This is a genomic window from Photorhabdus sp. CRCIA-P01 (assembly GCF_003545805.1).
GTDB lineage: Bacteria > Pseudomonadota > Gammaproteobacteria > Enterobacterales > Enterobacteriaceae > Photorhabdus > Photorhabdus antumapuensis.
Genome location: NZ_NMQR01000005.1, coordinates 115,344 through 173,014, shown reverse-complemented (window position 1 = coordinate 173,014; position 57,671 = coordinate 115,344). Strand labels below are relative to the sequence as shown.

General features: G+C 42.2%; 45 protein-coding genes, 1 tRNA gene and 2 pseudogenes (2 of these 48 cut by a window edge). 19 read left to right on the top strand and 29 right to left on the bottom strand.

The window, feature by feature from the left end; genetic code table 11:
• The 6 genes and pseudogenes from dppD to D3222_RS05495 form a co-directional block, all read right to left on the bottom strand.
• Nucleotides 1-271 carry the 5' end (the start) of a dipeptide ABC transporter ATP-binding protein gene (dppD, locus tag D3222_RS05525; protein ID WP_118985251.1) on the bottom strand. Its footprint begins 710 nt before the window's first position, so the window shows 271 of its 981 coding nt (coding positions 1-271); the start codon lies at nt 269-271; the stop codon falls past the left edge of the window.
• Between the two features lie 12 nt (nt 272-283).
• Nucleotides 284-1,183: a dipeptide ABC transporter permease DppC gene (gene dppC / locus D3222_RS05520; RefSeq protein ID WP_118985250.1), complete on the bottom strand. Its 900-nt coding sequence runs from the start codon at nt 1,181-1,183 to the stop codon at nt 284-286.
• Nucleotides 1,184-1,193: 10 nt separating this feature from the next.
• Nucleotides 1,194-2,213 carry a dipeptide ABC transporter permease DppB gene (gene dppB / locus D3222_RS05515; protein ID WP_118985249.1) on the bottom strand — a complete coding sequence of 340 codons (1,020 nt, stop codon included), beginning with the start codon at nt 2,211-2,213 and terminating at the stop codon, nt 1,194-1,196.
• Between the two features lie 118 nt (nt 2,214-2,331).
• Entirely contained in the window at nt 2,332-3,939 is a 1,608-nt protein-coding gene (dppA, locus tag D3222_RS05510; RefSeq protein WP_118985248.1) for a dipeptide ABC transporter periplasmic-binding protein DppA, read from the bottom strand.
• Nucleotides 3,940-4,809: 870 nt separating this feature from the next.
• On the bottom strand, nt 4,810-5,736 hold the full coding sequence (locus D3222_RS05500) for an EamA family transporter (protein ID WP_118985246.1): 927 nt from the start codon (nt 5,734-5,736) through the stop codon (nt 4,810-4,812).
• Nucleotides 5,737-5,780: 44 nt separating this feature from the next.
• A pseudogene (locus D3222_RS05495) lies at nt 5,781-6,014 on the bottom strand (adenine phosphoribosyltransferase); the annotation flags it as partial.
• 777 nt (nt 6,015-6,791) lie between these two features.
• Between D3222_RS05495 and D3222_RS05490 the strand changes: the two are divergent.
• The 3 genes from D3222_RS05490 (at nt 6,792) to D3222_RS05480 (ending at nt 10,303) form a co-directional block, all read left to right on the top strand.
• Entirely contained in the window at nt 6,792-7,562 is a 771-nt protein-coding gene (locus tag D3222_RS05490) for a tRNA-dependent cyclodipeptide synthase (RefSeq protein WP_232832412.1), read from the top strand.
• A gap of 85 nt (nt 7,563-7,647) precedes the next feature.
• The gene (locus D3222_RS05485) at nt 7,648-8,907 is read left to right on the top strand and encodes a cytochrome P450, cyclodipeptide synthase-associated (protein WP_118985244.1); all 1,260 of its coding nucleotides are present in this window, start codon (nt 7,648-7,650) and stop codon (nt 8,905-8,907) included.
• A 319-nt stretch (nt 8,908-9,226) separates the two neighbouring features.
• Nucleotides 9,227-10,303 carry a methyltransferase domain-containing protein gene (locus tag D3222_RS05480; protein ID WP_118985243.1) on the top strand — a complete coding sequence of 359 codons (1,077 nt, stop codon included), beginning with the start codon at nt 9,227-9,229 and terminating at the stop codon, nt 10,301-10,303.
• 1,232 nt (nt 10,304-11,535) lie between these two features.
• Here the strand turns inward: D3222_RS05480 and D3222_RS05475 are convergent.
• The 7 genes from D3222_RS05475 to glyQ all read right to left on the bottom strand — a co-directional run bounded on the left by D3222_RS05475 (nt 11,536) and on the right by glyQ (nt 21,658).
• Nucleotides 11,536-12,021: a very short patch repair endonuclease gene (locus D3222_RS05475; RefSeq protein ID WP_118985242.1), complete on the bottom strand. Its 486-nt coding sequence runs from the start codon at nt 12,019-12,021 to the stop codon at nt 11,536-11,538.
• A gap of 24 nt (nt 12,022-12,045) precedes the next feature.
• A complete protein-coding gene (locus D3222_RS05470; protein WP_118985241.1) occupies nt 12,046-13,827 on the bottom strand; it encodes a response regulator receiver domain in 1,782 nt (593 codons plus the stop codon).
• Nucleotides 13,827-16,808 carry an ATP-binding protein gene (locus D3222_RS05465; protein ID WP_118985240.1) on the bottom strand — a complete coding sequence of 994 codons (2,982 nt, stop codon included), beginning with the start codon at nt 16,806-16,808 and terminating at the stop codon, nt 13,827-13,829. The genes D3222_RS05470 and D3222_RS05465 overlap by 1 nt, the downstream gene beginning before the upstream one ends.
• A 19-nt stretch (nt 16,809-16,827) precedes the next feature.
• The gene (locus tag D3222_RS05460; protein WP_118985294.1) at nt 16,828-17,952 is read right to left on the bottom strand and encodes a DNA cytosine methyltransferase; all 1,125 of its coding nucleotides are present in this window, start codon (nt 17,950-17,952) and stop codon (nt 16,828-16,830) included.
• 430 nt (nt 17,953-18,382) lie between these two features.
• A tRNA-Pro gene (locus tag D3222_RS05455) sits at nt 18,383-18,459 on the bottom strand.
• A 205-nt stretch (nt 18,460-18,664) separates the two neighbouring features.
• On the bottom strand, nt 18,665-20,734 hold the full coding sequence (glyS, locus tag D3222_RS05450; protein WP_118985239.1) for a glycine--tRNA ligase subunit beta: 2,070 nt from the start codon (nt 20,732-20,734) through the stop codon (nt 18,665-18,667).
• A 9-nt stretch (nt 20,735-20,743) separates the two neighbouring features.
• Nucleotides 20,744-21,658 carry a glycine--tRNA ligase subunit alpha gene (gene glyQ / locus D3222_RS05445; protein ID WP_118985238.1) on the bottom strand — a complete coding sequence of 305 codons (915 nt, stop codon included), beginning with the start codon at nt 21,656-21,658 and terminating at the stop codon, nt 20,744-20,746.
• A gap of 195 nt (nt 21,659-21,853) precedes the next feature.
• Between glyQ and D3222_RS05440 the strand changes: the two genes are divergently transcribed.
• Together D3222_RS05440 and D3222_RS05435 are read left to right on the top strand one after the other, a co-directional pair.
• Nucleotides 21,854-22,411, top strand: coding sequence for a DNA-3-methyladenine glycosylase I (locus tag D3222_RS05440; protein ID WP_118985237.1), 558 nt, complete (start codon nt 21,854-21,856; stop codon nt 22,409-22,411).
• Between the two features lie 207 nt (nt 22,412-22,618).
• Nucleotides 22,619-23,872 carry a valine--pyruvate transaminase gene (locus tag D3222_RS05435; RefSeq protein ID WP_118985293.1) on the top strand — a complete coding sequence of 418 codons (1,254 nt, stop codon included), beginning with the start codon at nt 22,619-22,621 and terminating at the stop codon, nt 23,870-23,872.
• A 280-nt stretch (nt 23,873-24,152) separates the two neighbouring features.
• On the opposite strand, the pseudogene D3222_RS05430 reads toward D3222_RS05435, so the two are convergent.
• Nucleotides 24,153-24,353: pseudogene (locus D3222_RS05430) on the bottom strand (helix-turn-helix domain-containing protein); the annotation flags it as partial.
• A 452-nt stretch (nt 24,354-24,805) separates the two neighbouring features.
• Here D3222_RS05430 and D3222_RS05425 point away from each other — a divergent pair.
• The gene (locus tag D3222_RS05425; protein ID WP_118985235.1) at nt 24,806-25,126 is read left to right on the top strand and encodes a YceK/YidQ family lipoprotein; all 321 of its coding nucleotides are present in this window, start codon (nt 24,806-24,808) and stop codon (nt 25,124-25,126) included.
• 62 nt (nt 25,127-25,188) lie between these two features.
• Here D3222_RS05425 and D3222_RS05420 read toward each other — a convergent pair whose 3' ends face one another.
• Nucleotides 25,189-26,478, bottom strand: a complete 1,290-nt coding sequence (locus D3222_RS05420) for a DUF3748 domain-containing protein (RefSeq protein WP_118985234.1) — start codon at nt 26,476-26,478, stop codon at nt 25,189-25,191.
• 134 nt (nt 26,479-26,612) lie between these two features.
• Between D3222_RS05420 and D3222_RS05415 the strand changes: the two genes are divergently transcribed.
• Nucleotides 26,613-27,230, top strand: a complete 618-nt coding sequence (locus D3222_RS05415) for a trimeric intracellular cation channel family protein (RefSeq protein ID WP_118985292.1) — start codon at nt 26,613-26,615, stop codon at nt 27,228-27,230.
• Nucleotides 27,231-27,262: 32 nt separating this feature from the next.
• Here D3222_RS05415 and ligB read toward each other — a convergent pair whose 3' ends face one another.
• From ligB to D3222_RS05400, 3 genes are all read right to left on the bottom strand, one after another.
• Nucleotides 27,263-28,966 carry an NAD-dependent DNA ligase LigB gene (gene ligB / locus D3222_RS05410; RefSeq protein WP_118985233.1) on the bottom strand — a complete coding sequence of 568 codons (1,704 nt, stop codon included), beginning with the start codon at nt 28,964-28,966 and terminating at the stop codon, nt 27,263-27,265.
• 205 nt (nt 28,967-29,171) lie between these two features.
• On the bottom strand, nt 29,172-29,774 hold the full coding sequence (locus D3222_RS05405) for a zeta toxin family protein (protein ID WP_232832411.1): 603 nt from the start codon (nt 29,772-29,774) through the stop codon (nt 29,172-29,174).
• The gene (locus D3222_RS05400) at nt 29,771-30,025 is read right to left on the bottom strand and encodes a hypothetical protein (RefSeq protein ID WP_118985231.1); all 255 of its coding nucleotides are present in this window, start codon (nt 30,023-30,025) and stop codon (nt 29,771-29,773) included. Before D3222_RS05400 ends, D3222_RS05405 begins: the two co-directional genes overlap by 4 nt.
• Before the next feature lie 391 nt (nt 30,026-30,416).
• On the opposite strand from D3222_RS05400, the gene D3222_RS05395 reads away from it, so the two are divergent.
• The 12 genes from D3222_RS05395 to spoT all read left to right on the top strand — a co-directional run bounded on the left by D3222_RS05395 (nt 30,417) and on the right by spoT (nt 47,307).
• Nucleotides 30,417-30,527: a helix-turn-helix domain-containing protein gene (locus D3222_RS05395; RefSeq protein ID WP_232832410.1), complete on the top strand. Its 111-nt coding sequence runs from the start codon at nt 30,417-30,419 to the stop codon at nt 30,525-30,527.
• Nucleotides 30,528-31,162: 635 nt separating this feature from the next.
• Complete coding sequence (locus D3222_RS05390) at nt 31,163-32,467, top strand: RCC1 domain-containing protein (protein WP_118985230.1); 1,305 nt, start codon at nt 31,163-31,165, stop codon at nt 32,465-32,467.
• A 419-nt stretch (nt 32,468-32,886) separates the two neighbouring features.
• Nucleotides 32,887-33,609, top strand: a complete 723-nt coding sequence (locus D3222_RS05385; protein ID WP_157975292.1) for a hypothetical protein — start codon at nt 32,887-32,889, stop codon at nt 33,607-33,609.
• A gap of 1,162 nt (nt 33,610-34,771) precedes the next feature.
• Nucleotides 34,772-36,079, top strand: a complete 1,308-nt coding sequence (locus D3222_RS05380) for an RCC1 domain-containing protein (RefSeq protein WP_118985228.1) — start codon at nt 34,772-34,774, stop codon at nt 36,077-36,079.
• A gap of 112 nt (nt 36,080-36,191) precedes the next feature.
• The gene (locus tag D3222_RS05375) at nt 36,192-37,451 is read left to right on the top strand and encodes an RCC1 domain-containing protein (RefSeq protein WP_232832409.1); all 1,260 of its coding nucleotides are present in this window, start codon (nt 36,192-36,194) and stop codon (nt 37,449-37,451) included.
• A gap of 92 nt (nt 37,452-37,543) precedes the next feature.
• Nucleotides 37,544-38,842: an RCC1 domain-containing protein gene (locus tag D3222_RS05370; RefSeq protein WP_118985226.1), complete on the top strand. Its 1,299-nt coding sequence runs from the start codon at nt 37,544-37,546 to the stop codon at nt 38,840-38,842.
• A gap of 778 nt (nt 38,843-39,620) precedes the next feature.
• Nucleotides 39,621-40,307, top strand: a complete 687-nt coding sequence (locus tag D3222_RS05365; protein ID WP_118985225.1) for a hypothetical protein — start codon at nt 39,621-39,623, stop codon at nt 40,305-40,307.
• A 708-nt stretch (nt 40,308-41,015) separates the two neighbouring features.
• On the top strand, nt 41,016-42,311 hold the full coding sequence (locus D3222_RS05360; RefSeq protein WP_118985224.1) for an RCC1 domain-containing protein: 1,296 nt from the start codon (nt 41,016-41,018) through the stop codon (nt 42,309-42,311).
• Nucleotides 42,312-42,402: 91 nt separating this feature from the next.
• Entirely contained in the window at nt 42,403-43,719 is a 1,317-nt protein-coding gene (locus D3222_RS05355) for an RCC1 domain-containing protein (protein WP_118985223.1), read from the top strand.
• Between the two features lie 499 nt (nt 43,720-44,218).
• Nucleotides 44,219-44,842 carry a guanylate kinase gene (gene gmk, locus D3222_RS05350; RefSeq protein WP_118985291.1) on the top strand — a complete coding sequence of 208 codons (624 nt, stop codon included), beginning with the start codon at nt 44,219-44,221 and terminating at the stop codon, nt 44,840-44,842.
• A gap of 54 nt (nt 44,843-44,896) precedes the next feature.
• Nucleotides 44,897-45,172 carry a DNA-directed RNA polymerase subunit omega gene (gene rpoZ, locus D3222_RS05345; RefSeq protein ID WP_011144672.1) on the top strand — a complete coding sequence of 92 codons (276 nt, stop codon included), beginning with the start codon at nt 44,897-44,899 and terminating at the stop codon, nt 45,170-45,172.
• 17 nt (nt 45,173-45,189) lie between these two features.
• Entirely contained in the window at nt 45,190-47,307 is a 2,118-nt protein-coding gene (gene spoT / locus D3222_RS05340) for a bifunctional GTP diphosphokinase/guanosine-3',5'-bis pyrophosphate 3'-pyrophosphohydrolase (RefSeq protein WP_118985222.1), read from the top strand.
• On the opposite strand, the gene D3222_RS05335 is transcribed toward spoT, so the two are convergent.
• The 11 genes from D3222_RS05335 to D3222_RS05285 all read right to left on the bottom strand — a co-directional run.
• Nucleotides 47,239-47,709 (bottom strand): hypothetical protein, encoded by a 471-nt coding sequence (locus D3222_RS05335; RefSeq protein WP_118985221.1) that lies wholly within the window; start codon nt 47,707-47,709, stop codon nt 47,239-47,241. The genes spoT and D3222_RS05335 overlap by 69 nt on opposite strands.
• Nucleotides 47,710-47,744: 35 nt before the next feature.
• The gene (locus D3222_RS05330; RefSeq protein WP_118985220.1) at nt 47,745-48,236 is read right to left on the bottom strand and encodes a CaiF/GrlA family transcriptional regulator; all 492 of its coding nucleotides are present in this window, start codon (nt 48,234-48,236) and stop codon (nt 47,745-47,747) included.
• A gap of 141 nt (nt 48,237-48,377) precedes the next feature.
• The gene (locus D3222_RS05325; protein ID WP_157975291.1) at nt 48,378-49,532 is read right to left on the bottom strand and encodes a hypothetical protein; all 1,155 of its coding nucleotides are present in this window, start codon (nt 49,530-49,532) and stop codon (nt 48,378-48,380) included.
• A gap of 268 nt (nt 49,533-49,800) precedes the next feature.
• On the bottom strand, nt 49,801-52,539 hold the full coding sequence (locus D3222_RS05320) for a fimbria/pilus outer membrane usher protein (RefSeq protein ID WP_232832408.1): 2,739 nt from the start codon (nt 52,537-52,539) through the stop codon (nt 49,801-49,803).
• A 68-nt stretch (nt 52,540-52,607) separates the two neighbouring features.
• On the bottom strand, nt 52,608-53,390 hold the full coding sequence (locus tag D3222_RS05315; RefSeq protein ID WP_232832407.1) for a fimbrial biogenesis chaperone: 783 nt from the start codon (nt 53,388-53,390) through the stop codon (nt 52,608-52,610).
• 51 nt (nt 53,391-53,441) lie between these two features.
• Complete coding sequence (locus D3222_RS05310) at nt 53,442-54,185, bottom strand: fimbrial biogenesis chaperone (RefSeq protein ID WP_232832406.1); 744 nt, start codon at nt 54,183-54,185, stop codon at nt 53,442-53,444.
• A 12-nt stretch (nt 54,186-54,197) separates the two neighbouring features.
• Complete coding sequence (locus D3222_RS05305; RefSeq protein WP_118985217.1) at nt 54,198-54,935, bottom strand: fimbrial protein; 738 nt, start codon at nt 54,933-54,935, stop codon at nt 54,198-54,200.
• A gap of 42 nt (nt 54,936-54,977) precedes the next feature.
• Nucleotides 54,978-55,667 (bottom strand): fimbrial protein, encoded by a 690-nt coding sequence (locus D3222_RS05300; RefSeq protein WP_118985216.1) that lies wholly within the window; start codon nt 55,665-55,667, stop codon nt 54,978-54,980.
• Nucleotides 55,668-55,737: 70 nt separating this feature from the next.
• On the bottom strand, nt 55,738-56,385 hold the full coding sequence (locus D3222_RS05295) for a fimbrial protein (protein ID WP_232832405.1): 648 nt from the start codon (nt 56,383-56,385) through the stop codon (nt 55,738-55,740).
• On the bottom strand, nt 56,369-57,109 hold the full coding sequence (locus D3222_RS05290) for a fimbrial biogenesis chaperone (RefSeq protein WP_118985215.1): 741 nt from the start codon (nt 57,107-57,109) through the stop codon (nt 56,369-56,371). The genes D3222_RS05295 and D3222_RS05290 overlap by 17 nt, the downstream gene beginning before the upstream one ends.
• Before the next feature lie 127 nt (nt 57,110-57,236).
• Nucleotides 57,237-57,671 carry the 3' portion of a fimbrial protein gene (locus D3222_RS05285; RefSeq protein WP_118985214.1) on the bottom strand. Its footprint extends 183 nt past the window's final position, so only the last 435 of its 618 coding nucleotides appear in the window; its start codon lies beyond the right edge, outside the window — the gene reads right to left on this strand; its stop codon occupies nt 57,237-57,239.

The following is a 57,671-nucleotide window of genomic DNA, read 5'->3' as shown; positions in this document are numbered from 1 at the left end:
CTTCCGCACCAACCAGTTGGCGACGTTCTTGTTCGGAAATTTTGGTCAGATCACGCTGGTTAAATTCCAGTTTGTCAGCCATCACTCTACCCGGATAATCAATCAATCCCATTATAGCCAATGAACTGACCGATTTACCTGAACCAGATTCTCCAACAATACCAACAACCTGTCCCTGCTCCACCCGGTAACTGATGCGATCAACAGCGCGGAATGGTGCCTCGTCGTCTCCGAAGTGAACCGATAATTTTTCTACATTCAACAGTGCCATTTCGCCACCTCACTACTGCTTGAGCTTAGGATCAAGCGCATCACGCAAACCATCACCCATCAGGTTAAACGCCAACACTGTCAGCAGAATCGCCACCCCCGGGAATGTCACCACCCACCAGGCACTTTGTGCAAACTGCAATACATCAGACAGCATTGTTCCCCATTCCGGCGTAGGTGGCTGCGCCCCCATCCCCAGAAACCCCAAAGCAGCCATATCAAGAATGGCATTGGAAAAACCCAGAGAAGCCTGCACAATCAGTGGCGCCAGACAGTTAGGCAGGATATTGATAAACATCTGGCGCACGGAACCCGCCCCAGCCACTTGTGAAGCCGTGACATAATCGCGGTTAACTTCCACCAACACCGCAGCACGAGTTAAACGGATGTAATGTGGCAGAGATACAAAGGTCAACGCCAGTGAAGCATTGACAATGGATGGCCCAAATATCGCCACCAGCACCAAAGCCAGCAGCAGGCTTGGCAATGCCAGCATAATATCAACGATACGCATGATGATAATATCCACCACACCACCGAAATAACCCGCCAGCACTCCCAGCACAACCCCCATCAACAGGGATAGTACCACCACCAGACAACCTACCAGCAGTGACAGCCGGGCGCCGTACATCAGACGTGAAAGTAAATCACGCCCAACATCATCAGTACCCAGAATAAACTGCCAACTTCCCCCTTCCTGCCATACTGGTGGCGTCAGTAAAGAATCACGGAACTGTTCAGCCGCGCTGTGTGGGGCAAGTACCCCCGCCAACAGAGCAACTAACAACATCAGCACAATATAAACCAGACCAATCACAGCCCCTTTATTGCGCTTAAAGTAATACCAGAACTCCTGCATCGGCGTCATAATCTTAGGCACACTGTTTGCAGGCTCAGTCACTTGAGACATAATGTGCTCCCTATTTTTTATGCCGGATACGCGGGTTAACGATGCCGTATAGCAAGTCAACTATCAGGTTAACCAAGATGATCATAATCGCCACCAATAATACGCCGCCCTGAACCACCGGATAATCTCGGCGTTGAAGGGCATCGATCAGCCAGCGTCCAAGCCCCGGCCAAGAGAAGATAGTTTCAGTCAGGATCGCCCCCGCCAGCATAATGCCCACCTGCAAGCCGATAACGGTCACAACCGGCAACAGCGCATTGCGCAACGCATGAACCACTATCACACGGATGCGGCTCAAACCTTTTGCGCGGGCAGTACGGATATAATCTTCACCCAATACTTCCAACATAGAAGAGCGGGTCATACGGACAATCACAGCCAGAGGAATCGTTCCCAGAACAATGGCAGGTAAGATCATATGCATCACGGCATCTTTGAAATTACCTTCTTCACCCCAGAACAGGGTGTCGAGCAGCATAAAACCCGTCAACGGATGACTGTCATCAAGGAAAACACTATCACTTATCCGCCCGGACACCGGCGTCAGATCCAACTGGACAGAAACCAGCATGATCAACATGATCCCCCACCAGAAGATCGGCATGGAGTATCCGGTCAGGGAAAGACCTATCGAAGTATGATCAAAAACCGATCCACGCTTTACTGCCGCCAGGACGCCAACCGGAATACCGACCGCAATAGCGAACAACATAGCGCATATCCCCAGTTCAAGAGTTGCCTTGAAACGGGGAACAAATTCTTCCCACACAGAGATACGACTTTTCATGGAGACACCAAGATCACCATGTAACACATTACTTACATAATGAAAGTATTGCTGCCAGAGTGGCTTATCCAGCCCCATTTCAGCCATTAACTGAGCATACCGCTCAGCAGATATTCCACGTTCCCCGGCCATAATGGTCACCGGGTCTCCGGGGATCATATGGACAAAAGCAAAAGTCAGTAAAGTAATGCCAATAAACGTTGGGATTACCAACCCCAGACGTCGGAGTATGAACTGCAACATATCCCGAACTCTCTTTTTTTAAATGCCGGTTACAGCTCTCAGGCCGTTTGGCTTGATAAGGGGGAGGACTTTCCCCCTTTGGCTTACAATTTAATAAACACCTTAAGTAAGAACAGGATTATTCGAGAGACACGTTATCGAAAAGATGTCTACCCAGAGGATCAACGACATAACCTTTAACTTCTTTACGGATCGGTTCATAAACCGTGGAGTGAGCTATAATCAGTGCCGGGACCTGTTCATGCATCACAACTTGAGCCTGTTTGTAAAGCTCGACACGTTTGGCATGATCAGCAACGATTCGGGCTGGCTGAATGGCATCTTCAAACGGTTTGTAGCACCATTTAGAGTAGTTGGAACCTCGCTCTTTGGCTGCGCAGCTAAACAAGGTTGCGAAGAAGTTATCTGGATCACCATTGTCTCCCGTCCAACCCATCATCACAATTTGATGCTCGCCATCTTTAGCTCGCTTCAAATATTCGCCCCATTCATAGCTGACAATTTTGGCCTTCACACCAATTTTTGCCCAATCAGCCTGGACCATTTCAGCCATACGACGGGCATTTGGGTTATACGGACGCTGTACCGGCATTGCCCATAGATCAATAGTAAAGCCACTTTCCATCCCTGCTTCTTTTAGTAGCTGTTTCGCCTTTTCCGGATCATATGAATAATCTTTAATATCATTGTTATAACCCCACATAGTTGGCGGAATCAGATTCTTAGCCATCTGGCCCGCTCCTTGATAAACCGCATCGATGATAGCTTTTTTATTAACCGCTATAGCCAACGCCTGGCGAACCTTGACATTATCCAGTGGTTTTTTGGTGACATTGAACGAAACATAGCCAACATTCATACCAGGCTGTTCCAGCAAAACGATATCTTTATCCTGTTTCATGCGGGCAATATCCGCCGGATTTGGATATGGCATGATCTGACATTCGTTTTTCTGTAATTTTGCATAACGAACGGATGCATCAGGAGTAATAGAGAAAACTAGCCGGTCAACTTTGGCTTTATCCCCCCAATATTCTTTGAAGGCTTTATACAGAATGCGAGAATCTTTCTGATATTGCACCAACTGGAACGGGCCTGTACCAATTGGATTCAGATCGACTTTCTCCGGTGTACCGGCTTTCATCATCTTATCTGCATATTCTGCTGACAAAATAGAGGCGAAATCCATCCCCAAATCAGCCAAGAATGGGGCTTCTGGGCGACTCAGTTCAATTCGGACCGTATAATCGTCTATTTTTTCAACCTTATTGATCATCTCACTCATACCCATGCCGATGAAATATTCATAGCTGCCGCCTGAAACTTTATAGTACGGGTGGTTTGCATCTTTTTGGCGCATGAAAGTATAGATCACATCATCCGCATTGAAGTCACGGGTAGGTTTAAATTCTTTATTACTGTGCCACTTAACCCCTTTACGCAAATGAAAAATGTAAACTTTAGCGTCATCACTAATATCCCATTTTTCCGCCAGACTCGGGGTAATTTCTGTCGCACCTGTTTTGAACTCAACCAAGCGGTTATACAACGGTCTGGAGCTAGCGTCATACGTTGTGCCAGCAGTGAACAGTTGCGGATTAAAGCCTTCCGGTGAGCCTTCGGAACAGTAAACCAATGTTTTTGCCTGAACGCTGGCGGTTACTGCCAATGCAACTAAGCTGACCCCTAGCTTCAATAACTTCGCTCCTTTAGAGAAAGTTGTCATTTTCTTGCACTCCATTTGTGATGTTGTTGTATACAGCCAGAACCTGCACTTCCTGTCAGAAACTGCGCTGTTTAGGTTTTGTTTATTATTTTCAGCTTATCAATTAAACAACTGTTGTCTCTTGCGTCAATAAGATCTCAACAGATGTCATAAACAACAGGAAAACACAAAGGAAACTAATAATTAACATAGTTAGCACAAAAATATGACAATGCGCACATTTTATAGACAAAAAGACCATAAAAAGCACATAGCAACAGTATTAATCACTATTAATCCGTGGGGCAAAATTTGTGGTTGTTTGATTAATTAGTAAACGATTATTTCACTAGAAAAGATGATAACTGGTATAAAATGCTGTGTGCCGAATAAAATCGGCACCTGAAAAGTTAATCAAATAAGTATAACATTAATAATATAAATACATACAAAAACCTGTTACTAGTTTATCTACGTTTACATCACTTCTGGTTTCATTAATTACTCCAATTTCATCACATAAAAAACAACTTCATAGAAAGAAGGTAATTTTCTTAATTCCGCTATAAAATTATTATCGGTGAATAAACCAAGACGGTGATTAATTAGACATACATTATAGACGTGCTTAATGAGTTTATAAGCCTCTCTCTTTATAGCCTTGTAAAAATTCCCCAGTTCAATAATAGACATAACGGTATCACTAATTTTACCTAAATCTATTGTTAATTTAGCTATTATCGGTCGTAGTATTCCATCTATTTATACCTCATTATACCCTTCATCCTTCAAGCTGCTGCTTTGTTGGCTGCTTTCACTCACCCCAGTCACATCGTTATCTATGCTCCTGGGGATTCATTCACTTGCCGCCGCGCTGCAACTCGAAATCTATTAGGTATATACCCTTTTGTCTTTTCTTATCTTACTTAAACCAAGAATAGTTAACAAAGAAACTATAACCGAAGCTGCAATCAAACTTTCAATAGAAAACGCTATACGTGAATCAAGATATTGAAAAAGAATCGTAAATACAGGTATTAGCAGAAATAACAAAGAAACATGAAGGGGGGTAATGGCATTAATTGTCTTCAGTACAAGATAGATTGGAAGTAAGTGTCCAACAGCAACAAGAATAAACATTGGAAGAATCATATCGATATTCAGTGTAAGAGAAACATCGGATAGTGAAATATAACAAAATGAAAGTATCACCATTAAAATACTTCTAACAGACAATATCTCATATGTTTGCCATTTCTCCTTGAATAATTTCTTAGAAAAAATCGTGTATAATACCGTTCCTACAGCACCGATTATCACACTCACAATGCCAATAATCCTATCCTGAATTGAGGTTGATGATAATCCACTATTTCCTAAAAATGCATTTACCAGCATCACACCTACCCCAATGAGAACTAACCAAGATATGACAACTTCCAATTTTTCTGTTTTTGCCTCGTCTTTATCGATAAAAGACGAGAGGAGGATTGTTATCGCCGGGCCGCAAGCCACTGAAGCGACACCCACTATTGCAGGCTCAAGAAAACGCAGCGAAATGATTAATCCTCCCCAATTTAATAGAATTGAGACATTAACAATTAACACCAATAAGGTGTTCTTGCGAACCTTCACAATTAATTGATCAATCCCTTTGAAAATACTTATCGTCATAAATAATAAAGTAGATGATATAAAGCAATAAAAGATAACAATAGCTGAATTTATCGATTGCGTTAAATACGCAACAAACACATCAAATGCTGCACTGATGAGGCAAAAAATAACCCCATATATTACGCCATTATATGAAGACATATATCACCTATTATTTTCTTATTCCAAAAATTAGATTTCCGATATTGAACTGATTTTATTATTGCAAATTTATCTTTAATCTCCGCACTTCCTGTACTTAACGTATCATCAATAATAGAGACGCAATCATCCAACTTAATACCATTGAGATCCATTTTTCCTTCAAAATGTTCAGAACTGATCTGTACAACAGTATTATTCATCTCATTCAAACAATAAGGATACCATCCAGCCATTGCTAATAGTATTCCTGTAAAGAGAGAGATAGCTTTTTCCAGTGATATTCACACTCCGAAAATACTCTATTACCGTTTATTCTAAACTTATTAATTTCGAGTAAAATTGTGTTACCTATGTCATTTAATTTCACATTTACATTCCATTCAATGTTCATAGAAGATAATATTCATACACCATTCTTATCTTTTTTCAAACAAGTCATTCAATGAATGAGATATATTTCTCAGATGGATGAATTAAATGTCATTGATAGTAATTAAATGTTATTTTTTACTATGATATTATTAGTCGAATCCACCTTTTTTAATGATTTGTTTTTTAAGTATTTAATTTATCTACCAAAGCCTATAAGTTTACGGACGAAAAATAGTTACAAGCTCTTGCCATTGATTTAGCCATATAAACAGAATATCTGTCGATATACTCAAATAAAATCGCCACCTGACTAATATGGCGAAGCATGTTGATGTAAAGTTAAAAATACAGCATTAAGCGTTGTTATCTGAACAACCTTCTTATTAGAGAATGCTATCTATTCCCAAGGGGGACAATGCATTTTTATACCCGATTTTCGTCTCACTTTTTTAACAGTCGCCAAAATGGGTAAAGACTCATTTAACATCAATTCATCTATCGGTTCGAAATGCGGTTTATCTAACTCTGACTTTCGATAGTTTTTGACATTTTTACGAGATTAAGTTAGATCAAATTTATGTATAAATATTTTAATGGATATGTAATAAATCTATACAAAAATTAAAAAATTTATATCAGGCTTATGCAGATTTAGATTAAAAAATGGAAAGTCAATAGAAATGTTATCTACTGAAAAAAAATGCTTAAAAGAAACGAATAATCAAATATTATCAGTCCATTCAACATTGCTACACGAGAATTCAGTATCATTTACTGTCCAAGGTGAAACCTCTCGTTGTGACCAAATTATTCAGAGAGGTGATCATGCACTAGTAGGGATAAGCCCCTTCAACTCGCGTTTTTCAAAGGACTATGTTGTGGATCTTATTCAGTGGTCAAATCATTATTTCCGACAAGTCGACATATTGTTACCTTGTGAACGTGAAGCTTCACGCCTTTTAGTCGCTAGTGGAATTGATGATGCTAAAGCTATCAAGAAAACACATCGTGAAATTAGACGTCATTTACGTAACCTTGATTATGTTATTTCCATAGCAACGTCAAAAAGTAAGCCAATCAGAGTTATTCAATTTAGTGACTTTGCACTAAACCATGATTATCAATCTCTTAAAACGCAAATTGAAAATGCTTTCAATGAATCAGAATCTTTTAAAAAAATCTGCCTTGATATGTCTTTTCAAGCCATAAAAGGGCGACTAAAAGGTACTGGGCAATATTTTGGTCAAATTGACCTACAATTAGTATATAAAGCATTACCATATATTTTTGCTGAAATTCCCTTTTACCTCGATACCCCTCGATTACTTGGGGTAAAGTATTCTACGTTGCTCTATCACCGCCCTTGGCCAATCGGAAAAGGATTATTTAACGGTAGCTATCCTATACAAGTAGGAGATAAACAAAGTTACGGAATCGTCACTCAATTATAAAAGACAAAGAGCCTGATGAGATAATCACTGTGTTTAAAGTTAATAGGCTCTTAGTACTAAATATCCTTAGAAAGGAAGCAAAATAATGGCTAAATTAAGTTCTTTCAGCATTCAAGATCCAAAATTTATAAAAAACCCTTACGATTTTTACGACATCTTGCATAAGCAAGATTTAGTTTATTTTGATCAATCTCGAAACGGCTATTTTATTGGCAAATATGAGGATGTTGAAGCTATTTTAAAATCCTCAATTTTCAAGACGAAGCCATTAACTGAACCGGAATCTGTTATGGGGGATCGCGTTCTTATTCAAATGGAAGGTGAAGAACATGCGTGTAAACGAAAACTCATGATTCAAGGGCTTTTAAGAGATTATTTTAATAGTCACTACGAACCCATGATTCGAAAGATTACAGAAGATCTCTTACGACCTCATATAGAAAAAGGAAATATAGATATTGTTAATGACTTTGGCAGAGATTACGCGGTATTAGTGACATTAGGTATTCTTGGATTGCCAAGTGATAACTATCATGACATAGCTGAATGGCACAAGGGTATCACCAATTTTGTTACCCATTTTGACCAAACAGAGCCAGAAAAAATACACAGTCTTGAATGTGGCCAGAAATTGATTCGCTTACTAAATCCTATTGTAAATCAAAGACGGTGTAATCCCGGTAAGGATATTATATCTATATTTTGTCAAGATACAGAGATGTCCATAAGTGAAATTACAGCATTGAGTTTAAACATTCTATTAGCGGCGATAGAACCTGCTGACAAAATATTAGCAATGACGCTTAATCACTTAATATCTAATCCGAATATGCTTGAGGCAGTGATTAAAGATCGCGGTCTAGTTCGAGACGCATTTGAAGAAACCTTGCGTCTGACGCCACCAGTACAGTTAATTCCAAGAGAAGCAAATAAAGATATCACTATTTCTGGTATCAATATTCCCAAAGGCACCTCAGTATTTTGTATGATTGGTGCAGCTAATCGTGATCCATCGGTTTTTCACAAACCAAATGAATTTGATCTATATCGAAGAAAGAATGCAACTTCTCAACATAAAGCAAATCGAAAGAGACATTTAGCTTTTGGTGCAGGTACACATGCTTGTATTGCGGCTGCATTTTCATTCAGTCAATTGGAAGTTTCATCCAATATTATTTTGGATTGCCTGCACAATTTACGTTTTGCTGATAACTATCATTATCAAGAAATAGGCGTATATACACGAGGGCCTTCCAAACTCCTTTTGAGTTTTGATCCAATAATATCGTCTACTTCAGGGAATAGTTGCTCTGATCTGAAAATCACTGTGGGGACAATGGAATAGGAACATAAATTTCATGCCGTGGTGCAATGATGAACACTATCACCTAACAGTACAGGACATAATAATGGTGAGTATGTGGCAGTTCTGGAAAAACATCAGACTGGTGTGAAATAGTTCAGAATATCCATCTGAAATACTGTTCAAAGGGATGCCGGAAGTGGGCATCCCTTGAAATAGTCAGCAATGACGGTTTTTTTTGACTTAATACATTGTACATCTATGCATTGATCGGGAATATGAGAATCTATTGTAAATCTGGCGCCAAAATTACCGAAACGTAATATCAGCCTGCTGATGATTTAATTCAAAGGAGATAAATATGAATGAACAATCATTTAAACAGAGGATTGAAGAAGTACAACATTATTATGGCAAAACCCTGTCGAGTAGAGAGGATCTTGCTATAAATATATGCACTGTGGACAACACCACTTCAGACAGAATCAAAGAAGTTCTTAAGCTTATCCATCCTGATGTACAGAGCCGTTTTTATGGTTGTGGTACGCCTTTTCCTCCCTTGCTAGAAGGAACGACAGTATTAGACTTGGGATGTGGAAGTGGGCGGGACTGTTTTATTCTATCTCACCTCGTAGGTACTGAAGGTAAAGTTATTGGTATTGATGCAACGGTAGAACAAATCGAGTTTGCCCAGAGTTTTGTGGATTATCATCGTCAAATCTTTAACTATCCATCCACCAATGTGCATTTTCAACAAGGCTATATCGAGTCACTAGAGGAACTTGATTTACCACCTGAAAGTATAGACGTTATCGTCTCAAACTGTGTCATCAACCTATCTATATCCAAAGCAAGCGTGTTGGCAGGTATGGCTCGTTTACTCAAATCTGGCGGTGAAATCTATTTTTCTGACATTTTTTTAGATAGAAGGCTGGAGCAATCACTGAAAAATGACTCACAAATTGTTTGTGAGTGTATCGGTGACGCGATGTACTTTGAAGATTTCATACGGCTGGCAAGAACAGCCGGGTTTCATGATGTTCGTGTCATTAATAGCAGTTTGAAATCTATGAATAATAAGGAGATCGAAGCGAAGCTAGGCGGTGCAAAACTGTATTCAATGACGTTAAGGCTGTTCAAATTAGACTTGGAAGATCGCTGCGAGGACTATGGCCAAGTTGCAATTTATAAAGGCAATTTACCAGATGCACCTGATCAATTTGTGCTTGATCGAGAACATATTTTTGAGACCGGCAGAGCTGTCCCCGTATGCCGCAATACTGCCAAGATGATGACCAAAAGCCGTTACCATATATTGTTTGATTTAATTGGTGATGGGGAAAAGCATTATGGTCTTTTCAACTGTGGAACACCGCAGCAATTTGATACTGATACTAAAGTTATGCAAACCAATGTACCAAACAACTGTGGTTGTTGAGTAAATGCTTCCGGATAGCAAAAAGCCTTACAGAAAAGACTGTAAGGCTTCAAGCCGCTGACAAGCCTCGTTTAAAAGAACATGGTTTGTTTCTTTCATGATGAAAAATGTTGTGGCCCATTTTCCCCATTAGACCAATGTGACACCCACTGATGCGATATTTTTGCCCTTGCCGCACCGAATGCCCCTTTATCCAGCAATAAAAATAACAAAACGTTGCGATCGTCAACGCTATCTTATTGATACTTTAGGCTATTTCTGACAGCTAGCATTGCATCTAAACTCTCATCAATCCCCTGAACCGAGCATAGCAATGCCCACGGTAGTGCTTAGCATCGGCAAAACTGTGTTCTACCGTTTCCTTAACGGCGGGCATAAATTTTTTTGCTTCACGGCATCAACTTGGTCAAGAACCCTTTTCTGATAGCCTGCTCCACGATATTTGCTAGAAAATGTCACTGCCATAAAAATAGCAACAGCGATTCCGGCTAAAAGCAGAGGTATCAGGCTATTTTTCTGTCAGCCCTAGGCCAGGGCAAGATTATCAACATCCGTCTATTGGTTTATTTTTGTGCAAAATAGAATCCCGCCCCTGGCCCTAGACGAAGCCATATTGACCTGAACCTCCTGCATTAGTGACGCTCATTATTGAGAATGCCAAATAAATAACTCAGCCGCATCATCCTAATAGTATCACTGGATCCAATAGCAGGGCGACCATTGTTACAACAGTAACACAACCTCTCGCGGATGAATTCAAAATCAATGGCTGAATCGATCTGAAGAACTAAAATACTTTTCAAGCACCAGCACTTCAAGAGAGCTCTTTTCTGGAAGAAAAGTTTATAGTGGAGGTATTTTAACATAGCGATAAGCACCGTTTTTTGAACAGACTTTTATTAAAAAAAGCGCTGAATAAAAATCCAACACTTTGTCAATAACCTGACAATCAGTACTAACCAAAACGGAACAGAATATAGCGATTTTTTTCCTACCACCAGTATGGATAAGGGAAAATCAAGAGACTACTACTATGTGTACACTCCGGTTTCTCCGCACTATCTGTGTTCACTATTCACTCACAGGAATGGCCTGCAAAATTACGCCTACTGAGATAGATTTTAATCATGAGTTGCATATATTTTCCAACCTAAAGAACCAAGCTTTAATTTGACATTCTCTGAGATTGGATGTGAAGAACCTGAGATTATTCAGTTTTATTAATGGTACACTTAAAGCTCTATACGTTTATCAATAAAATGAATACCTTTTGAATCAATACAAGAATAGTTTGGGCCCTCACATATCCACTCTTCCAAACGTTCACACAGTTCTCGCCTAGTTAATTTATTTTTTCCTTTTAGCGAACACTCCCAAATGATTAAAACTCTCCAGTTTTCTTTCAATAAACTGGAGATATTTCTTCTATCTCTTAAGATATTATTGTTTATTTTTATTTTCCAAAAATCTCTATGTGTTTTAGGTAAATTAGCTTTCTTGCAATTATGATGATGCCAGAAACATCCATGAACAAATATCACGGCATGATAATCATTTAACACAAAGTCAGGTTTCCCGAATAATTCAGAAACCTGAACTTCATAAACAAGTTCTAATGAACACAATAGATCACTAACTATTTGTTCTATATCTGTATTTTCTTTTCTTACAGCTCGCATATTTTTACTGCGGGCTTCTTTATTTCTATATTCAGACATAATAGTTTGTTTTATAAATAATTATCAAAAAGATATATAACCCAATCCTATACGGCTATAATATTCACCAACACTACGTAAATAATTTAGCGCATATTCATACCTAAGTTGAGCGACTACTCTGCCTTCCACTTGTTGGCTAACAGGAATACCTTCCAGATCTATCCTAGTTCTAAATAATAGTAATTTAGTATTTATATCATCAAATTTACCTTGATTAGATACATAAAATTTTTCCACTACCGGACTCTGATTAGATGAATATATATCAGAAACTACTCCTAATGAAGTAATCTTATTATCACCTAATTCTTTTATAAAAACCACCTTCTTATCATTTATCTTTTTTAGCATCTTTTCCATTTTCTTAGATGTAGAACAATCAACAGAATGAAGCTTCATTAATCTAATTTTTATAGGTTGATTTTTAGATAAATCATCATTAGTCTTTCTATCAGGCACGAGATCGCAGGCAGGTGTCGTGCACAACCAATAATCATTATCAATTTTAATTATATGTCCTGTGATTAAATGTTGCCCTTCTACAGATTTAGAACAATTAAAACAGTTTACATGTAAAATAATTTCATGCTTATTTTTATCATAATCATCCAACTCAAATTGTTCTTTTAAACTTGGTTCCTTTATATTTATAATCTCAATCATCTTGCGAGTATAGTTAGAAAGATCTTCCTTAGTAATATAAGATAATTCCTCCAAATGATTATTTATTAATGTCCATATTTTACTCGGCAGTATATCTTCATCACTTGAAAAAACATCTCTAAACCAATGAGCTTGTAAATATTTCTTATCAATTATTTTATTAATAATAGAAGATCCTTCATTATCTAATATCATTTTCAGTCTATTTAATAATAAATAATGTGGATGAGGCATCCAATCCATTAATGCCTCACAAAGTTTATTTGGTAATTCTTCCACATCATCTCTTTTATGGACAACGGTAATAAATACACTATCTGTTTTTATCCAATTAGTTTCTACTTTCTTTTCCCATTCTAAATTCATCGCAGACTCCGTTGAGAAGAATCCGTCGCTTATCATCTTTTCATTTTTTTTTGAAAAAATCCAGCCAAGTAAAAGAAGGTAATTAATTTCAACATCTTTAGGCTTTGATCTATAAATATAGTTAAATTCCTGAAGCTCTAAAATGCTATTATCAATGCTATATTCTCTATAATCCCTACCATATTCTCTAATAATCTTCAAAAAACTAAAATTATCTAAGGACGCAATTAGTCTATCAATTATATCATTATCTTCATCCATCCACTCATCTAATGCTTCATCAATAATTTTACTATCAGATTCTGACATATTATTTATTTCAGGAGCTTTCTGTAAACAGCAAATTATATCTAATATGACACTATCTAGATTACCACTATGACCATTAGTATGCACCAAAATCATATTAAAATGTAGGTTAGATGAAAGTTCATTAATGATCTTTAACGTCTTTTCACAGCGTCCTTCACTATCATTTCCATCTAAATGATAATCTAATATCAGTAAATCACTCTGATGAAAATGTCTTACCGGAATATTACCTTTTTCTTGTCCATCATATACATCTAATTGCCAATTATTATTTTCATTTCTACATAAGCTAATAACCTTTTGTAATCTCTGAATATCAACAGGTTTTTTATCATTTTTATTTTGCAAGAGTGAATCAAACGTTGGATATTCATCATCAATGACAGTAACTGTTCTAATCGGCTCCAAAAAAGAAGCCTTAACAAGATCCTCGTAGTTTGTATATTTATCAAATACAGACATTAATTTATCCCTTTGAATAAAATGGCAAAATTAGCACCAGTCAAGATCTTGTTTTCACTATTAGTCTCATAACGAATAGCATGACCAGATGCTTGTAAATTAACTTTACATAAATATAATCCTATACCTCTCCCTCCTCTTGGTTTACGTGAGAAAAAAAGAGTAAATAGAGAATCAATATCTGACAAATCAACACCAGGGCCAGAATCTGCAACAAAAACCTCATTATTTTTTACATCTAAGATAATTTTACGTTTATTTTCTTCATATTGGCAGACCCAAAAGCGTGCATTATTAATAAGGTTAATAAACACAGGATAAATACGAGATGGCTGATCATATATTGTGAATTTACTGAACTGCTCAGTTTGACTAAAAATAATTCCTTTACTCTCAAAAGAGTCGCCAAAGAACTTACTAACATATTGGTAAATATCATCACCACTAATCAGTCTTCGAACCTTTTCACCAGACAATTTCAAAGGACTCAAAAAACGAAGTCTCTCACTTAATCCCTTTTGGGCATAAACAACCTCATCATAAGATTTTCGTTGGAAATCTGTAAAAGAAGATTGCCGGAGAGCTTTTAAACCTCGTTCCATTGTCATATCAAGCCCCTCAATTTCATGCCCAATAATTTCAACTGTAATACCTAATTGAGCTAATCCATTTAATCTCTCAACTTCCTCTTTTAGTCTAGTTGTTTCATTTAGTGAATGAATTGCCAACCCTTCTAAATCAATTTGTTCACGAATATTTTCCAACGCAGTAATATATGGCAATAAACGTTGACGATTCTCTACTTCAATAATCTCATATTCAGCATCAATCTTAGTTAAAACCTGACTTAATGTTAATTGGTTAAGATGTAAATCCTCTAAAGTTTCAGAAAGGCTAGAATCAAAAGCCTTGTTTCTTTCATCAACCAAATCATTAAATTTTTTTAATTCACTCTCTAATAACTCCCTTCCATGTACAGACCATTTTCTTATTTGAGAGTGAATCCTAGCACGTTTACTCCTAAAAACAGACAGAGCGATATCAATATCTTTTTTATCAACTAATTTATCAAGAAGCTCATTAATACTAGCATCCAAACGTTTAATATAATCCTTGGCAGCAATTTCTACATTACGATATTCACGATATTTATCATCAATTGAACCTAAGTTTTTTGGTACAGGACTCAATGAAAAAGTAGTTAATAATGAAGACATATAACTAATTTCTTCTTTTATTTTTGTTGCACTATCTATATCATTAATATTATTTTTAATGGACAGTATCTCTAATATTTCTTCCAATTTATTCAGAAGAGATTTTAACTTGGTAAAATTTTCGTTAATTGCCTCTTTAATCCTCCTTCGTTCTTTTTTAATTAATTTCTTCTTATCTTCTTCTACTTTTTCCTTTTCTTTTCTTTTCCTAATATCGTTTATTATTGGCATTCGTATATCAGATTCACCGCCTATAAAACGATCAGCAGTATCTTGTAGTATTTTTTCTACTATTTCTTTAAATATCTTTGCTGCCTTATTATCCAGCAGTCCCTCTCTACCTGCTTTATCTCTCAAATTAGGATTATTATCTCGACTAATTAATATACGCCCGAACAAACGGCGATTGGACCAAAAATGACGCCCTGCATGGTATGACCTACGTTTTTCAATTTCAAAGTAATCATTGTCCTCTCGACCATAAGGCATTACCCGTAAGTAATCACGATAAATTCTTAAACCAGCATATTTCTCACACCAAGCCTTAAAATTACTGTGCTGTTCTTTTGATAAAGTGGAACTGTTAATCTGTTGCTCAAATGTCCCTAAACGTATACTAAATGGACCAACTTTAGTATCTACCCGTGTTTTATAAGCTATTTTAGGTTTGATTATAACATTTTCAAACCACTGCCCGAATGCCTTCACTCGACCATGAAAGTAACCATCTTCATTAACAACACCTTCAACAATATGTTCAAGTTCTTCTAAATCATGAATATCAAATTCTCTAACTTCATCAATAACAGGATATCTAATATGACCAAGCCAAGCGATAACTGAGGTAACAAAATTAATATTATTATCCACTTCATTATCTCTTAAAAATGGATCAGTAAAATTAGATAATGTTTGAATAAACCGTTCCCTAGCCCTTCTAGTAGGTCCGTCATCATCTTCAATAGAGCTTGTGGTTAGTTGAGCGATAAGATCGTCATGCAACCCACTAAGTAGCATTACCGTTCCTCTATCGGACTCCCCATTCCAAACTGACCAACGAATTAAATGATCATCAGTAAAAACACTATGAATAACCGTATTTAGAACTGCCGATTTAGTTGATGTTTTACCTTCACTTAGTTCCTGCTGTTCATATTTTTCCCAAGAATCAAGGATTCTTTTATTACGATGCTTATCATAACTTTCATCATCTTTATTAGAATCACCAATGATGTTATTTACTAATATATTGAATAAAGATGGCAACAGATCATAAAGTTCCTCTTTTTTCGTGAATTCAATAACAGGAATTCTAATATCGTGTAAATAGAGATAAGGGTTTTCAAATAAACGCCAATCTATTAATGCTGCAACAAAAGGCGAATCTTTTCTTTTTGAAATGAGAAGCAATAAACTACCGAGAGCTGCACAAGATAAGCGGCCTATCCCTTTTTGCCCTTGCTTAACTCTCGATGGTAAGCCATTCATATCCCCCTTAGGCGTTTCTTTCTTAGATGCTTTTGATTCAGTTCCAACAGTTAACCATTTTGTCTCAAATTCCTCACGATTCATACCATGACCATCATCAACTAATGCGGCAACGGAAATTTTTTCATTAAAGATATGCAATTCAACTTTCCTTGCATATGCGTCAAAAGCATTTTTCCAGAGTTCAGAAATAGCTGTTGGGCAATCAGCTATTTGCTCTCTTCCTAGATGATCAATTGTTCTCGCTCGAGTCTGAAAAATAACAGAATTAACCATATGACCTCTCCTAATCTATTCACTTTATATCCAAACAATCTAATGCAGCTCGGATTACAGCTTCACCAAGTATGACCGGCACAGCATTACCAACTTGACGGGACTGACTAATTATTCCCCCTGAGAATAGATAGTCATCTGGAAAAGTTTGGAAACGTGCTGCATGCCTAATAGTAATACCATGATTAAGCCAAGGGTGAAGAAACCGTCCTTTTGATGGATTTATACAACCAGTAGTAATAGTCGGCCCTGGCTGTGCTAATCGAATCCTCCCATATACATCTTTATGACCTTTATATCCATTAGAATGACAGGGTAGAGTAAAGTCTATATCTTCTCTACTACCATTAATAGGGGTCGTTGAAAAACGTCTAATTAGATCTTCGGAATGAATCATATGGATAGCAGAGAGATCTTGAGTTGGAACCTGAATAGTCTCACCAAAAGATAATTTACTTGTAATTTCTTCTCCCAACACTCTATTTATTTTACGCATTATCGATTGAGAAGGCTTTTCAAAAACTTCAGATGCACTTTTCCATAACGGCGTTTTGTCTTTAAAATGAGTCGGATTTGGGGGCCATGAGTCACCTTGGACTTTTATTTCTTGGCGAACGCCAACTATAAAAACCCTACTCCTATTCTGAGGAACACCAAAATCCTTAGCATTAATTCTTTCCGGCTCAAACAGATGATACCCGTGTTCTTCGGCTAGAAACTTAAATTTCTCTAAATAAGATTTATGCCTATCCCAAAGTAGTCCCGGTACATTCTCCAAAAGAAATATTTTTGGTTTCAAAGTACTTACAAAGTCAAAATAACTAATAAGTAAAGCATTTCTGGGGTCATCAACACCTGAATTTTTGATCCTATGAGATGAGAAACCTTGGCATGGGGGTCCTCCCATCAAGATATCCAGTTCCTTCGTTTTGAGTCCCACATCTTTCATAAATTCATTAGGGTCAACGTTTAAAATATCTTTATTGATAAGATGAGTTCCCAAACACCTATTTCTAATAAGATTATTTCTATATGTCTCACATGCTAAGGCATCAATTTCAATCGCAGCAACTATCTGAATTCCAAGATTAAAGGCAGCAAGAGAGAAACCGCCAGCGCCAGCAAACAGGTCAATAGCTTTCATCTTTTCAAAATTCAACACAAGTTTTTAGCCCGATACATATAAGTTATCCCAATAAATCCCCAAATTTTACCATTATAAACATATTCTTGTCCTAACATTTCACCACAAAAAATATGCTTTTTCCAAATTAAAATCAATTGGTTACCATAACCATTATAATCAATCATTCAAAAATTTGAAAAACTAAATATATAACTACTCCAAGAGTTAACCTCATTTATCCATTGATATCAAGAACGTAAAACAAACTCAAATCACGTAATAATATTTACTATCATAAGCAATTAGCGTAAAGAACTTAATACTCAGCAATGACAAGGAATTAGGCAGGTTTCTTATAGAAAAAAAGCAACAAGTCGTAATGACTTGCTGCTTTTGTACTTATTTCTGGCCTTGTTCGGATACCTATAAACAAAGCTTTTAGTGAATTTGGTCGGCGAGAGAGGATTCGAACCTCCGACCCACTGGTCCCAAACCAGTTGCGCTACCAAGCTGCGCTACTCGCCGAAAACGATGCGCATCTTACTGCGCTCGTTGTAGGCCGTCAATACCTTTTTGATAATCAGGGATTAGTTGCTGTTAAAAACAACGGGAATGCAGCTATATTGCACTCTCTCACAATTTTTGCAAAAAAAACCTTTATCCGTAGAAGTAAAAACTAAGGTTCCAATCATTGCATTCCACAACAGCCGGAACTGGCTATTTCAAATCACTATTGCAATAACGAAATATCAGCAACTCTCAGGAACAGATCACGCAATTCACTTAACAAAGTTAAGCGGTTCACACGCACCTGCTGGTCTTCATCCATTACCATCACATTGTCAAAGAAAGCATCGACAACTTCACGCAGAGATGCCAATTCAACCAACGCTTCCTGATAGCGTCCCTCAGCAAATAAAGGTGCCAGCTTATCCTGTAAAACCACCAGATACGTTGCCAGTTTCACCTCTTCCGGTGCTTTCAGCACAGAAGCACTCACTTTCTCATTCAGTGTCTCTTCAGACTTAGCCAGAATGTTAGAAACGCGCTTATTCGCGGCGGCCAGCGCTGTCGCTTCATCCAATGTACGGAAGTGAGTCACCGCTTTAACACGGGCATCGAAATCAGCCGGTTGCGTTGGACGACGCGCCAACACAGCCTGAATGGTATCAATGCTGTAACCCTGCTCCTGATACCAGGCACGGAAACGGCCAAGCATAAACTCAACCACATCATCAGTGACTTTGGCATTGGTCAGCTTGTCGCCATACAGACGAACCGCTTCTTCTGTCAATGCCTGCAAATCCAGTGGCAATTTCTTCTCAACGATAATACGCAAAGCACCCAGCGCGGCACGACGCAGTGCAAACGGATCTTTATCACCTTTCGGATGCTGACCAATGCCAAAAATACCCGCCAGAGTATCCATTTTGTCCGCAATCGCTAACGCACAAGAAACACCGGTAGAAGGCAGCTCATCACCGGCAAAACGCGGTTGATACTGCTCATTCAATGCCAGAGCAACATCCTCTGCTTCACCGTCATGACGGGCGTAATGCATTCCCATCACACCTTGCGTATCAGTGAACTCAAATACCATGTTGGTCATCAAGTCACATTTAGACAACAAACCAGCACGGGTAGCATGATTCACATCAGCGCCGATCTTCTCTGCAATCCAACCAGCCAACGCCTGAATACGATCGGTTTTATCACGCAAAGTACCAAGTTGTTTCTGGAACAAAACTGTTTCCAGACGAGGTAGCTTATCTTCCAGACGCTGTTTACGATCCGTCTTAAAGAAGAACTCCGCGTCAGCCAAGCGTGGACGAACCACCTTTTCATTACCGGCAATGATTTGCTGTGGATCAGAAGATTCAATGTTAGCAACAAAGATAAAGTTCGCCATCAACTTGCCGGCATTGTCATAAACCGGGAAGTATTTTTGGTCACCTTTCATGGTGTAAACCAATGCTTCGGCTGGCACTTCAAGGAATTTCTCTTCAAATTTCGCCGTCAGCACAACCGGCCATTCAACCAATGAAGTGACTTCTTCCAGCAGGCTGTCACTGATATCAGCAATGCCGCCCAACTTAATCGCGGCCTGTTCTACATCTTGCTTAATGAGTGCCTTACGGGTTGTATAATTCGCAAGCACTTTACCGCGTTGCTGCAAAATCGCTGGATATTGTTCCGCGTTATCAATCGTAAACTCAGATTCACCCATAAAGCGGTGACCACGAATAACACGTGCAGATTTAATACCCAGAATTTCGCCTTCAATCAGTTCATCACCAAACAACATGGTAACGGTATGAACTGGGCGAACAAACTGAGTCTCTTTATCGCTCCAACGCATCAGTTTAGGAATTGGCAACTTATTTAGCGCATTGTTGACCATACCCGCCAACAACTCTTTGACACTACGGCCTTTAACCAGAGCGCGATACAATAGCCATTCGCCTTTATCCGTCACTAAACGTTCAGCCTGAGCAGCCGTAATACCACAACCGCGAGCCCAACCCTCAGCCGCTTTTGTCGGTTTACCCTCAGCATCAAATGCCTGAGCAATCGCTGGACCGCGTTTTTCTACTTCACGATCAGCTTGCGCCTCATCCAAATTAGCAACTTTCAGTGCCAGACGGCGCGGAGAGGCAAACCAGCTCACTTCACCATGAGCCAGATTAGCGTTATCCAGTTCTGCCGCAAAATTAGCCGCAAATGCTTCAGCCAGTGAACGAAGAGCCTTCGGCGGCAACTCTTCGGTGCCGATTTCCACCAGGAAAGTCTGTTGAGTCATGACAGCCTCTTAGTTCTGATTCTTTTTACACATAGGGAAGCCTAACGCCTCGCGGGAGGCATAGTAAGCTTCGGCAACAGCTTTGGTCAGGGTGCGAATACGCAGGATATAACGCTGACGTTCAGTCACCGAGATAGCTTTACGAGCATCCAACAGATTGAATGTATGACCCGCTTTGAGAATACGTTCATAAGCTGGCAGCGGCAGCGGCGTTTCTAGCGCCAGCAGGTTCTGAGCCTCTTTTTCATATTGTTCGAAACAGGTAAACAGGAAATTGACATCTGCATGTTCAAAATTATAAGTGGATTGTTCCACTTCATTTTGATGATAAATATCGCCATAAGTGGTTTTGCCCAGTGGGCCATCACACCAAACCAGATCATAAACACTGTCCACGCCCTGGATATACATTGCCAGACGCTCAAGACCATAAGTAATTTCACCCGTGACTGGTTTACACTCAAGGCCACCTACCTGTTGGAAGTAAGTAAACTGAGTCACTTCCATGCCGTTAAGCCACACTTCCCAACCCAATCCCCAAGCGCCTAACGTTGGGTTTTCCCAGTTATCTTCAACAAAACGGATGTCATGAACCGTTGGGTCTAACCCTAGCTCCTTCAGAGAATCCAGATATAATTCCTGAATATTGTCTGGGGATGGTTTAATAATGACCTGAAACTGATAGTAATGTTGTAAGCGATTCGGGTTTTCACCGTATCGGCCATCCGTAGGACGACGGGAAGGTTGCACATAAGCAGCGGCAATGGGCTCTGGGCCAAGTGCTCGCAGACAAGTTATTGGATGAGAAGTACCAGCACCGACTTCCATGTCCAGTGGTTGGACAATGGTACAGCCCTGGCGTGCCCAATAATCCTGTAATGTCAGGATCAGCCCCTGAAAGGTCTTGGTATCAAACTTTTGCATGTTGGATCCGCACGCGATACATATGAATTTGAAAGGAAGTGGGTCAGTATACCCTTTGACCTTAAGATATACAGCCCTGAATTCGCTCTCAATTCCACCCTGAAATAAAAAAATCTTAATCTGGCTATTTTACTTGTATGTATATACAGTTAAAGTGCAGTCAATTATTAACCATCAACATCGGGAATAATCATCATGGAATTAACACGCTGTCATTGGGTTACTTCTGACCCGGAATATCTGGCCTACCATGATAATGAATGGGGGAAGCCGCTAAAAGATAACCAGAAGTTATTTGAAATGATTTGTCTGGAAGGACAACAATCTGGGCTGTCATGGCTGACTATTCTGAAAAAACGTGAAGGCTATCGTAAATGTTTTCATCAGTTTGACCCGGCAAAAATTGCCGTCATGGATGAAAATGATGTAGAACGGCTGATGCTTGATCTCGCTATTGTCCGCAATCGCGCCAAAATTAACGCCATTATCAACAATGCGCGGGCATATCTTAAAATGCAACAACAGGGTGAGGAATTTAGCGGCTTTATCTGGCGTTTTGTTGATAACAAACCCATTATTAATCATTGGGAAACGTCTACAGAGATGCCGGTAAAAACAGATCTTTCAGATGAGTTATCACAAGCACTCAAAAAAAGAGGGTTCAAATTTATCGGCAGCACCACTTGCTATGCATTTATGCAAGCTACCGGTTTGGTCAATGACCATATAATAAACTGTTTATGTAGAAAATAAATTCAGTGAATTACTATCGCACTTAAGATTAATATGAATAATAAAGCTGGATGTTAACCAAACATTTAGTTCTTTATTTTAAATGCTAAATTAAACGCAATATTAAATAACCAATAGTCATAATTTTCCAGATTGCACCCCAATAGTGCGCGGAGTATGGTGTTATGTCTCTTAAATCCAAACAACACTCCAACAACGAACGTGGCTATGATTTTTTCTCAATTTGGTAACAAATTCACACAAGATGCAGGCATAACTCGCCTGATGAATGACCTTAATCAAGGGTTGAGGACGCCTGGCGCAATTATGCTAGGCGGTGGCAACCCGGCACATATCCCGGAAATGGATGACTATTTTCAGCAACTACTGACAGAAATGGCCGCAAACGGTCAACTCACGGATACGCTATGCAACTATGATGGACCTCAAGGAAAGGATACATTGATTCAAGCATTGGCAGAGATGTTGCGCGAAAAATTGGGTTGGGAGATTGGTACACAAAATATTGCCCTGACCAATGGCAGCCAAAGTGCATTCTTTTATCTATTTAACCTGCTAGCTGGACGCGGAGAAGATGGTTCTGTCCGCAAGGTACTGTTTCCACTAGCACCGGAATATATTGGTTATTCCGACTCAGGGCTGGATGAAGGCTTATTTGTCGCCAATAAACCCAATATTGAATTATTGCCAGAAGGCCAATTCAAATATCATGTTGATTTTGACCATCTCAATATTACCGAAGATATTGGCCTGATCTGTGTTTCTCGCCCAACCAACCCAACGGGTAACGTTATCACTGATGAAGAGTTACAACGGCTAGATTGTCTGGCCCAACAACACCAAATTCCATTACTCATTGATAATGCTTATGGCGTGCCATTCCCAGGTATTATTTTCAGCGAAGCTACACCATTGTGGAATCGCAATACTATTCTGTGCATGAGTCTATCCAAATTAGGGCTGCCCGGTTCACGCTGCGGAATCATTATCGCTAACGATAAAATCATCAATGCCGTCAGTAATATGAATGGCATCATCAGCCTTGCGCCGGGCGGTGTGGGCCCCGCAATGGCATTAGAAATGATCCGCCGCAATGACCTGCTTCGTTTGTCACAGGACGTTATCCGCCCGTTCTATCAACAACGGGTTCAGGACGTGATTCAGATTATCCGTCGTTATCTGCCGGCAGAACTTTGCCTTATCCATAAACCAGAAGGCGCCATTTTTCTGTGGCTGTGGTTTAAAAACCTGCCAATAACCACAGAAACGCTTTATCAAAGACTGAAAAAACGTGGTGTGTTAATGGTTCCAGGTCACTATTTCTTCCCCGGACTGGAGCAAAACTGGCCGCATGCTCATGAATGCATGCGTATGAATTATGTTCCTGATCCAGAAAGTATTGCCAAAGGGATTGCGATTCTGGCAGAAGAAATTGAGCGGGCACATCAGCAAGCAGCCTGAAATCAATAGTAAATAAAATAATAAATAGTAAATAAAATAATAAATAGTAAATAAATAGTAAAAAAGCTCCTGCTCGGAAATGCAGGAGCTAAATGACAACGAGGACTTTACATGATTATTTTCAGAATTTGTAGAATGCTTTATGCATAAAGAAGAGAAAGAAACACTCCTTGTTTGCCTACTCTCCTTAAGCAGCCTCTATTCAATCAGAAATTTTTAAATCCAATGCCTCGAATAGGCGGGTTTCTGTGCGTTTACTGATGGCTAATGCAAGAGTGGATTACGCATTAATGAGACTTTCAGCCGATATGCCAAACTGTTTATTCAGTTTCCGAATCATTGGTAGTGTTAAATTGCGCTTACCGTTTAGCACTTCATAAACACGATTAACTCGACCTATTGCTGGTTCAAGGTCTTTCGCTGTGAGGCCCATCTGCTCCATACGGAATTTTATAGCTTCAATAGGATTTGGCGGATCAACCTGACCTTCTAACCCCCATCGGCAGCACTTTTAGGTCTTTTACTATAAAGCCCAAAAAAGAACCGCTAATAACTGCGGTGATATAATTCTCAAAAACATTGCCAGCGGGTACACAGTCACATAAGAGAGCGCGGCGGCCCCATTAGTACTGTGAATAGCATTAGCAAAAGCCAAATCGTTTTAGCCTGAAAAATTACTTAATTTATAGACTGTTCGAATTATTATGATAACTCACATTATTTTTTATTAATTAGAAAACAGAAAAAAATCCTGTTACATAAAAAATTTACGACTTTTTGGTATCAGTACTATGGTCAATGTTGCATGACGTGATTATAGTGATTGATGTCAAAGCTCTTCGTTAAGGGATTTTGGGAAATAAAGATCACTCAACAAGCTCACACAAGGGCGAACTATTTCAGCGAATTAGCCATACGAGATCGATAAAACCGATGAAGAGTAGTAAATTAATTCTATTTTGCGTCACATTAGGATGGTTGTTAATCAGCGGGTGTACCAGCATCATGACACATTCAGGGCCTAGCCGCGGTTATTATCCCGGCGCTAAAGCTAACATTGAAATGTTAAAAGACAAAGATACAGGTTGGGTAATGAAACCATTACTTGCGGTTGATCTGCCTTTTTCTGCGCTATTAGATACTCTCTTATTACCTTATGACTATATAAAATCTAACGAAGATCAATCAGCAAGTTCACCAAAAAAGCGAATTGAAAAAATAGAAAAAGCACAACGTCAAACCAAAACCAATTAATTGATAATCCGTTCCGGTTTATTTATTGCCACCAGTGGATAACCAACTGGTAGCAAATGTATTTATTTTATCCCGGTTTCTACCAGGAAAATTTGCATATCACCATCGACTTCACGCATAAATACAACATGATGGCTATCCGGTGAAATCACCACCGCTTCCGCCGCAGGCGCTTTTTCTGTACGTCTTGTTAAACGCTGCATTTGACCATTTTGTACATTGCATAGCATCACGCTGTTATCACAAATAAAAGCAACAAACTGACCGCTACTTTCCCAACTAAAAGCAGATTGAATGCCACAATAACTCTGGGTTATCTGACGCGGTTCTCCACCATTTGGCGATATTGTCCACAGTTGCACAATACCATCATCATCTCTCATCAGAAAACCAATCTGCTCACCATCCGGTGAAGCACGTAACCAATGACGTGGATTATTGACTACCCCCGGCCAACGCTTATGGCTGGTAAATGTCAGACGACGCTGCATGATATTAGCAGGCGGTGCAGGTAATGTCGTTTCCGTACCTGCCAGTGGTTTTTCCCCTGCTATTGAATAATCAGCATCCTGTTCGGGTAAATCAACAATATAGACTTCCGGTACTTTTTCCCCTGTTGCAGAAATAGTATCGCCAATAAATGCCAATGCCCAACGCTGCCAATGACCATCCGCTTTACAATATCCTGCTTGACCTACCCAACACTCTTCATAGGCGCGGTTAATATCATCACTGCCCGGCTCCGGTTGAGGCGTTGTACTACTGACGACAACGGAGAAATAGCTACCATCATGTTCACGAGGATGGTGTTTAGGTGGTTCAACTGGTTTGAGGGGCACAGCAACGGCGATATTGCGCAAATCAAGCGCTGAATCAAGCTCATGCATAACATGGTCGTTATAAGTAAAACTCAGACGGCTACCATCCGGACTAAATACATGAACATGACTACCTCCGCGCAACGCTCCCGGGGTATAAGGGACGGTAATATCCATGGCATCCAGCGTAACTGCTTTTCCCAGAGAATCCTCACTGACAATTACCCCCCGACGGTGATGAAAGTCATAATACCATTGCTCATCTGGGCATTCTGGCCCATGAATAAACGCATATCGGGCAGGTTCTGTTGGGCTGACTGTCACCACGCCAACATGAGCCCCCTCTTTAGCCTGATAGATAATTTCTGTTTTTCCACTCTGTACATGAATTTTTTCTATCGTTAAACCGGTAAAAGAAGCACTATGAGGACGAACATCATAAACTAACCACTGACTGTCAGGTGTCCAAACATTAATATTGGTAAGCTGGTGGCTGCGATTATCAAACGTGATTTGTCGTTCCTGAAAGGCCATTTTATTATCCTTATATCAGGTTTTTTCGGATAAATAATATTAATCCGAAATGGATGGAACTAAAAAATTTCAGTCGAGACTTTACCACTTCGACATTACTCTTACTTTTTTATGCCACGTACATTTCATTATCTATGTTACTAAGTGTTCTTTATATCATTGGAATTACCGCTGAAGCGATGACCGGCGCTTTAGCCGCGGGCCGCCGTAAAATGGATATGTTCGGCGTGATTATTATTGCTTCCGTAACAGCGATTGGCGGCGGCTCCGTTCGGGATATACTACTAGGGCATTATCCCCTCGGTTGGGTTAAAGACCCTGAATATATCGTCACCGTTGCCTGTGCCGCCGTAATCACCACTTGGGTTGCTCCCATGATGAAGCATTTACGTCGTCTATTTCTTATCCTCGATGCCATTGGCTTGATTGTTTTCTCCATTATCGGTGCGCAGATTGCACTAGATATGAACTACGGCCCAATCATTGCTTCCATTGCTGCGGTTATCACCGGTGTTTTCGGTGGCGTGTTACGCGATATGTTGTGTAATACCATTCCGTTGGTTTTCCAGAAAGAGATTTATGCGGGTGTCTCTTTTACCTCCGCTTGGTTATATATTGGCTTACAGCACACGCCGTTACCGCAAAACGGCATTGTACTGATTACCCTGATCGTAGGTCTGACAGCAAGATTGGTTGCTATTCGCTACCGCCTTGGATTACCTGTCTTTAATTATGAGCACTCCGATCACTGAACCATACCCACGGGGTTAACCACGACCCCGTTTTACCGGTCAAAACCCGTCATCCCTGCCACTGACAGTTTCTCTGCAATCGCTTTAATCTGTGTGTCACTGACAAAATCAGACAACTTTTTCAATTGCCCGACAGTGAGCTGTTGCTTTAACTCTGCTGCGGCTAATTTCTGCTCCAGTTGCTGCCAGTGATCAATATCATCAGACAGCTTATCCATATAAGGCACCCCAATGCCTTTCATCCAATAGGAAAAAGGCTGATTTTTTGCCTTACTGAATTGTGAATAAATAGCCTGTGCCCGTTTATCTCCGATTCCCGGTAAGGCCGCAATTTGTTGAGCTGAAAGCGCTAACCAACCGGTTAAATCAGTGACTAACTTCTGTTCGGTCAAAATTGTCCAACTACCGCTACTGACACCTGTCATTTGCAAATTTTCACCAAGCCATTTAAGTCGAGCATTAAACTGTTGTTCACAACCCGCCGTTAACGTCAGGCAACTTAGTGAATGATAACGCTGCTTATCTGGTGGCTGAATATCCTGCCGCTCTTTAATCCGCCACACCACCTGATCCAATTTCGGGATACCATGACCTGCCAGTATAAGTGTCACCTGATCCCCCGGTAACACATCCAACTGTCGCCAACGACGGACTGAACCAATATTGACTCGGCTGACTTGTCGGTCATCCAGTTTTACCTTATCCAGCCCAAGCACTACTGAGATTTTGCCCGTTCTGCCAATGGTAAAATTAACTTCCCTGACTTGTGTAACCTGATGGCGTAAAGGATGCTTCCACGCCACAGCCCAACTGTTAGATCCAGACCGCCACTGATTTCCTCTGGGTTCAATTTCCTGTTTCAGCACGACACCGTCTGTGGCGAAAGGCATGGGTTGTTCAAAATAGTGCATCCGCAGTTTTTGTACCTGTTCTGGTATCTCTATTTTATGGCTATGGCGAAGCGCTAATGGAAAACCGATATTCGCCAGTTTCTGCAATTTACTTTCCATATCTACAGGGCCATCCGGCCAGCTCCAGATAAACACACCGACCTGCTTTAATTCTAACGAATGTTCCTTACGCATCATCAAACCGGCGACACGACTACGAGCCCCATCACTGCCAGATGATTGTTGTATATGCCCATCCTTATGCAGAAAAAGCTCCCCTTGCAATATCATATAAGACGGTGCATTTTCTATCTCTTGGGGAATATCCGGAATATGTTGGCTTTTTGCTGTCCAGTTTATTCCTTCGGAGCCATTGCCCCGGCTGATTAATGAAACCAATTTCCCCTGCTGGTAAACCAATGTTACCGCCACACCATCAATCTTTGGCTGTAACCAAACAGGTAATCTGCTACGCAACCATCGGTTAATTTCTTGCTCGTCTTTCAGTTTACTTAATCCGGTATGAGCAACCGGATGACCAAGTTTATTATCGTTGGCAACTTCTACCGGAAAACGTGAATAAGGTATTTGTTTCAAGCAGAGCTGCCAATGCGTCAGCTCCGTCATTAATTGATCATAAACTTCATCATTGATCTCACTGATCCCTTTCTGACGATAGAGCTGATCCCAGTGCACCATCTGCCGTGCCAGACTTTCTGTTTCACGCTGTAACTTATCCTGCGGCCATTCAGGGCAATCTTTCTCTGTATCTGAAACAAATATTTCAGCCGCAACTATCGGTGTACTGAAAACAATAAACAGAATCAATATTAATAAATTAAGCATCCGTGCTCCCTAGCTATCCATGCAATAACGGCAAAATAGAAGATAAAGAAATACTATCCAAGGCAGAGATAATAACTTTGCGAAGCGGTTCGAAGAATAAATGCCTAAAATCCCCAAATAACGAATTATCTCTATTCAACTACCAGATAACCCTCAGCAATTCGAAATACAATGTTAACCTTTATGATTGCTTTTTATTTATCAATTACGATTTTTTTAATTTCTGTGCAGAAATGATTTCGTTACTGGCTACACGCCTAAACCATTCAGGTAAATAACTAGCTAATTGCTTCACTCTGTCGCGATCTCTAGCCAATAATAGCTGTCTGCGCTTATTGCTGTTATCAAAAACCCAGACCCTATCTGATATATTCATAGCTAACGGCAGGTTAGTTATAGAACGATCATAGCGCCTGAATATATCGACAACGGGCACATTATGCCCTCCCGTTCTTACACGAAGTGCCACTCGTGCGGCAGACAAACCCACATCATGAACACCGATGAAAATAAAATTAACCTTGTAACCGGCATTAACGGCCAGCTCCATCAGCTTAATTTCGCCTTTACCCGTGAGGGTCGTCTCAACAGCAAACGAGCGGCATTCTTGAAGAAAAGCCGCTCGTTGTTTAATAGCTAACCTACCCGCATCCGCATTTTTCAGTGATGGGTTATGCGGACTGAGTTCTCTTGCTATATCATCGGGATTAATTACGGGAACCTTACCGGTTAGATGACGTCGAACCAATGTCGATTTTCCCGCTCCATTAGGTCCCGCAATAACCCAGAGCTGAGGCCGATGCATCATGCTTCCAGAACCTCAACTACCTGCTCTGTACCACTCATAAAACTAACCAGTTCTCTACGGCCACCTGGGTATTCCTTAATAACCATTCCTGCTGGAGTGTCAAACTCTGCATAATAAATTGGTTCACCCGCATTGAGGTGAGCACGCGCCTCTGAACCATCGTCATTTGCCAGTTGAGCATCAAAGATAGCCATAAAAGCACGCTCTTGCGCCGGTGACATTTCATCTAAATTTTGCAGTTCAAGCCTCATCACTGTAACCCCTATAATTTGCACCACAAACTTATAACAGAATAAAACTGACTAATAATATCAAGGCAATAACTGTCGATAAATTATACACCATAGCATGCAGTGTAAATCCCATCCTTACCCCGGGCAACCCTTATCAATAAATTAAGCATCCGTGCTCCCTAGCTATCCATGCAATAACGGCAAGATAGAGGATAAAGAGATTCCATCCAAGGCAGAGATAATAACTTTGCGAAGCGGTTCGAAGAATAACTATCTGCAATCCCAAGGTAACAGACTTTTTTATACACTGCACAGAGCGGATATTATGGTGAAAATCTGATGTATTAATATTTGGTTCAGGGCGGCCATCAACGATCATTTCCCGTCGGTTTTCATCGAAAACAGAGGTTTGACAATTTCCAGGCTTGAAAAAGGAAATGGAAACCCAACACTTAAAACACTATTGAACTACGCCAAAGCTTGCAATTGTGAACTGCATTTTGGCTTCAAAACAACTTAATCCAAGTAGTTAATCAATCTATTAAGTATTATTTCGTTATTGTGAACCATTAACCAATGGTTGAACCAAATATAATAACTCAGCCTATCGAATATTCATTCGAAATATTAGCGCACCTGACATCAGTTATTACCAACATCAACTTTCTGCGGAATATAAAAAGACAATAACTTTACGAAATAGTTTGAAACATAAATCCTATAAAAACCAAAAATAACTGAATTTTCATAAACCACATAGAATTGGCATTACGATAAAAACTTAACAATTCCTTATTTCCTACTTTACAATTAATGATTAGTAAATTAAGTTACTCGTTCACGTAATAATAGTCATAAAGATGTATATTCGCTATAAATTCTTCCGTTCAAACCTCATTATTATCACTCTTTTCATTTATTTGTGGAAAATAATCCAAGAACGACTACCAACAATCAGATTTAGTGTTAACCTGAAGTTATCAGTTGATAACTTTTTTCTATTATCTTTTTAAAAAAAAGATTGCTACTCTTATTTATGTCTTCATAGCAATAAAAAGTCAGCTTACACCGCAAGGGATAAGTTTTATGACATAGACTCCCTGTGGGTAAAGGTATATATGAAATAATTCGATATAACCTTATTAGGAGAGTAATATGAATCAAAATGACAATTTCTCCCCAGATGTGAATCACAACGATAGTTTTATAAATCAATATCGGGCATCTGGAAGAAATAATACTTCTAGTAGCAATACCTCCATTGTATCTAACGGTGGAGCGACCGCTCTGCTATTACAAAATGGCAGTGTGATCGCTTGGGGGGATGAGCTTTATGGCGGCTTGGTTCCGCCAGAAATTGCCGCACTAAAGGATATCGTCAGCCTGCATGCAACAGGTATGGCTTTCGTGGCACTACGGGCGAATCGTAGCGTAGTCGCTTGGGGGGATCGGGAATATGGTGGCCTAATTCCGCCAGAAATTGCCGCATTAAAGGATATTGTCAGCCTGAGTTTAGCAAGTACTGCTGTCACCGCCCTAAGGGCAGATCACAGCGTAGTCGCTTGGGGAACTCACGGTTGGGGCGGACAAATCCCACCAGAAATTGCCAAATTGAAAGATATCGTCAGCATAAGTGCAACAAATTTTGCTTTCTCAGCCCTACGGGCAGATCGCAGCCTAGTCGCTTGGGGATATTCTGATGCTGGTGGCAAGTTACCACCTGAGATCGCCAAATTACAAGACATTGTCAGTCTAAGTACAACAAGCCTTGCTTTCGCAGCCCTACGGGCAAACCACAGCGTGGTCACTTGGGGGAATCAAGGTCAAGAAAAAGAACAGCTTCCCCCTGAAATCGCTAAATTGCAGGATATTGTCAAGCTGAGTTCAACAGGTATGTCTTTCTTAGCACAGAGAGCTGACCGCAGTCTGGTAGCCTGGGGAAATCCAGATGCAGGTGGCCTACTCCCACCTGAAATTGCCAAATTACAGGATATTGTCAGTTGGAGTACAACGGGAAATTCATTTGCTGTTCTGCGGGCAAACCATAGTGTGGTCGCATGGGGCGATGAAAAATCAGGCGGTCTACTCCCACCTGAAATTGCCAAATTGCAAGATATCGTCAGTCTGAATTCATCAGTATCCTCATTTTCAGCTCTGCGGGCAGATCGCAGCGTAGTGGCGTGGGGAAATCCGGATTCCGGCGGCCAAGTCCCACCCGAAATTGCCAAATTACAGGATATCATCGCCATTGAAGCAACAATATCTGCATTCGCGGCCCTACGAGCAGATCGCAGCATAGTTGCTTGGGGTGATCCAGATTCAGGTGGCCTCATCCCACCTGAAATTGCCAAATTGCAGGATATCGTCAGCTTAGATTCTGCCGGAAAAACATTTATGGCCTTACGAGCGAATGGTCAAATAGTTGCTTGGGATACTAAAGTGCATAGTGAATATGATTAGCTCACATCCATTGCATTGTTCGTTTATGTGTAGACCCAAAAAATATGCCAGTGGCAAATATACCTGAACGGTATACCGTCAAACGGGCTATTAAAGGTGAAAAGGGAAAATACATCGGACAGTCAATACAAGGTGTTGTTTAACTTTTGGCAACACCGCCAACAGACAGAGCTGGAGTCCAATGAAGCAACCCAATGAAACCTGTCGTTAAAACGGGTAACGCGTAATGATGACCAACACGCTATCTAACTAACCGGAAAAGAGGAATCCCTGAAAGGTAAGATGTCATTTAACCAGGACGGGATTACAGCAACAAATGAAAATTTCTAACCTGGCAACTGGGGAATAACTCCCCATTGGAGTATCCAATGTATGCAGATAACACTCTCATCAACAAAATGAAGCAAAATTTCGGCCAAATGACAACTTACTACCGCCGCTGGCTAATATCGGCGGGTGGTGTCTGTCTGTCGGTAAGTGCGCTTTTTTCCACCTCAGCGTTTGCAGACGACTGGATGAACTGGAATTCCACTCATGCCATCAAAGCCCTTGGGCATCCGGTAGTTCATGGAAAAGACAACAACGGTAAGCCGGTTCGTTATCCACCCGTTGGTACTAGTAATTTGCTCGGTGTATTACCGTCAGTAGTAGAGAAAAGTTTTCCACAAACAGGCAAACCTAATCAGTTAAAAGACGTCATATTCTGGGTCAAAGCGAAACATAACATCTTCATAGTCCCACACGTGGTCACAGGTAAATACACTTGTAAGATGAGTACCCAACGTAAAGATGGGAGCGGGGGACAGGCTACGCTAACCCTTAGTACGGATGCAGTCGTTGAAAATCAAGATTATGCGTCCTTCAAAGGGGACACCAAAGTCATGGAATCTTATCTGACTGACCTGGTTTATTCTGTACGATGCAACGGAACAGGGTTTTCATGGGAACGACAACCTAACGAGAAAGTTCGATTCGAAAAAACTTGGGAAAATCCAGTTCCGTCAATTGAAATGCAAGACAAACAAATCTGGATTCATAATGTTGCTTTCTGGAGTCCACCAGATAACGTTAGCAAACAGCCCAATGGTGAGTTTTTTAACGATCCTGCCATCCTTGCTACCCAAGAGAAGGTGAAACCCTGACCGATGGATATCATTTATCCGGGACGTAGCGGTAGTAACAAATATAAATCTTTAACAAGACAATCGGGAAGCAATTCCCGGTTGAATATCCAATGAATAGTGATATAACACTTAATTATAATTCACTCTGTCTTTTATTAATCTTAAATATCAGCATAATTAATTGCAGTTGTTACATCGGCTTTCTACGGTTAATTATGCCACTACAGTAAAAGCTGAATTAATCACCTATAAAAAGAAAATTGCAGGCACAAAAGATGAGGGTTTTTCATTGATCAGTTTTTGTAAATCTCATCATTTTCCCCGTTTCCTGCCTCGTATTTAAACTTTCCCATTTCCATTAAATTGACATTCGGACTTTTTCGCTTTTACTTTTCATCTATTTGATCTTTAAGGCTTAAATCCAGAAAAGGTAAAAGAAATACCAATAATATTAAAATAAAAGCCTATTTTTCAATGCTGTTAAATACAATTGTTCTTTCTTCGCTATACGGTTAACCTTGTTAAATGTTTTAATATAATCCCATGTTTTTGTTATTTGGTTAACCTTATCACCTTAATTAATCAATTTAAAATCCGTTTTTCCTGATGCTTTCTCTTCCAATGTCAGTATAACATCGAATCTTTTATCCGCTTTAAAAAATCCTCAATCACGGTTTTTTACCTTTGATGATTAAATTTTTTATCTGCTTTATAAATATAAAAAATAATAACTTTACGAAATAGTTCAGAGAACAAATCCTAAAAACCCCAAAATAACTCACTTTTTTATAAACATAAAAGATATTATCCCCCCTGGTGATTTTTATTCTTTGCTTTACAGCTAATCATTACAAAATTACGTTACATTACATGTTTACGTATTAATAAGAGTAGCCATAAAGATGTACATCCCCCCTAAATTCTGTCGCTCAAGCCTCATAATTTTAATTTTTACTCTTTATCGATAAAAATAATCTGAAATCAACTACCAAAAAATAACTTTAGCATTAACCTAAAGTTATCAGCTGATAACTTTTTTCTATTATCTTATTCACAAAAGAATAGCTATTATTAAATTGCAGTAGAAATTCAGCTTAATCCGCAAAGGATAGGTTTTATGGCATAGACTCCCGTGTGGGTAAAAAGGTCAATCCGATATAACCATCATTATGAGAATAATATGAATCAAAATAACGATTCCTCACTAAACATGGATACCAGCGGTAGTCCTATAAAGCGATATTGTCAACCCAGCAGAAGTAGTCACGCTGATAATAATACTTCTATCGTATCTACTAACGAGTCAACCACCATGTTATTGACAAATGGCAGTGTAATCACTTGGGGGAATGACTATCGTAACCAAGTTCCACCCGAAATTGCCCAATTACAGGATATCGTCGGCATAAGTACAACAGACAATGCTTTCGCGGCTCTGCGGAAAAACCGTAGTGTGGTCACTTGGGGAGCGCCATACAGTGGCGCTTATATTCCACTCGAAATTGCCAAACTGGAGGATATCGTCAGCTTATATGCAACAAACAATGCTTTCGTAGCCTTGCGGGCAAATTGCAACATAGTCGCCTGGGGTCAAAAACCTTGGGGTGGCCAGCTTCCTCCCGAAATTGCTCAATTGCAGGATATTGTCAGTCTGAGTACAACACAATCCGCATTTGCCGCTCTGCGGGCTGACCGCAGCGTGGTCGCTTGGGGAAATGAAGATTTTGGCGGCCTGATCCCTCCAGAAGTTGCTAAACTACAAGATATTGTCATCCTGAAGGCAACAGATTCTGCTTTCACTGCCCTACGGGAAGACCACAGCGTCGTCTCTTGGGGGCCAGCCATTAACGGGGGCACAATTCCAACCGACATTGCCCAATTACAGGATATCACCAGCCTAACTGTGACAAGTGGCGCTTTTGCAGCCCTACGGGCAGATCGCAACGTAGTTGCCTGGGGAAATTCAGATACTGGAGGTCAGATACCATCCGAAGTTGCTCAATTGCAGGATATTGTCAGTCTGAGTGCAACAATTAATGCTTTCGCAGCCCTACGGGCAGACCGCAGCGTGGTCGCTTGGGGGAACAAGGATTGGGGTGGACAAATTCCGCCCGATATTGCCAAATTACAGGATATCATCAGCCTAGCCTCAACAAACCAGGCATTTTCAGCCTTGCGGGCAGACTATAGCGTAGTTGCTTGGGGGGATAAGAATTCGGGAGGCCAAATTCCGCCTGATATTGCTCAACTAAACGATATAGCCAGTTTAAGTACAACAGAGGGGGCTTTCGCCGCCTTACGAGCAGACCGCAGTGTGGTTGCCTGGGGAGATAGCTGTTATGGTGGTCAAATTCCACCCGAAATTGCTAAATTGAGGGATATCATTAGCTTGAACTCATCAAGATACGCATTTACAGCCTTGCGAGCAGATGGACGAAGGGTAGGTTGGGGAGGAAAGGATACCAAAGCTCATGGTGAATACGATTAATCAGTAAATGTGTTTTGATGCGTTCATATAGAACAATATGAATCAAAATGACAATTTCTCACCAAACATGAACGTCAACAATAATTTCATAAAGTTATACCGGGAATATGCAATGAATAGTAGTGACCAAAGTAGCAATACCGTCATAATTTCTATTTCCAGTAATTACAAGACTACAATGACAACCGCCATGTTATTACAAAATGGCAGTGTGATCACTTGGGGGGATGAGCTTTATGACGGCTTGGTTCCACCAGAAATTGCCGCGTTAAGGGATATTGTCAACCTAAGTGCATCATGGCTCTCATTCGCGGCCCTACGGGCGAATCACAGCGTGGTCTCCTGGGGAGAGCCGTATACAGGCGGCCAAATCCCGTCTGACATTGCCAAATTGCAAGACATTGTCAGCCTGAGTGCAACAAGTTATGCTTTCGCGGCCCTGCGTGCAAACCGCAGCGTCGTCGCCTGGGGAAATTCGAATAACGGCGGCCAAATCCCGTCTGACATTGCCAAATTGCAAGACATTGTCAGCCTGAGTGCAACAAGTTCTGCTTTCGCGGCCCTGCGTGCAAACCGCAGCGTCGTCGCCTGGGGAAACCCGGATAACGGCGGCCAAATCCCGTCTGACATTGCAAAATTGCAAGACATTGTCAGCCTGAGTGCAACAAGTTCTACTTTCGCGGCTCTACGAGCAGACCACAGTGTGGTCACTTGGAGCAAGGATCAGGGAGCACAAATTCCATCCATTATTGCTCAACTGGATGATATCACCAGCTTAAGTACAATATATGGAGTTGGAGTTTTCGCAGCCTTACGGGAAAACCGCAGGGTAATTTCTTGGGGAGATAAAAGTCATGGTGGTCTAATTCCACTCAAAATTGCTAAATTAAAAGATATCGTTAGCCTAAGTGCAACAAGTTCTGCTTTCGCGGCCTTGCGTGCAAACCGCAGCGTGGTCGCCTGGGGAGATCCGGATAACGGCGGCCAAATCCCGTCTGACATTGCCAAATTACAGGACATTATCAGACTGAGTGCAACAAATTCTGCTTTCGCAGCCCTACGGTCAGATCGCAGCGTCGTTACTTGGGGGCAACTAAATTCAGGGGGTTCGCTTCCACCTGAGTTTACTCAACTTAGCGATATCGTTAGCCTAAGTGCAACAGATTCTGCTTTCGCAGCCTTGCGGGTAGATGGCAGCGTAGTTGCTTGGGGGCAACCAAGTGAAGGTGGTTATGTTCCACCTGAAATTGCTAAATTAAAGGATATTGTCAGTTTAAACTCATCAGAAATCGCATTTGCAGCCTTACGAGCAAATGGCCAAAGAGTCGGTTGGGGAGGAAGAGATATTAAAGCGCATGGTGAATACGATTAATCAGTGAGTAAGGCTTAACACATTAAAGAGTGGGGTTTTACGGCACAAACTTCCTACGGATAAATCCGATACAACCTTAATCAGGAGAGAAAATGAATCAACATAACGAGTTCTCACCCAACACAGAGACCAACGACGATTTTATCACGCAACTTTATAAATCTAGAAAAAGAGATAGTGACTATGATAAATACGATAACAATGACTTCATAACCTCCTTCGACAATGCAACCACCATGTTATTACAGAATGGTCATGTGGTTAGCTGGGGGAACATTGAGCTCCCACCGGAAATTGCTCAACTGGACGATATCGTCAGCCTGATTTCACAACCACAGATTGGTTTCGCTGCCTTGAGGGCAAACCGCAGCGTGGTCGCCTGGGGAGGGAGATATGGCACCAAAATCCCACCTGAAATTGCCAAATTACAGGATCTCGTCAGCCTGAGTGCAACAAGTTCTGCTTTCGCGGCCCTGCGTGCAAACCGCAGCGTTGTCGCCTGGGGAGGTGGATATTCAGGCAACCGGGTCCCACCTGAAATTGCTCAACTGAGCGATATAGTCAGTCTGAATGCAACAAATTTTGCTTTCGTGGCCCTACGGGCAAACCGCAGTGTGATCGCCTGGAGGGATCAGGACGATAGTCAGGCCCCGCCTGAAATTGCCAAACTACAGGATATCGTCAGCCTGACTACAACAAAGAATTCTTTCGCTGCCCTGCGGGCAAACCGTAGTGTGATCACTTGGGATGATGGACCTACAGCCAACATTGCCAAATTACAGGATATCGTCAGCCTGAGTACCGCATCGCAAGCTTTCGCTGCCCTGCGAGCAGACCGCAGCGTCGTCGCCTGGGGAGTTAAGGAACAAGGAGGTGAGGTACCACTCGAAATCGCCAAATTGCAGGATATTGTCAGCCTAAGCGCAGCAACGGATGCTTTCGCGGCCCTACGAGCAAACCGCAGCATTGTTGCTTGGGGAGAAACATTTTATAACAATAGCGGTCAAATTCCGCCTGAAATTGCTCAACTGAGTGATATAGTTAGTCTGAATGCAGCAAGTGCTGCTTTCGCGGCCCTGAGGGCAAACCGTAGTGTAGTTGCCTGGGGAGATCTAGATCAGGGTGGCCTACTCCCTTACAAGATTGCTCAACTAAATGATATTGTCAGCTTGAGTGCAACAAAGGAGGCTTTCGCGGCCTTGAGGACAAACCGCAGTGTGGTTGCTTGGGGAGCACCAAGTAGCGGCGGCCAGGTCCCACCCGAAATTGCTAAATTGAAGGATATTATCAGCTTAAGCTCATCAAGAACCTCATTTACGGCATTGAGGACAAATGGCAAACGAGTCGGTTGGGGAGGTGGTGATACTAAAGCACACGGTGAATACGATTAATCAATCTATTAAGTATTATTTTGTTATTGTGAACCATTAACCAATGGCTGAGCCAAATATAATAACTCGGCCTATCGTGCATTCATTTTAAACATTAGCTTTCCCGCCCCTGTTATTACCAGAACTACTTTTCAAATAAATATCAAGAAAATAACTGATTTATTATAATCCATATACAACGGAAATCACGATAAAAACCCCAATAGTTTCTCATTCCCTGCTTCGCAATTAATTATTGGCAAATTAAGTTACTCGTTTACGTAATAATAGTCATAAAGATGTATACCCGTTCTAAATTACTCTGCTCAAACCTCATTGTTATCACTCTTTTAATTTATTTGTGGAAAATAATCTAAAAACCACTACCAACAATCAGATTTAGTGTTAACCTTAAGTTATCAATTGATAACTTTTTATTTAAATAATCGCGAATATTATTCATGTCAGTAGAAATTTAGCTTAACCCGCAAGCATACTTTTTTAACACTTATTGAATAAGTAACAATTACATGATCTAATGTTATTCAGTGGCAATGTAAATCTAGTTTAGCTCACAAGAACTTGGTTTTACCCTGTGGGTAGAAATATCGCCAGTAAGGACTGACGCCAGATTAAGAGTTAAAGTCCAATGAAGCAACTAAACTGAACCCCATTTCCATTAAGAAAAATCATGTGTAGTGATGACCTGCACGAATATCCGATGCAGAAAATAATAACCTGAAAAGGAGAATCTCTGAAAGGTCAATGTAATTTGACCGGGACGGGATTACAGCAATAAATGAAAATTTATTATACAGATGACACTCCAATTGTTGCATTTCAAACCATAGACTGGATTCCCAAGAGGGCCATTATAGCTCTCGGACGTCCGAAGATATATGGGAAAGACAACAATGGTAAGCCAGTTCGTTATCCGGCAAAAGGAACGAGGGACTTAATAATCTTTCCAACAAAATACTATCTTGATTTTCCAGAAGTATATTACTACCCCTATTTTTTAAAAGATATTATGTTCCGGATTAAAGCAAAAAACCAAATCTTTATCGTTCCACATGTCATGACAGGAACGTACACCTGTGAGATAACAGCCTCCTGCAAAAATAGCCTACCAGGACAAGCCAAGATGACACTTTATACGGATGCAATCGTTGAAAATAATGAGCCCCAATGGTTCAAAGGGGACAGTAATGTGATGGAATCTGATGTAAGTGATCTGCTTTACTCTGTATCCTGCAGGGCAACGGGTTTTTCATGGCAGAGGAATCCTGAAGAGAAAGTCGAATTCGAAAATAACTGGGAGAGTGGAGTACCGTTAATTACAATGCAAAACAGCACAGATCCCCATAGTCTTATCTATAGCCTTGTGCTCTGGACTGCACCAGGTGATTTAGATCCCCATTTTAAAGATCCAGCTGTCTTGATACCCAATGAGGAAAATGATAACCAAAAGAAAGTGAGCCCTTAAGAGTAAAAGTAATTTACCTGGGATGGGGTGATATACCCTATAGATTTCAAGATGCATCGCGACGGCAAGGGAGCGAATCCCTGGGAGCATAGATAACTATGTGACCGGGGTGAGTGAGTGCAGCCAACAAAGAGGCAACTTGAAAGATAACGGGTATAGCAACACAATGAAAATCCTTAACAAGGCAACCGGGGAACAATCTCCGGTTGAATATTCAATGAACACGGATAATATTACTTAGTTATCATTCATTCTGTATTTTATTAATTTTAAATATCAATATACTTAATTTAAGTTACTATATCCATTTTCTATTAAAAATTAAAAAATAATAACTCCGCATATCAAATGAGAAGCAAATAACCAATTTATGTAACTTTTATTCTTTACATAAATCATCTAATATCGTCACTCAGCCTTTAATCCACTCGAGCCACATGATTCACTCTTAACCATATTATCAACTTACTTATTCCTGTTACTGTTTTAATATTTTATTCGTATAACATCTCAATTTATGTGATATTTACTTTACTGCAAAATATCAGAAAAATTATCAAGATAATGAATTTTTTCTATTATCTTTTCATTCAAATAACAGGTAATGTTATTCAGTAGAAATATAAATCCAGTTTAACTCGCAAGGAATCGATTTCACCTCAGTGGATAAAAGTAAATCCGATATTAATCTTATTTAGGAGAGCCAATATGAATCAAAATGACCATCTCTCACCAAACATGGCTACCAACGATAGTTCTATCAAGCAAAACCTGAGATCAGGAAGAAATAATAACGCGGGTGGCAATACTTCCATCATCTCTGATTCCGATAAAACCGTCATGTTATTGAAAAATGGCAGTGTGATCTCTTGGAAAAAAAATTCAGATGATAATCAAGTCCCGCCAGAAATTGCCAAATTGCAGGGTATTGTCAGCCTAAGTGCAACATATTTAGCTTACGCTGGTGTGCGGGCAGATGGTAGCGTGGTTGCTTGGGGCAAGCCGAACAGTGGCGGCCTAATCCCGCCAAGAATTGCTAAGATAAATAATATTGTCAGCCTGAGTTCAACAAGCGATATTTTCACGGCTCTACGGGCGGACGGTAGCATAGCCTCCTGGGGCAACAAGCTTAATTTAGGCTGGCTTCTACCCTCAATAAACGGATTATCACTACACAATATCATTAGCCTGAATGTAGCATATGATACTTTCGCAGGCCTGCGGGCAGATGGCAGCGTGGTTGCCTGGGGATTGGATAGTGCTCTTAATTTCAAAACAGCCCCACCCGAAATTACCGCATTACAGGATATCGTCAGCCTAAAACCAGTAAATTATTCTTTCTTAGCCCTGCGAGCAAACGGTAGCGTGGTTGCTTGGGGTAATCTAAGTCCCCTCCCGCCAGAAATCGCCAAATTACAAGATATCGTCAGTCTGTATACAGGTTTTGATGATTTCGCAGTCCTACGGGCAGACCACAGCGTCGTTACCTGGGGGGGACCTCCACCCGAAATTGCCGCATTAAAGGATATTGTCAGCCTGAGTTTAACAGTTGGTGCTTTCGCAGCCCTACGGGAAAACCGCAGCGTCGTTGCCTGGGGGACAGCCAATTATGGTGGTCAGGTTCCACCCGAAATTGCCGCATTAAAGGATATTGTCAGCCTGAGTTCAACAGGTAGTGCTTTCGCAGCCCTACGGGAAAACCGCAGTGTGGTTGTCTGGGGAAGTATAGATACTGGCGGAGCGTTACCACTTAGGATTGCTCAATTAAGCGACATTACCAGCCTGAGTGCAACACGTAGAGCTTTCGCAGCCCTACGGGCAGATGGCAGCGTGGTTGCCTGGGGAAAACCAAGCGCGGGTGGTTATGTGCCACCGGAGATTGCTAAATTGAAGGATATCGTTGGTCTAAGCACATCAAACTATGCATTTGCAGCCTTGCGAGCAGATGGCCGAAGGGTAGGTTGGGGAAGCGGGGATCCCAAAGCGCATGGTGAATACGATTAATCAGTAAATGTGTTTTTTCACGCAGGAGAGACGCTGGCCTGAAAATTGGGTTAATCCCCCACAATCTTTTAACCTGTATAAGGAGAGCAATATGAATCAACATAACGAGTCCTCACTCAGCACAAAGACCAACAACAATGTTATCAAACAACATCACACATCTGGGAGAGAAACGATTGACTATAATAGCAATAACGTCATAGCCTCTAATAACTCTGGTACCGCCATATTATTACAGAATGGTCATATAGTTACTTGGGAGAGTACGGACTGTGATGAAACAATCCCACCTGAAATTACACAACTGGACGATATCGTCAGCCTAAGTGCAACAAGTAAGGCTTTCACAGCCCTACGAGCCAATCATAACGTCGTTGCTTGGGGAGATGAAAATTATGGTGGTCAAATCCCATCTGAGATTGCTCAACTGAACGATATTGTCAGTTTAAGTACAACAAATCGCGCGTTCGCAGCCCTACGGGCAAACCACAGCGTCGTTGCTTGGGGAGATGAAAATTATGGTGGTCAAATCCCACCTGAGGTTGCTCAACTGAACGATATTGTGAGTTTAAGTACAACAAATCGCGCGTTCGCAGCCCTACGGGCAAACCACAGCGTCGTTGCTTGGGGAAATGGAAATTCTGGTGGTCAAATTCCACCTGAGATTGCCCAACTGAGCGATATTGTCAGTTTAAGTACAACAAGTGAAGCTTTCGCAGCCCTGCAAGTAGACCACAGCATCGTTACCTGGGGATATGAAAATTATGGTGGTCAAATCCTACCTGTAATTGCTCAAATGAATGATATTGTCAGTTTAAATGCAACAAGTGAAGCTTTCGCAGCCCTGCGAACCAATCACAGCGTCGTTGCTTGGGGATGGGAAGATTTCCAACCAATCCCATTCCCACTTGAAATTGCCCAATTAAGAGATATTGTCAGCTTGAGTGCAACAAGTAAGGCTTTCGCAGTCATACGGGCAAACCACAGCATCGCTACCTGGGGAAGTGTAAATTATGGTGGTCAAACTCCACCTGAAATTGCTCAACTAAGCGATATTGTCAGCCTGAGTGTAACAGATAGTGCTTTCGCAGCCCTACGTGTAGACCGCAGTGTCGTTGTCTGGGGAGATATGGATAACGGTGGTGTACTCCCACCCGATATTGCTCAATTGGATGATATCGTCAGCCTGAGTGCAACAAGTGGTGCTTTCGCGGCCCTGCGGGCAGACCGCAGTGTCGTTGCCTGGGGGACACCAAGTTGCGGCGGTCTGGTTCCACCCGAGATTGCCAAATTGAAGGATATTGTCAGCTTAGACTCGTCGGGATACGCATTTATAGCCTTGCGGGTAAATGGCAAACGAGTTGGTTGGGGAGGCGGGAATATTAAAGCACATGGTGAATACGATTAGTTGCCGATAGAGCCATATTCTTTCATTGTAAGCCGCTAAAAAACACCAAAACTACGGCTGAACTGGAATATTTTTGTTCAGCCTATCTCTGGTTAAATTTGCAATATCAATGCTCCTGATCTCAGTTGTTATCAACATTGATTTCAAGCGAATATCAAAAGGCAACAACGTTACGAAACGGTTTTGCTAAAAATCCTATTCTACGAACATTGAGAAGTCTTGATTTGCCAAAAATCAACAGTCATTATGCACCTGCTACGAATAGTGTATGGTTTCGTGAATAAGTTCAGGCCGCTATTAATGTCCCCTCCCCAAGAAAATTTCTACGGAAATGCATCGGTAACGCGACACGTATGAGCAGGTACGTGTATACTGTTACAAGAATTTTATTCTGCTTTTATTTATACCCAATAAATTTCAAGTTGCAGCGCAGCAGTATAAAGCAACAACCTGAAAGATGAAGGGTATACATTATTATCCAATCAACCAAGATATCATCATGATCCAAGGCACATTATATATTGTCTCTGCGCCAAGCGGGGCGGGTAAATCAAGTCTGATTCAGGCTTTATTAAAAACACAACCTTTGTACGATACTCAGGTTTCTGTTTCCCATACCACGCGCGCAATGCGTCCCGGTGAAAATCATGGTGAACACTATTTCTTTATCACTGAAGAAGCCTTTTGCCAAATGATCGATAATCACGAATTTCTGGAACACGCCTGTGTTTTCGGTAATTATTACGGCACATCCCAGAAAGTGATTGAAGAAACCCTTGCCAGTGGCGTTGATGTCTTTCTTGATATCGATTGGCAAGGCGCGCAGCAGATCCGCAAAAAAATGCCCTCTGCTCGCAGTATTTTTATCCTGCCACCGTCAAAAGAAGAGCTTTGCCGCCGTCTGCGCGGTCGGGGTCAGGACAGTGAAGACATTATTGAAAAACGCATGGAGCAGGCTGTTGCAGAAATGGTTCACTATAACGAGTATGATTATTTAATCGTTAATGATGCTTTTAATACTGCATTGGCCGATCTGCACACCATTATCCGTTCAGAACGCCTGCATCGGGAGCGCCAGGCACAACGGCATGATGCTTTAATCAGCAAATTATTGGCAGACTGAACCCAATTTCAGTATTATGCCCAGTCATTTCTTTACCTGTGGAGTCGCACACATATGGCACGCGTAACTGTTCAAGACGCTGTAGAAAAAATTGGTAACCGTTTTGACCTGGTGTTGGTCGCTGCTCGTCGAGCACGTCAACTGCAAACAGGCGGTAAAGACCCGCTGGTTGCTGAAGAGAACGATAAAGTGACCGTTATCGCTCTGCGTGAAGTGGAAGAGGGTCTGATTAACGGTAAAATCCTGGATGTACGTGAGCGCCAGGAACAACAAGAGCAGGAAGCAGCAGAAATGCAGGCGGTTTCCGCTATCGCAGAAAGTCGTCGTTAATCTACGGTAGGTCTGCCTTGTATCTGTTCGAAAGCCTGAATCTGCTGATCCAAAAATACCTGCCTGGGAGTCAGATTGAACTCCTCAAGCAGGCTTATTCTGTTGCACGGGATGCCCATGAAGGGCAAACCCGTACCAGTGGTGAACCCTATATTACGCACCCTGTCGCGGTTGCCTGTATTCTGGCCGAGATGCGTCTCGACCATGAGACACTGATGGCCGCTTTGTTGCATGATGTTATTGAAGACACACCCGCCACCTTTCAGGATATCGCACAACCTTTTGGCCCTGTGGTCGCTGGGTTGGTTGAGGGAGTTTCCAAGCTTGATAAGCTGAATTTCCGCGATAAAAAAGAGGCACAAGCAGAAAACTTCCGCAAAATGATCATGGCGATGGTGCAAGATATCCGCGTCATTTTGATCAAACTGGCAGACCGTACCCATAATATGCGTACTCTCGGGGCGTTACGTCCAGATAAACGCCGTCGTATCGCCCGGGAAACGTTAGAGATCTACAGCCCCTTAGCCCACCGTCTGGGGATTCATCATCTGAAAACGGAGTTAGAGGAATTAGGGTTTGAGGCCCTTCACCCTAACCGCTACCGGGTTATCAAAGAGGTGGTAAAAGCGGCCCGTGGTAACCGTAAGGAGATGATCCAGAAAATTCTGTCTGAAATTGCAGGCCGGCTGGCCGAAGCCAGTATTGAGTGCAAAGTCAGTGGCAGGGAAAAACATCTCTATTCTATCTACCGGAAAATGCACCTCAAAGAGCAACGGTTCCATTCTATTATGGATATCTATGCATTTCGGGTCATCGTTAATAACGTTGATATCTGCTATCGGGTTTTGGGGCAGATGCACAGCCTGTATAAACCCCGCCCGGGCAGAGTAAAAGATTACATTGCCATCCCCAAGGCCAACGGCTATCAATCTTTGCACACATCCCTGATTGGCCCGCACGGCGTGCCCGTTGAAGTCCAGATCCGCACCGAAGATATGGATCAAATGGCTGAAATGGGCGTCGCAGCACACTGGGCTTACAAAGAACAAGGTGAATCCGGTACAGCCGCGCAAGTTCGTGCTCAGCGCTGGATGCAAAGTTTGTTGGAGCTACAGCAGAGTGCCGGCAGCTCTTTTGAATTTATCGAAAGCGTTAAATCTGATCTGTTTCCTGATGAGATTTACGTTTTTACCCCGAAAGGGCGCATTGTGGAATTACCCGCCGGTGCCACCCCAGTTGACTTTGCTTATGCCGTACACACCGATATTGGTCACGCCTGCGTGGGTTCGCGAGTGGATCGTCAGCCATATCCATTGTCTCAATCGCTGACCAGCGGCCAAACCGTTGAAATTATCACCGCGCCGGGCGCTCGTCCAAATGCTGCCTGGCTGAACTTTGTCGTCAGTTCAAAAGCCCGCGCTAAAATCCGTCAGTTGCTGAAAAACCTTAAACGGGAAGACTCCATTGGGCTGGGCCGCCGCCTGTTAAATCACGCATTAGGTAATGGGAAAAAACTGGTTGATATTCCACAGGAAAATATCAATAAAGAGTTGACGAGAATGAAACTCTCAACAATAGATGATCTACTGGCTGAAATCGGGCTTGGCAATACCATGAGTATCGTCGTCGCCCGCAACCTGTTAAGCGAACAGGAAAATACCGCAAGCACCCGTAGCCATAACAGCGGAGCACGTAAATTGCCCATCAAAGGCGCTGACGGGGTGCTTATTACGTTTGCCAAATGTTGCCGACCCATCCCCGGTGACCCGATTATCGCCCATATCAGCCCCGGCAAAGGGTTGGTTATCCACCATGAATCCTGCCGTAATATTCGCGGCTATCAGAAAGAACCCGAAAAATTTATGGCTGTTGAATGGGATAAAGAGATCAATAACGATTTCACCGCCGAAATAAAAGTGGATATGTTTAACCACCAGGGGGCTTTGGCAAATCTGACTGCCGCCATTAACGCAGCCAATTCCAGTATTCAAGGTATGAATACAGAAGAGAAAGATGGTCGTGTTTACTGCGCTTTTATCCGGCTGACCACCAAAGACCGTATTCAGTTAGCGAATATTATGCGCAAAATCCGAATTATGCCGGATGTGATGCGAGTCAGCCGTAACAGAAACTAAACCGGATAGCCCGTGCAAATCAGCAGGTGAACAGCCAACAGCGCTATCCACCGCCGACCCACAAGACACGACCGGCAATGACGGCACCAGCAGCACGTCATCCCGGTTATCAAAGAACAGACCAATCAATGCTGAATCAATCTCATCCAGTATGCGGCCTAACCAACCCTCTTCACCCACACCAAACATCAATACTAACCCGATAGCGATAAACAACAGTGGCAAGATCCATGTTCGGCACCAATACGCTAACAGCATACGGGGATACAGCGAGTAGCGAATTTTGTTGCCCAATAAGAATCCACAAACAGTCAACAATACAATACTGATAACCAGTACCACCCGGCTTATCAGCATCCCATAAGGCATCACACACAGAATCGATAAAAACTCATCTTCCATCATGACCCACCAGACAGCCACATGTGTGATACGACTCAGGAGATAAACGGACCACAAGCCCGCTGCAAAAACCAAGTGCGTATGTGATTAGCTTGTGATGATGTCCGGGAGCGCGTCGACTTCACCGTTTTCGTTACCGGTGACTGCCCCTTCTGGGGTATAGGTTCAACGACTGCCGTAACAATCAGCATCAGCCGGCGACTTCCCTGCTTCTCACGAAAGAAGACTTTTTCACAGGCAATCACATCACGTCTCTCATTGTAGATATAATTCATCACATCTGTCGCCCGGCGTTCCGTCACTCGGAACACCTGGCTGATTTCACTTTTGGTAAATCCGCTCCCCTTCAATAACCCCCAATACGCGACCGCCATGTACAACGGTGTATCATTCAAATGAGACAAGCAGGCAGGCAGACGAAAATTTCCATGATTACTTTGTTTACCCGTAATAGTCTGACTTCCAAGCAAATCGGTCTGGCTGCCGCTTATCTGAAGCAGCATTGAATCATTAACATTGATTGTCATTTTACTCTCCCCGATGACTAACTGGTCTACCTGTTACCACATGAGAAATGAAATACTGTGATTTATCTGAAATGAAATACCTATAGGCTAATCTGCCCACCCTATTTAATGATTTGTGTAAAAATAACTTCCATAGTGGGATTATTTCACTACCAAAGTCACGTCCATAGACGTCTCAAAAGGACCATAATCCTTAGCTTGTATCGCACCGGTCTGTATAAGAGCCACAGTAAAGTCGTTGGTGGATCTAGTCGTCTGTGGCTGGTTCTGCACACTAAAGTTCAGAATATCTTTAGCCTCACGGCTGAATGGTATTGACTTGCCGATTGCAATACCTGATGCCAAAGTCGTCGACTGACCTATACTTCGTAGTTTCAGTTCTACCCTCAGCGGTTTACCAGGCACAGATATACCGTCGCCATCTGGATACGGAGTAGACAACGTCAAAATAACGTTCCCGCCTGTAGCATTTTTCTTATCGCTTACAGTGCAATCAATAATTAGCCTTAAGCCAAACCTCTCGGAGCCATCTCCATTATAAATCGTAGCCGGGTATGGTCCGTACGACTGGCGAACCTCGCCAAAGGGAAAAACACTCCGCCAACTACCTGAATTTGCTGAGGCGAGACTACAAACTGGAAGCGCCAGTATTGTTGCAGGATCGCTAAGGCTCTTATTGGAACTCAAATCTTTATGAAGGCCTGATGTCGACCCCCATCCTACAAAATCCACGCCATTAATTAAAAATTCCACTGGTGTGTCACGGCTAGTCTCGAATTCAATGTCCTTGCTAAGTTCTCTCTCCCATGAAAATCCGGTCCCACTACAAGACATATCAAAAAGGAGCTCACTTAGTGCAGCATTTTCTATGTCTTCAGAGTCTGACCTAAGGAAATCCTCAGTACCATAATTATTACCCACAGCAGCTTCCGCTTCATATTTATGCGAAGCTGTCCCTGGGCGACCGTCTTTAAAGCGGGCATTGATTGTACATTCGTACTTACCTGAAATAACTTTTGGGGTCATAAAAAAATGTGTATTCCCCGCTCTAATATTGAATTTGGTGTCTTTCAGTTTTGCGCCAGGAGTCGCCGTAGTTGTTACTTTTATATCCCTCATTATGGGAAAAACCCCATCAAGGTTAGCAGTACCATTTGCCGGATAGCGGATCATCGTGTTGTCCATCGGCCGTACCCTCTGAGGCGGCCCAAGAGCCTGAATAATCTTCTCGGCGCTCCACTGTCCAACGGCTTCCCCCGCAAGCGCCAAAGGAGCAGAAAAGATACTCATAGACAAACAGATTCCCCCTGCCCATATCGGCCACCAGCGACAACGAACCGCTCTCCGCCCGAAACCCCATTTCATCCTGTTCATAAGCGTTTTATCGGTATTCATTGGATGCTCAACCGGAAATTACTCTCCAGTTGTCCTGTTAGAAATTTTCATTGGTTACCCTCTCCCCATCCCGGATAAATCACCTATTATCCCCAGGGGCTGACTTTCTTCTGGTTATCGTTTTCTGTATCGGGTCGCCCGTACAGATCGTCACTATTATTCCCCCATTTCAGCGACAGGTTTCGTTCAGCTGCTTCATTGGACTCCAGCTCTTATCCGCCTTCTTCATCGGCGGCTCACCCAAGTTAAATGCCACCTCGCACTGACTGTCTGGCGCATTGCCCCATTTCACTTTCAATACCCCATTTAACGGCATACCGCTCAGGTACACTTGTCCACCCTCTCCCACTATCGCCGCCAAACCTTGGTTTGTATCCCCTTTCAGCATTGCCATGGCCCCAAACGGTACGGGTTTACCATTGTGGGTTAGATTCATCATCAATTGCTGCCCGATACGCACGGGATAATCCACCATCACCACGGCACCTTGAGTTGGGAATACGTTCTTACTACCCTGCATCATGCTCGCCCCTTCCGGCAACGATGATGGGTCCAGGCTGATACTGTTACGGTTGTACGTCCGAGCATACGGCACAACCGCATACCCCCAGCGATTAGTCGTAACCTGGCTGGAATTCATCACACGAATGCCTTCAACCCCTGCGGTCCGAACTAATACAGCAGCATCTCCAATACGTGATGCTAAGGTGATACCATGCTGATGAGCTAACAGCCCGCCACTAAATCCGTAGTTCACACCACGCCCGCCTTGTGAATCGTAGTTGTACCCCAAGCTGGCCTGCCCAAAGGCGTCTCTGTATCCCATCGACACTGACCCGCTGTTTCCCTGACCTTGATTAGCCTGGCTTTGTGATACGTTCCAGGACAAACTATTATCATCCAATATTGAACCGCCTACGCCCAGTTGGTTACTACTACGTCCTGTACTATCATGGGACAAACTGTAGTTGGCATATGCATTATTTAGAACCGCATAGGAGCCAAACAAACTCAGCGGAACATTCAGGTTCAATGATACTTGTCGGTTCTCAGGCCAGTCGCCGTTACCGCGCGTGCGATCAATACTGTAATTAAGCCCCCAACTTACTTTGGAAAAAGAACCACTCAATCCCATTGACAACGTGGTGTTGGTTTTAGAACTGCCCCAGTAGTTATCCCGTTGACCACTGAGCCACAGAGAATAGTTACCGGGCAACGACTGACTCAGGCTCATCTGCCAGCTACTGCGACGTCGCTCAGAAATCCAAGGAGGGAGCCCCTCCCAAGAACTGTAGCCTTGGGTGTTGGCATCCGAGAAACTCAGGTAGTTACGGGTAGAATAGCGGTAGGCGGTTAAATCTACCGTTGTACCGGTCGTCATCATATTTTTCGAATATTTCGCGCGGTAAGACTCTCCCCGCAGGGTGTCAGTCGTATTTTGCAACCGGGTTCGGGAGGTCGTGACATCTGTGGATAACGCCCCCATCATACCAAGGGATAGCCCTGCCCCCAGTGCCGCAGACTGATAAGATTGCGCTACCAAACCACCGCCATATACAGTGACGTTGCCCGGCAGACCGTAAATAAGCGAAGCCATACCAAATACTGGTTCACGTATTCCACGGCTATATCTGCCACTCTGATGATAGCGCCCGGCGGCTACTTCATACTTGAATCGTCCTTGACGTAGCATAATGGGCAAACTGGAATATGCCTGACTGAATCCATGATGAGTACCATCCGCCTCAGTTATTGTGACCTGCAAGTCGCCACTGGTACTGCTGCCCACCAGATCCGTGATACGAAATGGGCCTGGTGCCACGTTAGTTTGGTAAATCACATTACCGTTCTGCGTCACGGTAATTTGAGCATTGGATTTAGCTATCCCACTGATAATTGGAGAAAAATAACTCTGCCCGCCCGACATCATCGGGTCGCTGGTAGCAAGCCCAACACCACGATAAGGAAAACCATCAAATACCTGACCAGCCACACTACCCGTCGAAGTATCCCCTATCGTCAGATCACTACGTAACGCTACTACATCCCGCTGCAAGTAGGTTTGCAGGAAATTCCATCTTTGCTGAGACTGAGTCGTTTTCTTCACTGCATCATTAAGTGAGTCATACCGATTATAAGTCTGAGCACTATAAGAATAGGTGGCAGTATTACGAAGACGCCAAGCGCCTAAATTCAACCCAGAATTGAAACTACCGAACAGACTCTGCCCAGTCTGTTTATTGCCAAATTGTGAACGTCGGTTCTGACTACCATTGATGTTATAGTTCAACAGAAAAGCCGGAATGCCCTCCTGCCACAACTTCGGATCAACCTGCTCACCCGTTGAAGGTTTCATCGCTATTTGGGGTACACCCAGATTCAACCGCATCTGGGAAAAATTTAGACGAGCCGTAGCCTGAGGAATGAATTTACTCAATGGACCATCTATCGGCTTATCCATCGGCAACACTTTCAGTGCCGGTGTACTACTGATATTAACACCCGCCGCTGCCAACAAATCTGGGGTAAGTACCGGAACCAACTCCCCATTGCCACCACTGCCAAGCTGGAAAATAATGTCACGTGAGTCAAAAAAAGTGCCATTCATGTAAATGTCAACACGGTAAGTCCCCGGTGCCTGACCTCCAGCCGTTTCAAACTGTGATAAGTCCACCGCTTGCCCTGAATTTGAGCCAAAGTCCAGTAAGGCCGGATCAAAATAGTCACGCGCTGCCGCTTGAACACTCCAGCCAGCCAGCAACACCAACATCACTCGACAAAAAACTGGAGAAAAACGCAACCCAACTCCGCGCTTTGATACCGTCAGAGAAGTAGAAATACCTTGATTTATACGACAAGCAGACGGCCGTTCTGAACGACGGCTCATTGCCGAAATTAACTCTTTCATTCTTAATTGCCATCTCTTATTTAATAAAAGATCCATTGCTTATATCTATCTTGGTACCTGCAATACTGCTATTCGCTACCAGATACGACAATGGACTTGCTCTCTTCATCGGTATTCAATCCGAACTCATTGATAGCTCGCCACGATACCGTAACCTTACTGCCAAGCGACACGTTGCCCGTTGGCAGCGACCAGCTCTGCTGACCAAATGGCGGCACCATCTTAAACAAGTCCTTATCCGGTACAGCAAACGCATTAACATGCAAAGTCTGCAACGTTATCCAAAATGGTGATAAGTTACTCAGCGTTACCGTATCCTTTTTGACCGACACCCGTAATTGTTTTACCGCACCAGTCACCCCTTCTTTTGGCAATCCTTCAGGGCGATAAAACATCTTTATCATCAGGACCATCACTATTTTCACCCGGCCAATACCATTTTCTGTGGACACTGACAATGGCTTCTCAGAAGGCAACAGACGCACATTCAGAAAGAACGCCGATTCCCGATCTCTTGGAAAATCTCCACCAGTACGCAGGATTTTCAGTACCTGCCTGCTATGTGCATTTACCTTAGCCAGAGGCGGAATCACCAGAAATGGTGCGTTAACCGCTACCGGTAACCCAGTCTTTGAGTCTAGTTCCCTCACCATTGACTGAATGAGATAGTTGTTACTACTGTTATTATTGAAAGTCGAAATAACACCATTTCTAGATGACTCAGGGTAGATCACACGCATGTCATCCATATATACCCCTTCTAAGCTCTTTTCTTCCGCCCTCAGTGGCAATGCAAGCAAAAGTGATATCATTGCCAGAACGCTCAATACAGCCGTAACTATCTGCTTCATTTGCGTATTACGCCCTACCATGTGATGTTCTTCTATTCCTGAAAACGTTGCTCAATGAGTGTGCAACATGCCACTCTGTAGTTCACTTACCCCCCCGGCATCAGTTATCATTGACCATGTCACCTTGCCATCAGAATTACCTGCTAAACCTGTCAAGGAAAAAGTTGCCTGAGCAAAAGGTGCCAGCATTGATGGGTTTTTGTTCAAATTCACCTTCTCACCATCCAGTTTCAACTGGGCAAATGTCTGGTAATACGGTGTCGGATTGGTCACCACAACGGTATTACCCGTTCGTGTAAACGTCAGCCGGGCATACGCCTGCTTCGGTGTCACTGACAAGCCATCTGGCCGATAAATAAATTTAATATTCATACCCAGTGAGATAGACAGAGATGCAGCAACCCCCTCCTGTTGCTTATTGGCCTCGCCCTCACCGGTAGGCATTCCTCTCGCAGGAATTGCGTTGATGCGAAAACTATACAGAGATTCACGATCAGTCGGGAAATCGCCACCGGTACGTATAATACGCATTACATTCGAGCTATTACCCTCTATACGAAACAACGGGGGCAATACAATAAACACTGATGAATGGCTAGTAGAGCTACCCCATGGGGTCACAGCAGCCTGTATCAAATACACATCACTACCTGAATTCTGTAACGAGATGTTTTGCACCCTGTCACTTTGATGATAAATGATACGTGTCTTCCCCAGTACCAGACCGGCATGCGCTGGTGACACTATCATTACCCATAACCCGAGCATGACTACGACCATCATTTTTATGTTCATACTCTTCCACTATCACTGATACGCAAACTCAAAATGTATTGCGAGCGCCATCGATCCTCCGCACAATACATGCATGTTTTTACTATCACTATTACACTCTGCTTGATTACCTATACCCGCGCCACCTACACCCCCTATATACGCCGTAAACGTCCTCTCCACCCCATTCAGATACCGCTTACCATCTTTATCAGTAGGGATAGATAGATCAATCCTATACGGGTTCCCCTGCGGCCTTGCATCGACAAACTGATTGGCACCGAGAGTATCGTCGCGCAACCTAACCCCTACTCCTTTAGTGGAGTTAATGACCGATATGCGACTAGACATAAAAAGTTTTCCATCCGTGTTGGTGCCAGCATCAGGGACCTCACCCCATATGTATAAAACTGGTGGCCTTTGGTTTTCAGCTAGTGGATCACAATTACTCAATCGCAATTTCAGCTCTTGCCCAGAACTTTCCACATATTTGTTATTTTTGAGTTCACCGGCCTGAACACCATCAAACGTCACGTTATAGCTATTGTCTATCCCCCCATCAGAATCATGAGGCTTCGGTTGCCCGTTGACACTCAACTCGCAAGTCTGAGGTATAATAGTGCCCTTAAAAGAAATCGTTTCCGCCTGCACCGGAAACGACACACAACCTCCCGCCCATCCCATCAATATCATAATAAGTAGCAGATATTTTGCCCGGCTGTTATATGTCATTAAGCCACTGTTTATAAGATTTTTATTTCCGGTTTTCATTTAACCCCCATCCTATTCTGACCATCCGTGATGAATTACCCCTCATGGATAAGTGAATATAAATCTGACTTTCGCAACCAGCGAGCCAGGCTGGATACCCTCATTACCTTTACGTGTAATCGCCACCGTCATAGGAATACTCACACCACTTGCCACCTCAATATCGTCGCTTAAAATAGTGGGAACATCATTCATTAACCAGTTGTCTTCCTGCTCTATTTCCTGCTGATCACCCACGGCAAAAACAAACCCCAGTCCCTTAGAGGTTCCACCAGGAGAATCATCAGAGCCAGGATCACGAAACACCGTGCTTGTACCATTGATGGTGTTACCCACTACAGTAATATTAGGTTGAACACCGAGCACGCTTGGATCGCCACAATCGGTTAACTTCAGCACAAATGTCTGAGGATCTAATATATCCCCTGGATTCTTAAACTTTGCCGCAGGTAGTGAGCCAAAATCCAACGTTGAACCGTCCATATGACTATCGCCACCGGAGCCGATATCTACACCACAAGGATCAGGATAAATATCAGCGTTAAAAGTCACACTCACCCCATTCGTTTGCGTACCCATGGGGCCCTTAGCCATGACACCACCGGCCAGAAACGGTAAAGCCAATATGACCCCCCAACAGAAACGGCGCATCACAATACACAACATTGAGTATCCGCCCTTAGTCAGAAAAGTCGGCTGGTCATCCAACCTATGTTTTTCTCGCCTTGCCATTTCGTGTTCACCTCAAGCTTACTTTCTCACCGCTATTTCGCGGACGTAACGTCCTGTAACGCCGATAACATCAACGATAATCAAACGTAAATGTCATCGTTGCGCTGATTTTGCCTGCCTTTTTGCAGTCTGCTATCGTCTGCCCAACGGCTGGCGCACATACCAGAGAAAAATTTACCGGCACAACCACCGGAGGAGACAGATCGCTTATAATCGTGCCTGGATTAGCTAACTTAAACGGATCACCGTCACTTACCTTCGAAGACCAATCCTTATCACCAAACTTCTTCAATTGCACAGTGATGCCCATTGCCGTTGAAACTTGGCTTCCTTCTTTATTACTGTTACGAAACAACGTTTTATCAGAAGTGCCGTCATGATTTCCGGTAACCGTTATCGTGGGAACAAGACTGTTTTTATTTACCACACTCGTGCAATTTCCTAGCTCCAGCTTAGCTTCTCTATTGACTTGCCCTGACACTACATCGCCAAATTGCACAGTGCCAAGTTCGATATTATTGCTGCTTCCAATAAGAGTGATATCACACGTCCCTTGGGTGATTTCTGCCTTGAATGTGGCTATATCGCAGTTTTTGCCACACTTTCCCGCCCACAAAGGACCAGAAAAAAGCCACAAAACCCCCGCCATACCGATGTAACTCAGGTACCTGCGTACATACAGGACCATTGAGATACCGGTTTTATTGGATTGTGCCATTGAAGTTATCTCCTCCACCGAGATCGTTGATCACCGCCCATTCCACTTTCTTTTTATTCTGACTATTCTGAGCGGGATAAACGTGGATACTGAAAGGTGCCAGCATTTGTGGATGATTCGCGGAAAACGTCACGGGAATCCCATCAACTTTGATCTGCGTAAAACTGATGTGATAAGGCGAACTGTTGCTGACTTGAACGCCCCCGGGAGCATGGGTAAAGCGCAGCGCTTTGTATGCCAGCTCTGGTGTACCCACCAATCCCGTTGGCCGATAAAATAGTTTGATGGTATTGCCGATGGCATAGACCAGCCCACCCGAAATCTTAGCGCTTTCAAAGCGCTGGCCCGGAGCATTACTACCGGGAATGGCAGAAGCATTAAAATAAAAGACGCTCTCCCGGTCAGTCTGCAACTGGCGGGTATCACCCAGGATGCGCAACGTATTGGTCCCTTGAGGGTCCAGACGGAATAAAGGAGGCGAGACATAAAATGGTGTTTTACCCTTGCCATCAACGGTGGAGCTGATTTTAGCCGTCACCAAGTAAGGGATATTAGTTGTCGTATTACGCACCGAGACTATTGCTTCAGCTTTATCCTGTAAAAAAATAATGCGTGTAGCGTTGATGCCAAATCCGCCTTCAGCCCAGCTCTGTGACGCAAACAAAAATATGCCCAAGAAGAGGCTTTTTACTATGATGTTGGGAAGTCGGAGTTTACTGATCATTATTTTTTCTCTTTTCGCCTCGTTACTCAGCCAATAGCGGTTTATAAAACGCCGTTTCAATCATCCAGAACTTGCAATCTAAAGAAGCCTGAAGAGAGGCTCCTCAGGCTGGTTATCGAATTAACAATTACTCATATGCTATGGAAAAGTTAAGAGGAGCATGAATCTGCTGAGGAGATGGTTTTTCATCCACTGATGCCATATAAGCGTTAAAGGTTACAGACTTATTATTAAGATCTTCCACTTTAGGATCTTTATCACTTGATGAAGCCAATACGATCCTGCTGTCTTTCTTAAGAAGCTCTTCCGTTGCAGTAGTGGAATTACCAACCTTATAGGTTAATGCAACACCCGCATTTGGAACGAAACCCTGCGTATTACCCTGACCATCACTAAATACGTCAGTTGTTGATGCTATCGTAGCCCCTGTCACCAGTAGCTTAAGTGATTTCTTTGCGGCAACAGTCCCATCACAGCCACCAACACCGACAGAAAAAGTTTCATAGTATCCAGGAATAACAAACTTTCCCTTCAATAAGCTATTCGTAACAGCCCCAGGCTT

What these genes read in the sequence shown, in the direction of transcription:
- dppC (WP_118985250.1), bottom strand. Translation starts at nt 1,183, where the DNA reads ATGTCTCAAGTGACTGAGCCTGCAAACAGTGTGCCTAAGATTATGACG.
- dppB (WP_118985249.1), bottom strand. Translation starts at nt 2,213, where the DNA reads ATGTTGCAGTTCATACTCCGACGTCTGGGGTTGGTAATCCCAACGTTT.
- dppA (WP_118985248.1), bottom strand. Translation starts at nt 3,939, where the DNA reads ATGACAACTTTCTCTAAAGGAGCGAAGTTATTGAAGCTAGGGGTCAGC.
- D3222_RS05500 (WP_118985246.1), bottom strand. Translation starts at nt 5,736, where the DNA reads ATGTCTTCATATAATGGCGTAATATATGGGGTTATTTTTTGCCTCATC.
- D3222_RS05490 (WP_232832412.1), top strand. Translation starts at nt 6,792, where the DNA reads ATGTTATCTACTGAAAAAAAATGCTTAAAAGAAACGAATAATCAAATA.
- D3222_RS05485 (WP_118985244.1), top strand. Translation starts at nt 7,648, where the DNA reads ATGGCTAAATTAAGTTCTTTCAGCATTCAAGATCCAAAATTTATAAAA.
- D3222_RS05480 (WP_118985243.1), top strand. Translation starts at nt 9,227, where the DNA reads ATGAATGAACAATCATTTAAACAGAGGATTGAAGAAGTACAACATTAT.
- D3222_RS05475 (WP_118985242.1), bottom strand. Translation starts at nt 12,021, where the DNA reads ATGTCTGAATATAGAAATAAAGAAGCCCGCAGTAAAAATATGCGAGCT.
- D3222_RS05470 (WP_118985241.1), bottom strand. Translation starts at nt 13,827, where the DNA reads ATGTCTGTATTTGATAAATATACAAACTACGAGGATCTTGTTAAGGCT.
- D3222_RS05465 (WP_118985240.1), bottom strand. Translation starts at nt 16,808, where the DNA reads ATGGTTAATTCTGTTATTTTTCAGACTCGAGCGAGAACAATTGATCAT.
- D3222_RS05460 (WP_118985294.1), bottom strand. Translation starts at nt 17,952, where the DNA reads ATGAAAGCTATTGACCTGTTTGCTGGCGCTGGCGGTTTCTCTCTTGCT.
- glyS (WP_118985239.1), bottom strand. Translation starts at nt 20,734, where the DNA reads ATGACTCAACAGACTTTCCTGGTGGAAATCGGCACCGAAGAGTTGCCG.
- glyQ (WP_118985238.1), bottom strand. Translation starts at nt 21,658, where the DNA reads ATGCAAAAGTTTGATACCAAGACCTTTCAGGGGCTGATCCTGACATTA.
- D3222_RS05440 (WP_118985237.1), top strand. Translation starts at nt 21,854, where the DNA reads ATGGAATTAACACGCTGTCATTGGGTTACTTCTGACCCGGAATATCTG.
- D3222_RS05435 (WP_118985293.1), top strand. Translation starts at nt 22,619, where the DNA reads ATGATTTTTTCTCAATTTGGTAACAAATTCACACAAGATGCAGGCATA.
- D3222_RS05425 (WP_118985235.1), top strand. Translation starts at nt 24,806, where the DNA reads ATGAAGAGTAGTAAATTAATTCTATTTTGCGTCACATTAGGATGGTTG.
- D3222_RS05420 (WP_118985234.1), bottom strand. Translation starts at nt 26,478, where the DNA reads ATGGCCTTTCAGGAACGACAAATCACGTTTGATAATCGCAGCCACCAG.
- D3222_RS05415 (WP_118985292.1), top strand. Translation starts at nt 26,613, where the DNA reads ATGTTACTAAGTGTTCTTTATATCATTGGAATTACCGCTGAAGCGATG.
- ligB (WP_118985233.1), bottom strand. Translation starts at nt 28,966, where the DNA reads ATGCTTAATTTATTAATATTGATTCTGTTTATTGTTTTCAGTACACCG.
- D3222_RS05405 (WP_232832411.1), bottom strand. Translation starts at nt 29,774, where the DNA reads ATGATGCATCGGCCTCAGCTCTGGGTTATTGCGGGACCTAATGGAGCG.
- D3222_RS05400 (WP_118985231.1), bottom strand. Translation starts at nt 30,025, where the DNA reads ATGAGGCTTGAACTGCAAAATTTAGATGAAATGTCACCGGCGCAAGAG.
- D3222_RS05390 (WP_118985230.1), top strand. Translation starts at nt 31,163, where the DNA reads ATGAATCAAAATGACAATTTCTCCCCAGATGTGAATCACAACGATAGT.
- D3222_RS05385 (WP_157975292.1), top strand. Translation starts at nt 32,887, where the DNA reads ATGACAACTTACTACCGCCGCTGGCTAATATCGGCGGGTGGTGTCTGT.
- D3222_RS05380 (WP_118985228.1), top strand. Translation starts at nt 34,772, where the DNA reads ATGAATCAAAATAACGATTCCTCACTAAACATGGATACCAGCGGTAGT.
- D3222_RS05375 (WP_232832409.1), top strand. Translation starts at nt 36,192, where the DNA reads ATGAATAGTAGTGACCAAAGTAGCAATACCGTCATAATTTCTATTTCC.
- D3222_RS05370 (WP_118985226.1), top strand. Translation starts at nt 37,544, where the DNA reads ATGAATCAACATAACGAGTTCTCACCCAACACAGAGACCAACGACGAT.
- D3222_RS05365 (WP_118985225.1), top strand. Translation starts at nt 39,621, where the DNA reads ATGAAAATTTATTATACAGATGACACTCCAATTGTTGCATTTCAAACC.
- D3222_RS05360 (WP_118985224.1), top strand. Translation starts at nt 41,016, where the DNA reads ATGAATCAAAATGACCATCTCTCACCAAACATGGCTACCAACGATAGT.
- D3222_RS05355 (WP_118985223.1), top strand. Translation starts at nt 42,403, where the DNA reads ATGAATCAACATAACGAGTCCTCACTCAGCACAAAGACCAACAACAAT.
- gmk (WP_118985291.1), top strand. Translation starts at nt 44,219, where the DNA reads ATGATCCAAGGCACATTATATATTGTCTCTGCGCCAAGCGGGGCGGGT.
- rpoZ (WP_011144672.1), top strand. Translation starts at nt 44,897, where the DNA reads ATGGCACGCGTAACTGTTCAAGACGCTGTAGAAAAAATTGGTAACCGT.
- D3222_RS05335 (WP_118985221.1), bottom strand. Translation starts at nt 47,709, where the DNA reads ATGGAAGATGAGTTTTTATCGATTCTGTGTGTGATGCCTTATGGGATG.
- D3222_RS05330 (WP_118985220.1), bottom strand. Translation starts at nt 48,236, where the DNA reads ATGACAATCAATGTTAATGATTCAATGCTGCTTCAGATAAGCGGCAGC.
- D3222_RS05320 (WP_232832408.1), bottom strand. Translation starts at nt 52,539, where the DNA reads ATGAAAGAGTTAATTTCGGCAATGAGCCGTCGTTCAGAACGGCCGTCT.
- D3222_RS05315 (WP_232832407.1), bottom strand. Translation starts at nt 53,390, where the DNA reads ATGAAGCAGATAGTTACGGCTGTATTGAGCGTTCTGGCAATGATATCA.
- D3222_RS05310 (WP_232832406.1), bottom strand. Translation starts at nt 54,185, where the DNA reads ATGAACATAAAAATGATGGTCGTAGTCATGCTCGGGTTATGGGTAATG.
- D3222_RS05305 (WP_118985217.1), bottom strand. Translation starts at nt 54,935, where the DNA reads ATGAAAACCGGAAATAAAAATCTTATAAACAGTGGCTTAATGACATAT.
- D3222_RS05300 (WP_118985216.1), bottom strand. Translation starts at nt 55,667, where the DNA reads ATGGCAAGGCGAGAAAAACATAGGTTGGATGACCAGCCGACTTTTCTG.
- D3222_RS05295 (WP_232832405.1), bottom strand. Translation starts at nt 56,385, where the DNA reads ATGGCACAATCCAATAAAACCGGTATCTCAATGGTCCTGTATGTACGC.
- D3222_RS05290 (WP_118985215.1), bottom strand. Translation starts at nt 57,109, where the DNA reads ATGATCAGTAAACTCCGACTTCCCAACATCATAGTAAAAAGCCTCTTC.